The following is a 57,671-nucleotide window of genomic DNA, read 5'->3' as shown; positions in this document are numbered from 1 at the left end:
GCCATCCGGGTTCATAATGTGCGGACCCGTCACCAGCAGTGTGAGAGATGCAGCCAGCCCGCATACCATGCCGATAATTGCCCCTGCCTCGTTAAAACGTTTCCAGTAAATGGTGAACAAAAGTACCGGTAAATTGCTTGATGCGGCAACAATGAACGTTAGTGAAACAAGAAAAGTAACATTAATATGCTGCAGTCCGAGCGCAAATAAGGTAGAGACGAGCCCAACAACAAATGCGGTGCCCTGTGCAGCACGCAATTGTTTTCTTTCAGTGGTCTGCCCCTTTTTGACAATATGGTAGTAAACATCATGGGAAAAAGCAGTGGTTGCTGAGATAACCAGCCCAGCTACCACGGCAACAATCGTTGTAAACGCAATTGCCGCAATGAACGCCATCAAAAAGTCACCACCCAATTCGCCTGCCAAGAGCGGGGCGGCCAAGTTTCCGGTCGGGTCTATAAGAATGAGTTCGTGGTAACCGACAAGGGCCACTGCACCAAGACCAAGTACAAGTGCAATAATGTAAAACACACCAATAATCCAGCTGGCAGTTAACAGCGACCGCCGTACCTCCCGAGCATTCCGGACGGTAAACAGCCGAATCAGAATATGCGGCAGCCCTGCTGTTCCCAGGATTAACGCGAGATGTAAGGATAGACTTTCCAGTGGGTGATCATATAAATTACCTGGCTGAAAAAATTGCTCCCCAAGCGGTGTCCCCGGTTTGACGTTGGAAATTAACTCTTGGATGCTCCAGCCGAAACGCGAAAACACAATGAGCGCCAGCAGGAATGTGCCGGACATAAGCACAACCGTTTTTACAATCTGCACCCACGACGTTGCAAACATACCACCAAACACAACATATACCGTCATCAAACTTCCGATAACCAGAACAGAGGTTGTATAATTTATATCGAGCAATAGCCGAATCAGAAGTCCCGCTGCAACCAGCTGCGGAATCATATAGAGAATGGAAATAAGCAGTGCACTAATCGCCATCATCCAGCGCATGCGAACACTCGGGAAGCGCGAACAGACGACATCCCCAAGCGAATAATTGCCCAGATGATGTACAGGCTCCGCGATGAAAAATAAGACGATTAAATAGGAAACAAGAAATCCAATCGCATATAAAAATCCATCAAACCCACTGATCGCAATCGTGCCGATAATCCCTAAAAAAGATGCCGCACTGATGTAATCTCCGGCAATCGCCATCCCGTTCTGAATACCGGTCAGGCTTCCGGCCGCAACATAAAACTGGTTCGTGGTTTTGCTCTGTTTCGCCGCCCAATACGTAATAATCAGCGTACAGACAATAATGCACAAGAAAAACAGGAAATAAGTAAGGTTCAAACTGTCACCTTCCTTGTGGAGCATTTAGATATTGGATTGTGTGTTGGGCCGGTTGGAATCGAACGAGCAGAAGGGTGAATCGAGCGAGAACACCCCCAAATCGAGCGAGAGCCGCCTCAAATCGAGCGAGAGCCGTCTCAACTCGAGCGAGAACAGCCGCAACTCGAGCGAGAACAGCCGCAACTCGAGCGAGAGCCGTCTCAACTCGAGCGAGAACAGCCGCAACTCGAGCGAGAACAGCCGCAACTCGAGCGAGAGCAGCCGCAACTCGAGCGAGAACAGCCGCAACTCGAGCGAGAACAGCCGCAACTCGAGCGAGAACAGCCGCAACTCGAGCGAGAACAGCCGCAACTCGAGCGAGAGCAGCCGCAACTCGAGCGAGAACAGCCACAACTCGAGCGAGAACAGCCGCAACTCGAGCGAGAGCAGCCGCAACTCGAGCGAGAACAGCCGCAACTCGAGCGAGAGCAGCCGTAACTCGAGCGAGAACAGCCGCAACTCGAGCGAGAGCAGCCGCAACTCGAGCGAGAGCAGCCGCAACTCGAGCGAGAACCGCCTCAAATCGAGCGAGAGCCGTCTCAAATCGAGCGAGAGCCGTTTCAAATCGAGCGGCCCGGGCCAAAAGTCGCGCGAAAACCGGGAAAGTCGCGCGCTCCCACAAAAGACCTGCACGAACTCCTTGCATAAAATATTTAAAAAATTATAAATTGTCTTGTTATAAATCCTACCTTAATTACTGTGGTCCGTAAAGATTTCTACTCGAAATTCAATTTGCTAGTTTTTCGGATTACGATATAGGTAATAGAATAGTTGTCTCCGATCATTCCGAAGCAGTGGGGAGGTGGTTCTTTCATGGAAGAATCAATGGTTGTTGGGCTGATTCCAGCTCCCGAATTACCGGCAGATATGGCTGAACGATTGGCGGATGAGCTGCCGCAAGCATTTTCGGATAATATTAACCGTGCGATTGAGTGGAAGATTCGGCTGTATTATGACCCGCTCACGGGAGCAGCCGAGAATATCGATAAAAATATGCAACGGGCTGCAGCCATTAAACAGAAGGAAAACTGGGATTATACGGTTTGTCTGACCGACTTGCCAATGTTTTCCCAAAAAGATATTGTGCTGGGTGACGTGAATGAGGACACCGGGGTTGCACAAGTATCCATACCGGCATTTGGATTCTTTCCGCTTTATAAACGTGTGAAAAAGGCAATTATCCAAATGGTAAGTGAACTGTATTATAAAGTGAACGGCTATCCGGAGAGCACGAACGAAGGGACTGCAGCTTCGAATGAAGGCCATCTGCTGAAGCGGCGGTTTTATTTTTCTCCGATTCGCAAAGCATCCCACCCAAACGACAAGGTGAAGGCGGATGTTCTGTTTGTGCTCAGGCCCCGGATATATGGGCGGACAAGACTCCTATTGGGAATGGCGTATGCTAACAAACCCTTGTCGATCATTCCTGCGTTTAAAAATGTTGTTGCCGTTGCGTTTGCGACCGGGGCATACGGTTTGATTTTCCCAACCCTGTGGAAGCTGAGTGTGGCATATGGATCAATACGGTTTGTCGTGCTGATGCTGGCTGCTATCTTCGGCATGATTATCTGGGTGATTGTTGCCCATAATCTATGGGAAAAACCGAGTTACAAAAGTGAACGGAAGTTGCGTATGCTGTATAATGCCGCGACTGTTATGACGCTAGGGGTGTCGGTTGCCGTCTATTACTGTATGCTCTATATTCTTTTCTTTGCGGCAGTTGCCTTTTTTGTACCGCCGGATTTATATGCCTCTGTTACCGGGCTGGAAGAACAAGTGAGTTTCCGGCACTATTTGCAGCTGGCCTGGCTGGTCACCTCCGTGGCAACAGTGGCAGGCGCTATCGGCTCTGGTCTGGAGAATGACTCAATGGTTCGGAACATCACGTATGGCTACCGGCAGCAACAGCGGTACGAGCAAATGGAGTATTATGGCGACGATGTAGAAGACTAAGTGCCCCTTTGAAAATAAACATGAAGAAGCGGTCGGGCGCGGCGAACCAATGCCATCCCCGGCCGTTTTTTTATGTATAAGTCTTCCACTCATGCCCGCCCAGCTAGCAGGTGTGACAAAATTAGGCATTGCGGCATAGGCTACCACGGAGTGTTTGATTATATGAAGGAGGTTCATGTTCGATATGCCAGAATCACAGAAAATCAATTGGCTGCAGCAGCTGAATGACTGGGCGGAGCGGTGTGAGGAATCGATTATTTCATTTAAACAGAATGAGGGTTTTACATCAGATGTAAAGGCGGACATAGATGGCTGGTTGGGCGAATTCAGCCAGCTGCGGGAACGGGCGAATAGTTATCGATCCCAGCTTGACCGGGATGAAACGCAAGATGATGAGATGGAAGATGTTGATTCGCTGCAGGCGGAAGCTGAATCGTTAAGGGAGCAATTCACTGAATTTACCCGCGGGATTCAGACTGTCGGAAACGCAATAGAGGAAGCGGCAGACGGCAATGTGGAAATCGAACGAGACTCATCAGATACCGATGTGGAGGCGGAATACGACGAATGGGAAGCAGGCGAGGAAGAGGAGCTGGACGATGACGACCGGAAAGCATCCCAGACCGTGCCAATCGGCCAGCATAAACTCCCGCCGCTGCCATATGATTACAATGCACTTGAGCCGCACATTAGTGAAGAAATTATGAGGCTGCACCATGATAAACATCATAAAGGCTATGTGGAAGGCCTTAACAAAGCCGAAAAAGAAATGGAAAAAGCCAGAAAGCGTGGTGACTTCTCCCTAATCAGGCACTGGGAAAACGAAGCGGCCTTTAATGGTGCCGGACACTATCTTCACACCATTTTCTGGCATAATATGTGCCCGAATGGCGGGGGAAAACCAGATGGCACCATTGCCAAAGAAATCAAACGCACATTCGGAAGCTTTGACAAGTTTAAAGAGCACTTCTCCCATGCTGCTGAAAAAGTTCAGTCGGTTGGCTGGGCCATGCTTGTCTGGTCACCTCGATCACACCGGACAGAAATACTGCAGGCCGAAAAACATCAAAATCTGTCTCAGCAGGATATCATTCCATTATTAGTGCTGGATGTGTGGGAGCATGCCTATTATTTGCAATATCAGACGAACCGCAAAGACTATATTGACGCGTGGTGGAACGTCGTGAATTGGGATGACGTCAATCAGCGGTTCCAGCAGGCACAGTATGTTCAGTGGACGCCGTATTAATACATGCTGATAGGTTGATCGGTGCCAAAGGAGAGGGTATCCTCTCCTTTTTATTATGCACAGGAGTGGGTTAAAAATTTCCCATGTGTCAAAAATACTTATATATACAGTAATACAACCTGCCATGGCTAAGGAGGATATAGCTTGTGATCATTGCAATCATTATATTATTAGTTGCATCGCTATTCTTTTCAGGAAGCGAAACGGCACTGACAGCCACCAATAAACTGAAACTGCAAACGAAGGCAAAACATAATGATAAAAAGGCGGAAAAACTGCTGGATTTAGTTTCAAAGCCAAGCGAATTTATCACAACGATTTTAATTGGAAATAACATAGCCAACATTCTGCTCCCCACGCTTGTGACAACACTGGCGATTCAATACGACTTTAATGTGGGGATCGCTTCGGCTTTTTTGACCGTGACGATCCTTGTTTTCTCTGAGGTTATTCCTAAATCAGTGGCAGCGGCATTTCCCGATCGTATCTCACCCATTATCTATCCTGTTATTCGATTCTTCATCATTGTATTCAAGCCGATAACCATCGTACTTAATTGGCTGACAGGGTTTATTACAAGAGCACTGGCGAAAGGTGAATTAGATGATGAATCGATATCGAAAGAAGACCTGCGTGCGATGGTCGATATTGCCGATTCGGAAGGGACATTCAACCAGGCCGAGTCCCACCGTATTAAAGGGGTGCTCGATTTTTACAACTTAAAAGTAAGAGACGTCATAAAAACACCGCGGGTCGACATAACCGCACTTCCCATTACAGCTTCATTTGAGGAAGTACGGGACGTTGTGATCCAGAACCCGTATACACGTTATCCCGTTTATAATGAGGATATAGACGATATTGTAGCTATCTTTCATTCCAAATATTTGCTGTCATGGTCAGAAGAGCGGGATAAATCATTGGAAGCCTTCAGTTATATGGATCCCATGATTGTGTACGAATTTCACCCGATTGAGTGGGTCTTCCGCAAAATGACAAAAGAGAAAAAACATATGACTATTGTATTGGACGAGTATGGCGGAACAGAAGGCATCCTGACACATGAAGATGTCATTGAAGCCATGATCGGCCTGGAAATTGAAGATGAAATGGACTCTGAGAACGAGGCAATCATTGAAAAGATGACGGAAACCGAAATGATCTGTGATGGCAAAATACCACTAAGGCGGCTGAATTCCGTATTCCGTACAGACATTCCAGAAGAAGAGGATGTCCTTGCCGGATACCTATTAAAAGAATTTATTGATTTTCCCAAAGAGGGCGAGGTACTGGAGCGCAACAACCTGACGTTTAAAGTGCTTAAAATAGAAGGACGCATGATTAGGAAGGTGCATATTGTGAAATGACGGTGACTGCTCTGACTATGAAAATTTACGTAACATCAGCAGATTAAAAAAAGAGCGCCCGGACGGGAAGCAATCCGGAGCACTCGTGATGACTCATTTAACCGTCTATATAAGATTTTGGAACCACATGCCAAGACCGGTTCCGATATAGTTGCCAATAATATAGCCGAGTGTGCCAACCAGAAGAATGGGCACGATAAGTTTGTTCCAGCCTTTGGCAATTGCCATCGCCGCAGCAGTCGTCGGGCCGCCAAGGTTTGCGTTACTTGCAAGCACCACTTCTTCGAGGTTGAATTTAAACAGTTTCCCAAGCACAAGGGAGAAAAGTAAATTCATCAGCACAATGATCAGTACAAAGACGAGCAAAAGTGGTGCTGTTGTAACAACTAATGATAGCGATGCTGGAACACCAATAACAACGAAAAACAAGTAAATTAAGAACGTCCCAATCTCTTGCGTTCCCTGGATATTCTCGAAATAGTTCGGGAATAAAAGCACCACTATGACGGTAAGCGTCGTCAGCATGAGGTACTGATCACCGATAATACCACCCAGTACCTGATAAAAAATATTTACATCCTCACCACTCGGGATAATTCCTGCAAAAAAATCAGCCAGGTGGAAGGACACTGCAACAAGAATAAAGGCAGTGGCAACACTTGTAGCAATATCTTTTAATGAAATTTCCTTGCGTTTCCAGAATGAAGCTGCCTGTGTTTCGTCTTCATCACCGGAGACGCCCGCTTCCACTTCTTCCATGTGCGGCGTTTTAAATTTGGACCGGAAGAAGGAAATAGCCGGAATTGCCATAAGGACAAAGAAAAATAGTGCCATCATAGCGTTGTCTGCAACAACTGTCGCTGAAACGAGTTCACCTGGTGCTTCGAACTTGGCCGACATAGCGGCAAAATTCACTCCGCCTCCAGTATAGGAACCGGCCATCATAGCACCAATTTTGTCCAAGTGTGGAATGACATCTTTCAGCAGCATAAATGAAATAATTGTTCCGGCCACGGTGCCAATTGCACTTAATAGAAAAATAGTCAGCATTCGCCCGCTTTCCTGCCAAATCTTTTTAATGTTGGCCTGGAATAACAGAAGTGGAATCGCCAGTGGCACGACATAATTCCAGACGGCGTCATAAACACTGGATTCAACCGGGATAATGTTCAAGTTTGCCAGTGCCATGGCCCCGATTAAAGCGATGATGGCCCCGGAGATTTTCGATGCCCATGCGTACCTCTGCTCCAAATAAATGCTGATAGCTGCCCAGCCTGTCAGAAAAGCCCAAAGCGCCCACGTATTATCTGGTGCTATCAATGATGTTTCCAATTTGATCACCCCATTGTTTTGTCATTGGTTCAAAATGACGTCTTTATAAACGCCGATTTATGCGAGGTAAGAGAATGCTTAAAAAGCCGTTGGTGTCCTTGCCCATACAGAAATGGACGTTTTATCGTGAAATTGACATAACGGTGCGGAATCAGGCTGTTGAAGGATATGCTGTCCCCTTTCTCCAAATGAATCTCCTCGTTATCCAGTACGACGGTGAGCATACCCTGGAGAACATAGCCGCACTCCTTCCCATACTGCTATTAAACATCACTGCTTCCTCTCCAATACATTCGTATCAATCAAGCGTTTTTTGTTATACGTGCAACCGATTTTGCAAAAATTGCAAGCAGGGCACCTGAACCTATGGGATGTTTCATGTTTATGTGAGAGCGAAAAATACTAATCCTATACTTAATCAACGTTTGTCTCCTCGAATAAATTGCTCAACATAATTTCAAGAATTTCATTTCCGTATGGTACAAGAACACCTGAAAAATACAATTTTACTTCTTCTGCAGCTTTCAAGAGATTCTCCTCGCTCGCTTCAATTCCTAGTTTTTCAAAGGTACTTTTGATGTCTTCTATGTACCATCGAGTAATCAGGATAGGCTCTTCATTATTTAACATTTTACTTTTAGATTCCATTGCCAGTAACCCCCTCTAGGTTTCAAAAATCTAAAACAACTCAAAGTAATTATTGTGTTCAAACTATTTTAACATTTCCTAATACCATTTGCCCTTTAAATCACTCAGGTAAAAAAGGCAAGATTCTTTTCCCATACAGAATTAAAAACGTTATGGTCGAAATCTACTAGAAAAGTCATTATTATAAGAGGTAGTAAACTTTATAGGAGGATCCAATGAAGAAAAATATACATGTTGTTGGAGCAGTCATTACGGATAACAATAAAATTTTATGTGCTCAGAGGGGACCATCCAAGTCATTACCATATAAATGGGAGTTTCCTGGTGGGAAGATCGAACAGGGTGAAACACCTGGGGATGCATTGCAACGTGAGATAGAAGAGGAGATGCATTGTCAAATAGAGGTTGGTGAACAGGTTGAGCATACCGTTTACGAATACGACTTTGGCATTGTGCATCTTTCAACTTATTTTTGTCATCTGCTTGACGGCATACCGGTTAGAACCGAACACAATAAGCTAAAATGGATAGTGCCAAACGATTTGCAAACATTGGACTGGGCACCAGCGGATCTACCAGCGATAGAAAAGATTAGGAAGATTATCTCCCCCACTTAAAATTACCCTATGACAATGAGTATTAAAGGAAGTGATCGCTTGTTTCAAGAAGGTATATATGAAGAAGTGATAACGAAGGAACTAAAACAGGAATTAGAAAAATTGGAAGCTGATCATTATGAAATTGGCAAGGAATCGCTTGATGTGGAAGAAGCAAGTAAGAAACTGGCTTTTTATATCTCCGAGGTGACCCGAAAAGCTTTATTTTACATACGAGATAAACATGATAAAAAAGATGATCAAGGGGCGCTGTTAAAGCAAATCCAGGCGAGTAATGCCCTCATTCATAAACTTAGTGAGTTACTGCCTGAAGATGATTTCAAACGTTTGGAATTGGATCAAGAAGGTGAAATTCTAACATCGATTTATTCCAAACTAAATCATGTTCGCAGTGTTAAAGATGAAAACCCTGTCCGCCCAGTAACACCTATTTCTGAAAGTTCCTTGTTTACTGGCTCGAAAGCAGAACCTAATATGATGAACGAGCTTAGAAATGAGATTTTATCCTCCGATCAAATTGACATGCTTGTGTCATTTATTAAATGGAGCGGTATCCGTGGTATCATGTCAGAATTAAGAGAGTTTACTGAGAAAAAAGGTGGCAGGCTTCGCATCATTACGACTTCTTATATGCAAGCGACCGATTACAAGGCCATTATGGAATTAAGCCAATTACCGAACACAGAGATTAAGATCTCGTATGATGTGGATCGAACGAGACTTCATGCTAAAGCCTATACGTTTAAACGCGATACGAATTTCAGCACGGCTTATATTGGATCCTCAAATTTATCCAATCCAGCGTTGACATCGGGTTTGGAATGGAATATTAAGATTACGGAAAAAGATTCATTTGATGTAATGCAAAAAGTTGATCACACCTTTGAAACGTATTGGAATAACGATGAATTTGAAGCCTTTCATTGTGACAAAGTAGCAGACCACGAGCATTTAAAAACCAGTTTAAATAAAAAAGAACGAGATAAGCAGCCACTTCATTTTTCATTTGAGATAAAGCCATATTATTTTCAAAAAGAGATTCTTGAGAACCTGGATGTTGAACGGAAAGTCCACGGTAAATATAACAATTTGCTAGTTGCCGCGACAGGGGTTGGCAAAACGGTTATATCAGCATTTGATTACAAGCGTTTTGTACAAGAAAAAGGAAAACCACAAAGACTCCTGTTTGTTGCCCATCGCGAAGAAATTTTGAAGCAGAGCCTTGATACGTTTCGGGCAATTATGCAGGATTTGAATTTTGGTGATTTATTGGTCGGTACACTTCAACCAGATAGTATTGAGCATTTATTTATCAGTATTCAAAGCTTTAATAGCCGTAAGTTGTATGAAAATACATCGCCTGATTACTATGACTTTATTATTGTGGATGAGTTTCATCATGCTGCAGCTAATTCCTATCAAAAATTGCTTCAATACTATCACCCAAAAGTATTGCTTGGTTTAACAGCGACACCAGAACGAATGGACGGGAAAAGCGTTCTACCGTACTTTGATGATCGAATTGCTGCCGAAATGCGCTTGACGGAAGCGGTTGATCAGAAGTTATTAAGTCCGTTTCAATATTTTTGTGTAACGGATAGTGTTGATCTATCACAAGTAACATGGCGGAATCGTGGCTATGATGTACGAGAATTGGAAAATGTATACACAGGCGATACGATGCGTGCAAAGCAAATTTTAAAAAGCGTTAAAGCATATGTCGCAGATTTAGATGATGTAAAGGGTCTAGGCTTTTGCGTCGGCGTTAAACACGCCCAGTTTATGGAAGAATTTTTCAATCAACAAGGTGTCCCATCCATAGCCTTGCATGGCGATTCAGATAAGGAAACGAGAGAAACGGCCCAGAAAGAATTAGAATCAGGCGCTATTAAATTTATTTTTGTCGCTGATTTATATAATGAAGGTGTCGATATACCAGCTGTCAATACGACGTTGTTTTTGCGTCCAACGGAAAGTTTAACGGTATTTTTACAACAACTCGGACGTGGATTGCGGTTACATGAAGGGAAGGAGTGTTTAACGGTACTTGACTTTATTGGACAGGCACATAAAAATTACAATTTTGAAGAAAAATTCCGTGCACTTGTTGGTAAAACAAAACATTCGATCAAGCATTATGTGGAGAACGGCTTTAGTTCATTGCCCCGAGGCTCTTTTATTGTGATGGAAAAACAGGCAAAAGACTATGTTTTGCGGAATGTGAAACAATTGAACAACCGTCGCAGTCATATAATTCAAAAGTTAAAGGATTTTCATTTTAATTCTGATCAGCCGTTATCCTTGAATAACTTTTTAACGTACTACCAATTGTCTATTTATGACTTTTATGGCAGGAGTGGTAATCGTTCATTCAGTCGAATGCTAGTAGAGGCTGGCATTAAAGAAGACTTTTACTTTCAGGATGAAAAAATGGTCACAAAACGGTTGTCTAACTTCTTTTACTTAAATTCAAAGACGTTGCTTGATTTTTATTTACGCTATTTGACTGATTTTGTAGTGCGTAGTGAAGAGGAAAGCCTAATGGCCAATATGTTTTACTACTCATTCTATCAGAAAGCACCACATGAAGAGGGATTTGATTCCATTGAAGCAGGGATTAACTATGTTGTAAGTGTGCCCGAAATAAAGGAAGAAATACTGCAAATCCTGGATTATAACCGGCAACATTTAACGGCAATGGAGTTTATGCATGATTTGGACTATCCATCCCCATTACGTGTTCATGCGAGTTATAATATTAACCAGATAATGGCGGCGATGGATCACTATAATAAGGATAAAGCCCCGAATTTCCAAGAGGGCGTTAAACATTTCAAGGAAAAAAGTACAGATGCGTTTTTCATAACGTTAAATAAATCGGAAAAGGATTTTTCACCATCAACATTGTATAAAGATTATGCGATGAATGAACAATTATTCCACTGGCAAACTCAGAGCACCGTGACGCCAACGAGCAAAACAGCTAAGCGCTATATTCATCATCGAGTAAATAACCACCAAATTATGCTATTTGTCCGGGAATATAAGAAAGAAAACGGGTATACGTCACCTTATATGTTTCTTGGGACTGCTGATTATGTGCAACATTCGGGAAGTAAACCAATGAATTTTGTTTGGCGTTTACGTCGCGAGATGCCGCCGATGTTTGTATCGAAAGCGAATAAGAATGTATTGTAGTGTGAAAATAAAAAGCTTCGTTAATTAACGGAGCTTTTTATTATAATTTTTTAATGACGCAAAATGACGGCCTATATTGCCTGCAAATCGGAAGTGGAAGCGGCGGGCTCGACTTACATTGGGGGACCCCTCCACACCGATGGCAATCTGGTATCCGGACACGCTTGGCCAGATTTGCCGGGAGTGATGAAGGAGTTTGTCAGACAGGTAAATGCGTTGTATTGTTCTTCAAGGGGACAGCCTAAACTAGGGCCATCTTTTTTAAAGTTTACGATAACAGTTTTTACGCAACATTGGCGAGCATGCTTCTTCAGCACCTAATCCTTCACTTTACAACCATTGGTCCTATTAACATTTCCGGTTCTTCTCCTAAAGCCAACTTACAGATGCGATCATAGCTTACATCCTTATAGTTTGCCAACAGCTTTTGTACCGCGTCCATACGTTGATGTTCTTTTAACTTTTTTATTTCGCTTTTGTATATGGACAGCACGTAACCGTTTTGTACATGTTGCTCAAACTCGCTTGGGTCGTCATCCATAACTAAACAGCCTAAATATTGAAAGCTGTATTGCAACTGACGTGTAAGGCTAATGATATTTTTAAATTGCTGATATTGTACAGGTTCATTTTCTTTCAGGTTTTCGATGGCATGCCTGACATTTTGCAGCTCATGAATGGTTGCTGAAATAAGCATACTACCTCTCCTTAATCCCATGGTTTTTCGATTGATAATGAAGAAATCAAGTCTTTATTTTGCTGTCTTTTTAACTCTTTTATTTCTACGCGTTCACTGCTGGTTTCATAAAGATATATTTCTTCATCCGTTTCTGGTATCACCTTTGGTACCTGGGCTGGTTTTTTGTCAGGTCCGATTGCAACAAACGTTAAAAATGCTGTTGCGGCAATTCGTCTTTCACCTGTTTCAAGTTCTTCGGCAATGACTTTACAGAAAATCTCCATTGAACTTTTTCCGGTATAGGTGACGAATGCTTCAATACATACTGAATCTGACTGACGAATTGGCGTTATAAAGTGAACGGAGTCCGTTGATGCTGTCACACATTCTTTGATACGTGAATGCCTTCTGGCTGCCAATGTTGCACATGCATCCATTTTCTTCATTAAGACTCCGCCAAACAGGGAGTGATAATTATTTAGGTCATTTATTAATACTTGGTCGGTTTGTACTACCCGTGTATCTTTCATTAATTTAGATTCCATTTCGTTTCACCTCGAACGTTTCTCTATCAACAGCACATACAAAATTATAATCCCGACTAATGGGTAAAGTACAATTCCGATTCAGTATGGTTAGGATAAGGCTAATGCATGAAAACGAGTACAGACCTAATCTTGAGCCTTCCAGAATTAGGTCTGTTTGTGTTGTATTAATTTATTTTTGGTAAATGAAATAAATTGTTGCTTGCTGATTAATGACAAGTTGGCATCTTTTTTCCATATAAAGGCTAAATTCCAGTCAAGACGTGGGTGTGTTACAGGAATCACGCTTATATCCTTCGTGAAGTTTCGGCTTGTCGTTTCGGGTAAGAGTGTTATTCCCAAATTGGTTGCGACCATTTCCTCCAAAAAATCAATTTGCGACGTTTCAGAAACAATTTTAGGTTCGAACCCTTGCCTTTTACACGCTTGAATAATAATGTTTCTTGACTCGAAGTCCTGATTAAACATGATAAACGACTCTTCTTTTACGTCTTTTAATTGTACTTGTGATTTTAACGACAGGGGGTGCTCACTTGAAACAACAAGGTGTAATTGGTCCTCAATAAAAGTGTAGTAATCCACGGTTGGATGATCATTCAAAACAACAACACCACAGTCCAGCATCCCGTTCCAAACTTTTTCCTCAATAACTTTTGATCCATTTTCTTCTAAATTAAACGTAACTCCCGGGTAGTCCTGATGAAAGTCGGCAATTAATTGTGAAAAGAAAAAGGAGTTGACAACCGTCGGCAAACCAATCCGAATATGCCCCGTTTTTAATGTGCGTAGTTGATCCATTTCCTTTTCCAGTTCTGTCATTTGCTGTTTAATCGTTAATGCGTGTTTCTGCAGTACTGTCCCAGCTTCCGTCAGTGTTACTTTCCTTTTTGACCGGTGAAACAGCGGAACCCCCAAGTCATCTTCTAATGTCTTGATAACACGGCTGAGTGCCGACTGTGTAATATAAAGGTTCTCAGCTGCTTGTGTGAAACTTTCGGTATGGCTTACTTCTAAAAAATAATGCAAATGTTTAATATCCAAGCAGGTCACCCACTTTAATGATTTACCTTAGTATCATAACATGCTGACAAAAAAATACATTTACCGCCGGTTCTGGGCTGCGTTTCGAGATATGCGGTTTTTTCCTCATAACGGTTATAGTATTTGGGATATCAGCCAAAATAAAAATAAATGTGGAAGGAGTGATACTCATGGGTGAACAATCACGATTTATTTCCGGTGACAAGGCGCCAAACAGTGGCGTTTATATTGAAGTAGGGGAAACAGGCAGTAATGTAGAGGAACCACAGCAAATTGAGATGGAAGCCGGAGAAAAATTCCCAAAACCTGAAAACCAGGATCGTGTTTGGGTGAATAAACGGGATTTGTCGAAGCCAGGCGTGCAGGGACGCCAACAATAACAGAATAGTGCAGTATTTTTAAGCGAACAGGCTGCTGGATAAAACGCCAGCACAAGCCGCGATAATACAAAAAAGTCTAAAGACAGCCGTCCAAACTTAGGAAGGACAGCTGTCTTTTTGTTTCAACGTCAGAAAGTATGAGTTTTTTGTAAGGGTCGCAATTTTTGTTATCAACCACGAAAAACGGTAAAATAAAGAGAGAATAATCTTGAAAGGATTTGCTACATGAGTACTGACGTTACTTCATTTGTACTATTATTTGCATTGATGCTTCTTGTTGGCGTGCTTACGACGAAATTCTCAGCTCGTTTAGGGTTGCCTTCGCTTGTTTTATTCCTGTTTGTCGGAATGCTGCTCAATGAAATTATTTACTTTGAGAATGTGGAGCTTACCCAGTTTATTGGTATATTGGCGCTTATTATCATTCTATTTGAGGGTGGTACACAGACTAAGTGGAATAAAATGCGTCCGGTACTTGCTCCAGCGGGTATATTAGCGACTGTCGGGGTATTAATAACCTCTGTAATTACCGGATTTGCGGCTATTTATATCCTTAACCTGAGTATGCTGGAAGGGATGTTGTTTGGGGCGATTGTTGGATCAACGGACGCTGCAGCGGTTTTCTCTGTTTTAGGGAATAAAAATATTAATAAAAGGCTGACGGCTACATTGGAGGCTGAATCCGGGACGAACGATCCGATGGCGGTCTTTTTAACGGTGGCATTCATTGAAATGATTCAAGTTCCGGACAGCACCATTTGGATGGCTGTTGGCGGCTTTTTTGTTCAAATGGGATTCGGTCTAGTCTTTGGGCTGGTGTTTGGCAGATTAAGTGTGCTGTTAATTAATAAAATCCAGCTGGACGTATCCGGTATGTATCCGCTTTTGGCGTTGGGAAGCGCTATTTTAACATATGGTGTGACCGACTATTTAGGCGGAAGTGGATTTTTGGCTGTTTATGTGATGGCGATTCTAATTGGAAATAGTGATTTAATGCATAAATTCTCGATTGTCCGTTTTAATGAAGGGTTTGCGTGGATGATGCAGATCATCATGTTCATCTTCCTTGGTCTGCTCGTCTTCCCAAGTGATTTAATAGAAGTTGGCTGGCAAGGGATTCTTCTATCCATCATTCTTATGTTCATTGCCAGACCTATCGCAACTGTTTTATGTATGGTTTTTTTCAAACACAATGTAAAAGAACAGATCTTTCTATCCTGGACAGGGCTGAAAGGTGCGGTTCCAATTGTTTTGGCTACTTATCCAATTATAGCGGATGTCGAACATGCTTATGTGATCTTTAACGCGGTCTTTTTCGTGGTGCTTATTTCTGCGCTTGTCCAAGGCAGTACGTTGTCTCCGCTGGCATCGAAGTTAGGCTTGACAGAAGAAGGCGATGATTTTGACCCAAGCGGTTTCGAAATGATTAACCTGGGCAATACGAATTCTGAGATTATTAAACTGCCAATTGGTAAAGCGGCACCGGCCGTTCATTCAACGCTGACGGACATTACTCTGCCAAGTGATACATTGGTTATTGGCATTGTCAGGGACGAAGATTTAATCACCCCGAGCGGGGATACCTCGATTGAAGCCGGTGATACGTTATTTGTGCTTAGTGAGAAAGAAAAACGGCATAAAGTCAGAGAGGTCTTTTTAGGGAAGAAAAAAAAGAAGGAAAAGCCAAAGAAGAAAGGATTATTTGGCAGGATGAGAATGTGACTTATGGATATCCTCAAGTATGATGGTTTAGCAAACAAAAAATTACGGCTCCCAAGATAATGGGGACTGTTTCGTAAAATAAGGAGGGTAAGCAGGTTCAATAAACCTGTCCCTCCTTTTTCTGATTCTACATGGTATCGCAATTGAATAAGGGTAGTATAGTGGGGTTCAAATTCACCTGAACGAAAGATTTGCCACCCAAATATAATAGTTATTTTAAGATGAATTAAACAAATATTGAAACTTTACGGGGGAGTAATCGTATAGTACGATAGAACCATTCTACATAGGTGCGGTGCTTTTGGCCGATGGGTGGATTCACAAATTTTATGAGGGAGTGGGTTTTTAATATGTTTCAAGACGCACTAATTTTAATGATATTGGCAATCATTGGTGTTGTAGCGCTAGTTGTCGGGATAATCGCATTTATTATCTTCAGACTTCGCTATAAAACTGCTAGCTCGAATGAAGCGCTCATTGTCACTGGACCGAAGCTTGGTGATCCGGAGCAAGAACGGAATGTATTCCAGGATGAGAATGGGCGCTCGGTTAAGATCATTCGCGGCGGTGGGTATCGTCTGCGCATGTTTCAGACGGCGACACCGATTGATCTGACATCCTTCCAGTTGCAGGTCGATTCAGAAAAAGCGTACACCAAGGAAGGGATTCCGGTACGAGTGGTCAGTACGGCCGTCATCAGTATTGGCAGCGAACTGGAAATTATGGCCAACTTTGCTGAGAAATTTCTCGGGAAAAAGCAAAACGAACGTGAATCCGAATTAAGGGATGTCTTAAACGGACATTTGCGTGCGATTATTGCCTCACTTTCGATTGAAAAAATCTATAACGATTTTAAGGAAGTCAATACGCAGGTGAAGAAGATTGCTGAGGCAGACCTTAAAGGCATGGGCTTTGAAATCACATCGTTTGCGCTGAATGATGTAGAAGACGTCGACACCGAAAATGGCTATATTGATGCACTGGGTCGTCCGCACATTGCGGAAGTGCAGAAGGTAGCTAATCAGGCTGAATCTGATGCGGAAAAGGAAACACGCATTTATCAGGCGCAAAATGATCAGGAAGCACAGGATGAAGAGAATCGGCGCCTGACTGCGGTCGCCCAGTCCAAGAAGGAAAAAGACATCAAGGAAGCTGAATTCCAGAAAGAAACGAACCGGGCCAAAGCGAATGCGGAACAAGCGGGTGAACTCGAACGGCAAAAACTAGCCCAGCAGGTAAAAGATGAGGAATTGAAAGTGCAATACATCGAGAAGCAGCGCGCGGTTGAACTGGAGGAAGAAGAAAACAAACGCCGCCGCTCGATTGCTGATGCGGAAGCCTATAAAACGACGAAAGCGGCTGAAGCAGATGCAGAAAAAGAACGCATCAAAGGTGAGTCCGAAGCAGAGGTTATCCGTCAGCGGGGTATTGCCGAAGCCGAATCCAAAGAACGCATGGCCGAGGCGATGGAGAAATACGGCGAGGCCGCTATTGTCGAAATGCTCATCAACGTCTTGCCGGAGTATGCTGAAAAAGTGGCTGCCCCAATTTCTCAAATTCAAGATTTGAAAGTGATTGACATGGGTGGCAGTGACTCACAGGGTGGCTCATCAAAAGTGGCCAACAACGTAACGTCAACGATGCTCGGCATTCAGGAATCTCTGAAAGAAACGACTGGCATGGACCTGAAGGCAATGCTGGAAAGCTATGTATCCCGGGGTAACGCTGATCACTTCGGTTCTCAAAAGCAAAAGTATTATCAAGAGGCCTCAGCAGCCCAAGGCCCAAGCGAGGCGGCATCATCAACAGACGAGGGTGTTTCCGGAAAGGAAGCGAACACCGATCGTGACAACACATGAACGGATTTCCGGGGTTAGCTAGTGGTGAGCCCGATGTCCGTGTGAGTCGATCAGACAGCAAGCAGGCGCTATTTCCCGGGAAATGGCGCCTGCTTTTTTCAAAGTTCGTTGTGTTGCCATGTTGAAGGTGTTGCCTTGGGGGGGATGACAGAGCACACGGAAATATCAACCGGTTTAAAAGGATATTAACTGGTTAGCGGTGGATATCAACCGGTCGCGGCGGGATATCAACCGCCTTACATGGAAAATCAACCGGTTTACAGAAAATATCAACCCGTCGCCAAATATTAACATTCTGAATGCACAAATATCTATAGGGTCAACAAGAGGGGAAGGGGGGATTTGGTGATACCAACGTTTATGCTTTTGACTATTTGTCTTGCTATATTGAATTTTTCATTAAGTAGATGGCTGTTTGGTGAGAGAAGAAAAAAGATTTCTGAAACAGATGGGGAGAAACATCACCGTTGGATCATTTTTTTATGTGTTTTCATCAGTCTTGCCATTATGGGAACGGTAATCGGTTTAGACAATCATTTTGCGGTCATGTGGCTTTTAGTGTGCACACTGATTGTGATTTACGGCATTCAGTCATTCATGGAGTGGAAGTATTTAAAAGGGTCAAAACAATTTTTAATTCCACTTATGTTAATGGCCATGAGTGTTATTGGCGTTCTGGCAATCTTTTTCATCAGTGACTTGATGAAGTATACGACGTTTCAGGAAGTCGTTTCGGATCAGCTCCATGAAGAAACGGAAATCAGACGCATTTCGATTCGAGTTAATGAGTTGAACAACGCCGGAATGGCGGAGACGATAAAGAAGCGTGCGACTATCAACGATGATGAAACGATTGATCGTATCTTACAGGATTTTTCGGAAATGGAACTAAAGAAAGATGACGGTTTCTTAGAGGAAAGAAAATACTATATAAGCATTGTTACGAAGAACAAGAAGGCGGAAGATTATTATAAGACCGAGGACCTTGTTGTTTATGTCGGTAACCATTACATAAGTATTTCAGAAGGCCGCGCCAGCCGATACAGAATTGTCAGTGAGACCGATCATTTACAAACCATCGAGTCACTGGTGAAAAGTGATAAGATAGATTGGAGCACGCCGGGGACAGATTAACGAGAAGGTGGATGTGTTGATGTTTGACCATCATCCGTTGATATCCCGGAACGATGTGTTGATCTTAAAGGGGTGAATTCCTTGAAACTATACAGTGTAATATCTATGGTCATTTTGCTGCTTCTAGGTGCCGGGTGTACGAACGCAAATAATCAGGTTGCGACAATCACGGCAAATCCGAATTCAACTTATGAAACAACGTTTAAAGACTTAGGTATTGGAGTATTGTATGATTTCAATTTTTACCTGCCTGATGCGGATAAAAGATGGGTCCGCATGTGGGTGGAAAGATACCGTGACGGACAAAAGGATCCTCAGCCTTTGACTCAAATTTCCTATGGGTTGAGTCCTAAAAAGGTTAAAGAAGGGCATCTTGGGTTTGGCATCATTAATCCCGACAACGAACATTCATCCATTTTTCTGTATGCACCTGGAGTATCCCAAAAACCTAAGAAAATAAAGCAAAGTATTAATACGAATTTGCCCAGATCAGGAGGATATGCCATAGGTGATGGAAAAGTAGAATTGGAACTGGGAAAAACCAATATATTGGCCGTATATCGGCGGGCATCAGAAAAAGGTTCCATCAAGCTTTATGATTTTCAGAAGGAAAACGAACTGGAACAGATGATAAAAAATGACAAAACAGTACTGCTGCTGAAATTGAAAACAGAAAAGAGAGAAGAAGTCTCTGGCTAAATAACAATAGGTATGCGGCATCACGCCAGGTAAGGAGTGAAAAAGCAATGAAGCGTAAACCCGCACGTTTCGGTGTCAGATTAATGGCAGACTTATTTGATTTTTTGATTTTAACTGTGCCTGCCACGCTGGTAATCTTCTGGGTAATGGGCGATGATATATCATTTGACTGGACCAGAAGCTGGGGTTGGCACGTCAGTTACACGTTGTATTTAACATTGGTGCCCCTGTTATGGAGTGGTTACATAATTGGCAAACGTCTTTTTAAAATTAATGTCAACCGTATGGATGGTGGCGAATTAACGTTGAAGAATATGGTTTTAAGAGAAGTTTTGGGGAAGTTTCTTTTAGCGTATGTAACAATAGGGATATCGAATGTCGTAAGTGTTTTCATGATAATCTTCAGAAGCGATAACAGAGCAATTCACGACTTCATCGGCGGCACGTATGTCAGGCAGAACAACTAGGGAGGTGTTTTATTCAACGAGCTGATACTAACAAATCATTTTTGCCAATAGCTTAATAATCAGAGGGAAACTTTCGTCACTGTTTTATCTTAGGGTGATTTCATGGATATCGGAAATCTTTTAAAAAGAAAAATAACCGCAACGTTTATTGTAACAATTGTTACTTCAATAATTCTTGCTTTCCTGACGGTAAATACCACAAAGCAGGAACCAGCTTATGAATTGGGAGCCAATTTCTTAGGCTGGCTATCAGTATACGGTGTTTACGCAGGTGCCATTATCTTGATTTATGGGAATTTTGTTTCTGCTGGAATTGAATTTTTGCAGCAAAAAGGGTTTATCAGGAGGGCCTGGATTTATATTTTATTGCACGGCATCTTTGGCTCAGCAAATGGTTTGTTATTTCAGGATCCGCGGCTGGCACTGTATGGCATGGCGGCTGCTGTTTTCTATGCGTTCATTGATAAATGGCTGTACAGAAGAATGAAGAAACGAGAAAGGTTGTGGCCCTTTTATCTGGTTCCAATCCTCGTTTGCGGCTTGTTCTGGGGTTATTTCCAATGGATATCGGAACCTTTGCCGCCGTTTACAGCACAGGATGCTGTCGAGCGCGTAACGGAAAGTAATGGGACCGCTGCTGATTTATTCTCTGAAGAAATTGGCAAAAGGGAAGAGACCATTGATGGTTATCATGTTGTGCGGGAAACTTCTGCAGAGGAAATCGGGAGTGAAACATATTTGGTGACCTTAACGGAAACATGGCAGAAAGGTAAGGAAAGAGGCTCGTATGAAATCACATATGAGGTTGACCGGCATTCTTTAACTGCCCGTGATTTGAAATGGGATGAAACGCCTCCGTACTATGATAGTTAGGCACGTTTCTGACGGGTGCGAGCAAATTATAGGGATATCGATAATGCTGGTAACATTTCAACGAATGGGTTGCCGGCACTGTTGAAATAACAGTAGGGGGTAAGCAGGTGACAAGAAACAAAAAGAAAAGGAAATGGGATTGGCTGCTTGAAGTGCTTTCCTACGTTCCTGAACTTTTGATTGAATCTATTAAATTGGTGGCAAGAGGAATAGTCAGCATCTTCAAGCATTGGAGCTAATGGTTTGCTTGGTATCGGTAGTAGTATAGTTCTCATTTTCCTAGCAAGCCATTTTCGCGAATGTCTTCTTGGACTAATGAACTAATGGCGTGATTCACCCTCGTAGCAATCACGCCAATCCAGTTCTTAAGCAAGCACCTGGCCGCCATTCACATGCAGCACCTGCCCGGTGACAAAGCGTGAATCATCAGAGGCCAGGTAGACAAACGTTGGGGCCACTTCAAATGGCTGTCCCTGACGATCCATCGGGTTGGGAGCCAGTGGTATTTGGTCAGCAGAAAAGCTTGCCGGAATGAGGGGTGTCCAAATGCGGCCGGGGGCGATGGCATTAACGCGGATTCCTTTTTCCACAAGACTGTTGGCGAGGGCACGGGTGAAGCCAACGTTGGCCCCTTTTGTCGCGGTGTAATCAATTAACTGGTCATTTCCCTCAAATGCAACGACAGAGGTGGTGTTGATGATGGAACTGCCTGCTTCCAAATAGGCGAGAGCTGCACGGGTTGTGTAGAAGTGCGAGTAGATATTCACTTTAAACGTATCATCGAATTGCTCGTCAGTAATATCTTCAAGACTTAACTGCTGGAATTGAATGCCGACATGGTTACACAGGATATGCAGCTCGCCAAATGTTTCCACGGTCTTTTCGACGATGGCAATGCACTGCTGTTTTTCACGGAGATCACCCGGTAGCAGCAGACAGCGCTTGCCCAGTTCTTCTACACGCTGCTTTGTCCGGTTGGCATCTTCATGCTCATCCAGGTAGGCAATTGCAACGTCTGCTCCTTCTTTGGCAAATGCAATCGCAGCTGCGGCCCCCATTCCGCTGTCACCACCTGTGATGAGGGCAACTTTTCCCTGTAATTTTCCGCTTCCATTTTCATTGGGGTTTTCCACAATCGGTTGTGGCACCATGAGCCGTTCTATTCCAGGCTGCCGGTACTGGCGTTGCTCGGGAACCGTGAGGGCAATATCTTCATAGCGTGTGATTTTTCCGTAATTGGGATATAACGGATACGGTTGCTTGTTTGGGTTATTGTTTTCAGACATAAACTGATTTGGCCTCCTGTCAAAGTATTATGTGCAGGATTACGTTATGCCAAATAGGCGGCTGTTGTGCCTGGTGATACAGGCTCGTGATGCACAAAAATGAATAGACTGGGAAGTACCAAGTCAAATAAGGAAAGGAAAATAGTGTTATGTTTGCTTACTACTACAATCCCGAAGTGAACTATTTACTGATTGACCGTGCGGAAGGGAAAACAGAGATGCTGTATGATGAGAACCCTTCTACATGGTCTGTTCCGATAATTGGACCGAGGCCGCCGTACTATACTCATCCACGATATGAACCGTACTATCCGGTTATTTGATAATTCTTGTAACGTCAAAATTTATGGATGACCATGTAAGAAACGCTTCAGCATTTGCTATAAGAGGAGGCGGCCGCCGAGTTTTACAAACGGTTTTAGTGTTAGGGAAGAGGAATAACGAATCACCCTCTATTAATCTTTGACATTTATTCCAAATAACCCAATAAAACCGGCTGCCTGCTCTGGTGCGATGACGGAACCACGCAAGTCTGCTTCATTAAGGTGGATTTGCGTGAACGTACAGCGGCTCAAATCCACATTGGCTAATGAAGTGCCGGAAAACTGGACATCGTCAATATCTGATGTGCCCAGCTGCAAATGGTCAGCGGACGCATGTATGAAGTTGGCGCCTTTTATTAAACAGTGGTCAAAATAGACATCCCGGAGCTCACTCTCATTGCACAAGAGATACGGGGCCTCGCAGCCTGTCCATGTGACATCCTGCATGATGGCCCGGTCCAGGTCAGCTCCAGCCAGTTTACAATTTCTGAACTCGACACGATTAAACCGTGCACCCTGCAGTCTAGCGCCGGAAAGGTCGCAGTTTTCGAACAGGACATCAAGCCAGTGGGAAAAAGGCAGTGCAGCATCGTTCAAACGCACATTCTGAAAATGCATCTGATCGAATCGAACGCGTTCGGCCTGTACAGGACTACTGGCTGTTTCTTGAATGGATCCCATTTCACAAAAGTCCTCATCGGTAAGTTCGTTTAAGGTCATCTTTTCCAGCTGTTCCGGCAAATCCGGCTTTTGGATGTGTCGTTGTTTCTTAGCCATGGTGTTTCCCCCTTTTGTCCAAATTATAGGCGATACTGGGGCTGTCGTACAGCAGTTTGTTATGATTGCCGGGATTGCAGTGGCAGATTTTGTGAATTAGAAACTTTTGCCGTTGCTGGGTTATCGTGTTTTGTGGCAAGAATCAACCGGATGCCGGGGGAAATCAACCGGTTTGGGCGAGAATCAACTGGACGTCGGGGGAAATCAACCGTTTTGGGCGAGAATCGACTGAATGCCAGGGAGAATCAACCGGTTTGTGGCAAGAATCAACCGGATGCCAGGGAGAATCAACCGGTTTGCGCCGAGAATCAACCGGACGTCGGGGAAAATCAACCGGTTTGCGGCAAGAATCAACCGGATGCCAGAGAAAATCAACCGGTCTGGGCAAGAATCAACCGAATGGCAGAGAAAATCAACCGGTTTGTGGCGAGAATCAACCGAATGGCAGGGAAAATCACCCGGTTTGTGGCGAGAATCAACCGAATGCCAAAGAAAATCACCCCGTGCCCACCCACCAGACATCCACCCCGTCGCCATAACCATAGGGCAAGAAAAAAAGATAACCACTGCATTTACTTGGTTTTTGCTCGAAAATGGGTGAGCAGCCGCTCGGTTTCTGCTGTTTCTTCTGGTGTAGGCACTTGTGTCTTTTGCTTTGACGGATTCTTTTTCCGCTTCTTGAACCAGTCAGGAATTACTTCTTCGGGTGCTGCATTTTTGCGGAAGGATGTCTGCTTGTGGTGAAACACCATTTCCTCAGCCTGGGCTGCCTCTACGGTCTGAATGCCGGCATTTACCCATGCTTGCAAAATACCCCGGATATATTTCCAGCTTGGTTTGTTGCGCTTCCATGCCCGTTTCATCGCTTCTAGGACGAGCAGGTCGCCAACATCGTCAATCCAATTCATGATGGAATTTCTGATTAATGGTGGCACGGCCCCAATCTGTTTCTCGTAAAAAATAATAGCTTCTGCAGTTGTTTCATTTGGTTTTTGTTTATGTTTCTTTTTATGTTTCTGTTTAACTAATGGGGCCGCGGCAAGGTCCGCCGTGTAGTCCGTGCCATGGTCCGTAAAGTGGTCCGAAGTGTGGGCCATCATCTGGTCCGTTGCGTGGTCCGCATTGTGGTCCGTCGTGTGGTTCATAACGTGGTCACTTCTTCCGTCCGCAAACCCGTTTGCACTGTGGTCCATTGTGGAGCAAAGGCAGGTGAGCTGATAGCTTGGAGCTTGGTTTCCCCGGCCTGGTATGTATGTAATGCAGCCATTTTTCTTTAGTTCACTTCGGGCACGTTTAAAGGAGCTTTCGTTCAGACCGGATTTTAGGCGCAGAACCATTCCCGCAACGGTAAACGTTTCTTTCCAGCCTGCTTTGTTGTTGATGTGCATGAGTGCGTGCCAGAGGGAAATGGCAGATGGCGACAGCGGGCGAATCTCAAGCTGACTGTAAAACACGTTAATCTGTTTAATATAGTTCATATGTATGTTCCTCCTTCAATATAGTGGTTCATAGCTATAATCGTTTGCGGAGAGCGAAAAGTGTCATCAAAAGAAAAAGTTTTCTAATGTTTTTTGTTGCTGAGCCGTCATGATTGAATATCATTTCAGGAAACTTTAAAGTGAACAATAGGAATATTTTGATAAGGAGTGGTTTGGAATGGGACAGGATATACAAGGAAAAGTAGCGTACATAACTGGCGCCGGGAGTGGGATTGGAAGAGCGACGGCACTTGAATTGGCGCGTGAAGGTGTCCATGTTGGGTTGATTGCCCGGACGGAGAGCAAACTGCAGACTGTAGCGGAGGAAGTTGAAGCACAGGGTGTGCAAGCAAGTTATGCCGTCTGTGATATTGCCGATATGGATAAAGTGGAGCAGGCCGTTTCCGAACTCCGACAAAACGTTGGCCCCGCTGATATTCTTATCAACAATGCTGGAATCGGTTTGAAAGGAAGTTTTCTGGACCTTGATCCGAAAGACTGGAAGCACACACTCGAAGTGAATGTTTTTGGCACATACCATGTCACTCGGGCTGTTCTACCGCAGATGATTGAAAAAGATCAAGGGGATATCATCACTATTTCGTCCAGTAACGGGCTGAAAGGAACAGCCGGATCGACATCGTACAGTGCGTCCAAATTCGCTGTTCAAGGAATGTCTGAGGCACTTATGCAGGAAGTTCGGCCGCATAATATCCGTGTGTTCACATTGAATCCGAGCATGGTAGCAACGGAAATGATGTATGGCGATGACCCCGAAAAGAATGATAAAGAGAAATATATGCAGCCGGAGGATATGGCCGAATACATGGTGTCCCAGCTGAAATTGCATCCGCGCATTTTTATCAAACAATCACTGCAGTGGGCGACGAATCCGTTTTAAATGAACAATATAAGCAGCAAACAAAAACGCTCAGATATATTCTGAGCGTTTTTAAAGTGTTTTCTTTCCCCATTTCAAACAATTGTCTTATCAAGTTTTGATAAGCCAATTCCTTACATATTATGCTATTTTGATAATGCGATTTTTATATGGGCTAAGTGATGCTCTTCATGCCAAGCTAATTTTGCAATCTTTGTTGCAACTGTTATGTTACCAGTTATCTGATGAACAAAAGTTCGATCCAATTGCTCTTCATTTAAACGCTGACCTAAAGACACGATGCGTTCATTTATACCTTCCAACATTTTTATAGAACAATCTACGGGAAGCTCTGTATCCGGTTGAATAGCCCACTTTTCTTCGTCAAAAGGTGGTACTGTTGGTCTCTCGTCTGTTAAAGCCAGCTTCAAACGTTGATACATATTCAACTGAGAGTCAGCAATATGATGAACAAGCCCGCGAACTGTCCAGCTACCATCACGGTAAGTTTTGCTTAATTCCTCATCACTTAATGAGTCAACCGTTTCTCTTAATCGAATCGTGTACGTTTCGATTTGCCTTAACCATTCTTGAATAGTATCAAATGTTACCTTTTCGGGAACTTGTAATTTACCAATTGGGTATCTTACATCCATTTTCAATCGCCTCTTCCTGTTCTTTATTTCATTATATTTCCGTATTAGCGTTTAATATAGCTAATCGGCTTCGTTATAACAAGCCAATTATTTTTATCTCCAATTTCTCTTGTTAAATCATGAACCTTATGAAGAGTTACTAATAAATTCTTTTATTACAACTGAAAAGCGTCAAAAAGATAATAACAGGAAACAGGCAGGACATTGCCTGTTTGTAGCTAAAATAATTTTTGCTTCATAATAACACTCTATCCGTTCCTGGTCCCTATTTTTAGGACAAAAGTCAATCTGCCCGGAAAGACGCTTTCACCAACTCCATAAATCGCTCCACAATCGGCGGCAGATAGCGGTTTTTGTCATACGCAAGATAAACAGTGCGTGAAATGCCTGCCCCTTCAATTGCTTTGCTGGTGCAGCGGGCGTTGTTGGCATAACGAATATAGTTTTCCGGCACAACGGTAATGCCGAGACCGTCTTCGACAAGGCTTGAGCCTGTTTCGAAACGCTCAATTTCAAACTGGATGTTAGGCTTGATGCCCGATTTGCTGAAAGCATTCAGGATATCCCGCCGTGTCTGAAACCCTTCCTTGCAGACAATAAAATTTTCCCCGTCCAAATCACAGATAGCCAGTGTCTTCTGTTCGTTAAGCCTATGGCCCGGCGGAAGCAGCGCAACTAGACGTTCTTCATAAATGGGAATGGTTTCGATATCGTCTTTGTGTATGTACTGATTGGTGATAGCTAGATGGATATCGAAATTGTTCAGCGCCTGCTCGACATCGGAAAGGCTCAGCGTTTCCAGCAGGCGAATGCGCACATCGTTGTACTCCTGCTTGAATTGGGTGAGAATGCCCGAGACGAAAAACATCGATGACTCAATCAGGCCGATGGACAGTTCGAGCGGTCCCTGCTGCTTGAGCCGGTCCATTTCAAATGAGACATGCTCATAGTGATGGATCAGTTTTTTTGCTTCCTGATAAAGAATTTCTCCTTCACTGGTCAGGCGGAACCCGCGGGAAGATCGGTCCATTAGGGACAATTCCAATTCCTGTTCAAGCTTCTTGATAGCAGCACTTAGAGAAGGCTGTGCGATATGCAGAGTGCTGGCGGCGCGGGTGTAATTTTTCTCATCGGCAAGCGTGATGAAGTAGAGCAGCTGGCGGAATTCCAATCCAGGTCCCCCCCATAGATAAAATCTATCGAAACATAAGTAATAAGTATTGGTCATTATACCATAGTTAAATTATAATATTAACCAAAGTTATTATTTTCAGAAATATAAAGGCATATCAATTGAGGTGTTTGTTATGTTTGAGACGACAGATCAACAGCTTTGGACTGGCAGAGTTGATGATGCCTCCGATCCGGCTGGTTTTCGTTTTCATCAGGTCGTTTCGGTGAAGAATTTGGATGAACTGGAGGCAAATAAACATGCGTTTGGCATTGTTGGATTCGCCAGTGATGAAGGTGTCAGAAGGAATAAAGGCCGACGAGGTGCAGCACGGGGGCCTGATGCAATTCGGCAACAATTAGCAAAACTGCCGTATAACCTGGATAAGGGTATCGTGCCAGTTGACACCGGTAATGTATGCTGCGAGGGGCATGCACTTGAGGAAGCACAGGCGGAACTGGGCCGGCATGTATCAAAAATGTTGAGCAAAAGGACAACGCCAATCATCCTCGGTGGCGGACATGAAACATTGTACGGCCATTATCTTGGTGCAAGGGAATATATCGGTCCTGACAAAACGATAGGAATCATCAACATTGATGCGCATTTTGATATGCGGCATGATCCGGAGCCATCGTCCGGCACGATGTTCAGGCAGATTTTGGAGAAGGATGATAAAGCCGGCTATTTGTGCCTTGGTATTCAGGAGTTCGGCAATACACAGGCATTGTTTGCGATCGCCCGGAAATTAGGTTGTGAGTATATTTTGGAAAAAGATATCGCATCGAATGAATTCCAAGATACGTTTGCGGTGATTGATGACTTTTCGAAACGGCATGATGCAGTAATCATGACACTTTGCACCGACTCGATTACAGCATCTGCAGCACCGGGCGTGAGTGCACCGTCACCATTGGGGTTGGACCCGAAAACAGTGAAAAGACTATTAACCTATGTGGCGGGAAAAAGCAATGTAATCAGTTTTGATATTTCGGAAGTGAACCCGCTTGTGGATGAAAGCGACAAAACAGTCAGACTCGCTGCCAATCTGGTTGCCGAAACAATGCGGGCGTTTCGTAAATAAATTTGAAAGCGTTTTATATATGAAAGGGGGAGATGATGACATGGCGGAAAAAACAAAAGGACCGGTCGAGCAATACCACGGAACAGAATTAAATACGAAAGGGTGGCTGCAGGAAGCGGCACTTCGAATGCTGCACAATAACCTGAATCCGGACGTAGCGGAAAACCCGGATGAGCTGGTTGTGTATGGTGGCATTGGAAAAGCAGCTCGGAACTGGGAAAGCTTTGGGGTAATTGTTCGGGAACTGAAGCGGCTCGAAAATGACGAGACACTCCTCGTGCAGTCCGGTAAACCGGTCGCGGTATTCCGGACGCACAAGGATGCGCCGAAAGTGTTAATTGCCAATTCCAACCTGGTTCCGGCATGGGCAAATTGGGATCAATTCAATGAGCTTGATCAGAAAGGACTGATGATGTACGGCCAGATGACAGCGGGCAGCTGGATTTACATTGGCAGCCAGGGCATCGTCCAGGGAACGTATGAAACATTCGCGGAGTGTGCGCGACAGCATTTTGGCGGCAGTTTGAAAGGCACCATTACACTGACAGCTGGGCTTGGCGGCATGGGCGGTGCACAGCCGCTCGCAGTCACGCTGAATGACGGTGTCTGCATTGCCGTGGAAGTTGATCAGCACCGGATTGACCGACGTCTGGAGACCAAGTATCTCGACACACAGGCAGATGATTTGGACCACGCGCTGCGACTGGCACGGGAAGCACGTAACGCGGGCAAGGCACTCTCGATCGGGCTGCTCGGCAATGCAGCAGAACTGCTGCCGGGCATGATTGAAAAAGGGTTTATCCCTGATGTGCTTACCGATCAGACATCAGCTCATGACCCGAAAAATGGCTATGTTCCGGCTGAAATGACATTGGAGGCGGGCGCGGAATTACGGAAGAAGAATCCAGCAAATTATACAACACTGTCACGCAAGAGCATTGCCCGGCACGTGGAGGCGATGCTAACGATGCAGCAAAAAGGCGCCATTACGTTTGATTATGGTAACAACATTCGCCAGGTTGCCAAAGATGAAGGCGTCAATAACGCGTTTGATTTTCCTGGCTTTGTGCCGGCATATATCCGGCCACAATTTTGCGAAGGCAAAGGACCGTTCCGCTGGGTGGCGCTGTCTGGTGATCCAGAAGATATTTATAAGACCGATGAAGTAATTTTGCGGGAGTTCAGCTATAATGAATCCCTTTGCAACTGGATCCGTATGGCCCGGGAAAAAATCAGCTTTCAAGGGCTGCCGTCACGAATCTGCTGGCTCGGCTACGGGGAGCGCGCCCGGTTCGGCAAAATCATCAATGACATGGTTGCAAGTGGTGAATTGAAAGCACCAATTGTAATCGGCCGTGACCATCTAGATTCCGGGTCGGTCGCATCACCAAATCGTGAAACAGAAGGCATGAAAGACGGCAGTGATGCGGTAGCCGACTGGCCGATTTTGAACGCCCTAATTAACAGTGTCGGCGGAGCCAGCTGGGTGAGTGTCCACCATGGCGGCGGTGTCGGCATGGGTTACTCGCTGCACGCTGGAATGGTCATTGTTGCAGACGGCTCAAAAGACGCAGAAGCGCGGCTGGAGCGGGTGCTGACGACTGACCCAGGCATGGGAGTCGCACGGCATGTGGATGCAGGTTATGAACTGGCAGAGGAGACCGCACGCGATAAAGGCGTCCAAATTCCAATGCTGAACAACAAAGGAGAGGCTTAACATGGGAAAAACACTTCATATAAAAAATGCTGCACAGGTAGTGACGATGGCCGGCCATACAGAGAAGCCGGCCAGACAGAAAGCCATGCAGGAATTGAACATCATTGAACATGGCAGTGTGCTTATTCAGGATGGAAGAATTTTGGCAGTGGGCACACTGGAAGAGCTTACACAAGAATATGGAAACGTGCTAGCCGAAGCTGAGGTGCTGGATGCCACAGGGAAAACCGTTACACCTGGCCTGATTGATCCGCACACCCATCTTGTTCATGCCGGGACCAGGGAAAATGAGTATGCGATGCGGCTGAAAGGTAAGTCATATATGGAGATTATGAATGCCGGGGGCGGCATCCATGCGACAACTCGCGCGACACGGGAGGCCGATTTTGACCAGCTGTATGAGGAGTCAAAGCAGCGTCTCGATACCTTTTTTCAGTACGGAGTAACAACGGTGGAGGCCAAAAGCGGTTATGGCCTGTCCCTTGAGCATGAATTGAAGCAATTGGAAGTCGCCGCTAAGCTGAACAAGGATCATGCCATGGATATCGTCTCCACGTTTATGGGTGCGCATGCTGTTCCTGTTGATGAGCGGGATAACCCGGAACCATTTGTCAGCCGGGTGATTGAAGAGATGATTCCGGAAGTGGCCCGGCGAAAGCTTGCCGACTTTAACGATGTATTCTGCGAGCGTGGCGTTTTCACACCGGACCAGTCAAGACGGATATTGGAAGCCGGTAAGGAATACGGGCTTACTCCAAAAATCCATGCTGATGAAATTGAACCATATGGCGGTGCTGAGCTGGCTGCAGAAGTCGGTGCCATTTCAGCCGATCATCTTTTGAAGGCGTCTGACGAAGGCATTCGCAAAATGGCTGCTAACGATGTGATGGGTGTTCTGCTTCCGGGAACGGCGTTTTTCCTGATGGCGGAATATGCCAATGCACGGAAAATGATCGACGGCGGTGTGCCTGTCGCACTGTCCACCGACGCCAATCCAGGCTCATCGCCGACACTGTCCCTGCAGTTCATCATGAATCTGGGCTGCCTGAAGATGGGCATGACACCGGAAGAAGTATTGACCGCAACAACGATTAATGCAGCCCATGCCATCGGCCGCGCTGACACAATCGGCAGCCTGGAGGTAGGAAAACAGGCTGACATAGCTATATTTGATGTGCCGAACTATCTGATGCTGTCGTACAACTATGGGATGAATCATGTTGATGGCGTAGTTAAGGGAGGGGAGCTAGTAGTTGGACTTCACCGTGGGAGGAATAGTAAATGATTGAATTAATGGGTCATTCACTAACGATAGATCAATTAAAAAGAATCTGTATTGACATGGAAGAAGTTATAATTTCGGAAAAGAGTATGCATGATGTTCAAAATAGCCGGCTGGCTGTTGAAGCAATTGTATCCAATAAAAAAACAGTGTATGGGATTAACACTGGCTTCGGCAAATTCAGTGACGTCATTATCAATGAAGAAGACGTGGAGGATTTGCAGCTTAACTTAATACGCTCGCATGCATGTGGTGTTGGTGACTTTTTTCCGGAAGTAGTTTCAAGAGCAATGATGGTACTTCGGCTTAATGCTCTTTTAAAAGGATATTCAGGAGTTCGCTCAGACGTGGTTGAACTGTTGAAAGAACTGATCAACAGACAGGTTCATCCGGTTATTCCGCAGCAAGGATCATTGGGGGCGTCAGGAGACTTAGCCCCCCTGGCACACTTGGCACTTGTATTAATTGGAGAAGGAAGCGTTTTTGATGATGGTCAACCGGTCGATGCCAAACAAGTGTTAGATGCGAAAGCCGTTGAACCAATAACATTAAAGGCGAAGGAAGGCTTGGCACTGATTAATGGTACGCAAGCTATGACTGCAATGGGTGTTATTAACTATATAGAAGCCGAGCAACTTGCATATGACAGTGAGTGGATTGCAGCACTAACCACGGAGGGACTGGAAGGTATCATTGATGCATTTCATCCGGTTGTTCATCAAGCAAGAGGATTTAAGCAACAGGAACAAGTGGCAGAAAGAATGAACGATTGGCTGGAAGGCAGCCAATTAATTACACGACAAGGCGAAAAACGTGTTCAGGATGCCTATTCGATTCGTTGTATTCCACAAGTTCATGGTGCAACATGGCAAACGCTTGATTATGTAAAAGAGAAACTGGAAATTGAAGCGAATGCCGCTACGGATAACCCGCTTATTTTTGATGACGGTAACTTGGTTATATCTGGAGGTAATTTTCACGGTCAGCCAATAGCTTTTGCAATGGACTTCTTAAAAATTGCTATAGCAGAACTGGCAAATATATCTGAGCGCCGTGTTGAACGGTTAGTTAACCCGCAGCTTAATGATCTGCCTCCGTTCTTAAGTCCCAAACCCGGTTTGCAATCAGGCGCAATGATCATGCAATATACCGCAGCATCTTTGGTTTCGGAAAATAAAACATTAGCACACCCTGCAAGCGTCGATTCCATTCCTTCATCAGCAAACCAAGAGGACCATGTAAGTATGGGTACGACTGCCGCTAGACACGCGGGATCAATTGTACAAAATTCCCGCAAAGTCCTTTCGATTGAATGTATTTGTGCGTTACAGGCGGTTGGATACAAAGGATCTGAAAAATCAGCTCCTAAATTACAAGAGTTATGGGAAAAACTTCGGGATGTTGTTCCGAGTATAACAAATGACCGTGTTTTTTCTAAAGATATAAAAGCAGTTGAAGAAGTTTTAACCCCGTTTAGCAAGCATGCATGACGAAAAATGGTATGTTCGTTAACTTGTTTCAGTGAATCATGTTTTTCTATATATAATCTTATTTACCGATGGAGCAATTTTAACAAATCCTATCTTTTCCTCTATAATATGGCAAAGAACCATCACCATGATGGTTCTTTGTTATTCAGCAGGGTACATTCACAGAGGAGATGAACAAGGTGTTTAAGTGGCGTGCGTTTTTGGAGACACTACTGGTAGCGCTGGTAGGCGTTGCGATTTTTTCTCTAATACATATTCCGCTCCCATGGCTTATCGGTTCACTCGTAACCGTGGCGGTGTGGAGCGTCAGTACACAGCGGGAGTTGCACTGGCCGTTTTTGTTCCGGAAAATTGCCATGGTGCTGCTCGGTTATTTGATTGGTACATCGTTTACAAAAGAAACACTGGTGGAGATGGGGGACCATGTTCCGTCGATGATAGCGGTAACGGTACTGACCATCATGTTCAGTTTATTGATGGGAGCCGTCTTTTCCAAATTGACGGGACTTGATTTGCCGAGCTGTATGATTGGGAGTGTGCCTGGGGGGCTGTCCCAAATTATGGCGCTGCTTGATGAAATAAAAGGGCTGAACCCGACCATTATCACGTTTCTGCAGACGATGCGTGTGATGGTGATTGTTATTGCGGTGCCGATTGTAACGGTCTATCTGGTTGGTGGCGACCCCGGTGCTATGGCTTCAGCTGCGGGTGATAGTGGCTCAGGTGCGGGCTGGCTAAGACTTCCGGTATACACCTATGTGCTATACCCGCTGCTTATGGTCGCTGGTGCTTGGTTATTTGGTCGGCTGCGGGTACCGGCTGCATTATTGCTCGGCCCGATGGTGCTGACGATTGTGCTGAATGTCACAGGGCTCCCTGCCCCGGCACTGCCTGTCAGTTTCATTGACCTTGCCCAGCTGTTTATTGGCGTGCATATCGGCCTGCAAATGAAACCACGGGAACTGCCAAACTGGAAAAAAATAATGGTGTATACATTTGTGACAATTGTTGTTCTAGTCCTATTCGGATTCGGGCTTGGCTATGGCCTGGCTGCTTTGTATAAACTGACCTACAGTACGGCCTTTCTCAGCACCGCACCAGGCGGCATGGTGGAAATGGGGCTGACAGCTGCGGCCGTTGGTGGGAATGTTTCCGTCGTGACTAGTTATCAGCTTTTCCGGCTGCTCGTCATTATGTTGTTTGTCCCGTTTTTCTTCAAATGGCTGGCAGGCAGGTACAACGGCAAGCGGTAACTGATGTTGCCAGTCCGTGTATACAGTTATTCATTATTCGGCATTTAACCATTGAATATTTTAGTGTTAAAATAAATATAGAATCTAATCAAGGAGTGAGTTATATGGGCAGATTGCAGGATAAAACAGCGATTATTACTGGTGGCGCAGGAGGCATCGGCAAAGGCATGGCGATGGCTTTTGTCAAAGAAGGCGCCAACGTGGTCATTGTGGACTTGAATGAAGAAGCTGGTCAGGAAGTTGTCAAGGAACTGCAGCAATATCAGCCGGAGTCGTCCTTCATTCAGGCCAATTTGGCTGAACACGACAAATTAAAAGGGATCGTTGGCGACGTTGTAAGTCAGTACGGAAAGCTTGATATTCTCGTCAATAACGCCCACGCATCGAAAAACAAGCCATTCTTGGAGACAACGCAGGAAGACATGGATTTGTCATTTAATACCGGCTTTTATCCGACGTTTTATCTGATGCAGGCAGCGGTTCCTCATTTGCGGGAAACGAAAGGCAAAATCATTAATTTTGCATCAGGCGCAGGGATTCAGGGGCATGCAAGCCAGGCTGCCTATGCTGCGGCAAAAGAAGCAATCCGTGCCATTACCAGGGTTGCTGCCAATGAATTTGGCAAGGACGGCATCAATGTCAATCTGATTGCACCGATTGCCAACTCACCAGGCGTGCAGCAGTGGGCGAAAGAAGAGCCCGAGTATTACCAGGAAGTCGTAAACAAAATCCCTATGCAGCGCTTTGGTGAACTGGAAGAAGATATTGGCCGTGCCGCTTTGTTCCTTGCAAGTGACGACTCTAACTATATTACCGGGCAGACGCTGAATGTGGACGGCGGCACTGTGAAGTTTTGAGGTGATTGGATGGACGATTCTATCTTTTATCTCATCCGATCGGTCGAGCGATTTACCAATGAATCCATCATCCGTTTCCATGAAGCCTATAACCATAACATTGGCATTTCTTCTATCCTTGTCTTATCTCAGCTGCACCAGAAAGGTTCCTGTAAGCCATCTGCAGTTGCCAGGGAACTTGGCTACACACCGGGTGCGATGACCAATGTTGCGAATAAGCTGATTGATGAGGGATATGCCGTCCGAACATATGATGAACAGGATCGGCGAAAGGTGCTTCTAGCTATTAACGAAGCGGGGCAGCAAGCACTTGCGGACGCCCAGCAAACAGGACAAGCATTGCGTCAGGATCTATTTGAAACGTTGACGGAAGACGAAATTAAGCAATTCCGGACCATTTATGAAAAATTACTGAACCAGCTTGAGAAATGAAGGGAGATCTGAATGATGGGACGAGTAAATGATAAAGTTGCACTGATAACTGGTGGTGCTTCGGGAATTGGCCTCTCAGCAGCAACATTGCTGGCAAAAGAGGGAGCAAAAGTAGTCATTGGAGATTTTAATGAGGAAGGTGCAAAAGAGGCTGCTGCCAGCATCAAGAGGGATGGCGGAGAAGCAAGTGGTCTGTTTTTAGATGCCGCAAAGGAAGAGTCAATTAAAGAGGCGGTCGACTTCACCGTTCAGCAGTATGGGACCCTTAATGTACTCTATAATAATGTTGGACTGACGAATTTGCAAAAAGATCTCGATGTCGTCAATATGGACTTGGAAGAATGGGACCGTTTGATGAATGTTAATTTAAAAAGTGTGCTGCTCGGAAGCCGGTATGCCATTCCGTATATGAAAAAAGATGGTGGCGGATCCATCATAAACACTGCTTCCATGGCTGGATTTGCTGGTGATTCCATTCGCTCGGCATATGGTGCTTCTAAAGCCGGAGTTGTCAATTTGACCCGCTATATCGCTGTACAATATGGCAAAGACCATATTCGCTGTAATGCGGTTGCACCAGGGCTTATCTTGACACCAGCGGCCAAAAATAATATGCCGGAAGAAGTGTTGGGCATTTTTGAAAAGTTCAATGCCCTTCCTTATCACGGGGAACCAGAGGACATTGGTAATGCTGTGCTATTTCTTGCCTCAGATGAGTCGAAGTTTATGACCGGACAGACACTGCAGATTGAAGGCGGGCACTATATTGGGAATCCAACCATGTCCGACTTTAATGCGTTTATGCAACAACAGCAATAATAGCCTGAGCAAAGCCCGGAGACTGGTGATTCCGGGCTCTTTTTACATTCTATTCGGAGAGCGCCGGCATTGGTAAATTGGCAGATAAGCGTGTGTAACTCGTGCCGATAAAAAACAATCTGCCTGCTGACACCACCGTTGTAATCGCTATCATGGTATACTGTGTTTACAAGGGAGGGAGATACAATGACGAATCAAATCGAACTTGCTATCCAGGATGATTACCCGGATGATTTTGCCCATTGCTATGGGTGCGGACGTCTTAATCAGGATGGTTATCAGTTTCGTACCGGCTGGGATGGGGGAAAGACGCTGACCATGTATACGCCGAAACCGGAGCATACGGCGATACCCGGTTTTGTGTACGGGGGCTTGATTGCCTCGTTGATTGACTGCCATGGAACCGGCTCAGCGTCGTTGGCCCTGCACCGGAAGAACGGGCATGAACCCGGGGATGGAGCGGAGCCACCTAGATTTGTGACGGCATCATTGCAAGTGGATTTCATGAAGCCGACACCACAGGACGTGACACTTCGGGCAGTCGGTGTACCGGAGGAAATTCATCCGAAAAAGTTTCAAGTTCATACAGAAGTGTATGCAGGGGACACCGTCTGTGCCAAGGCTGTGGTAACTGCAGCTGTAATGCCAGCCTCATTTACTTCGAAAAAGTAGCGAGGGCGCTGGCGAGTCCGGATTCTAGAACCACTTCACACAAAAAAGAAGGAAGAGCCCCCATCACTCTTCCTTCTTCTCTTTCTTTTTCTTCTTTTGCTTCTTATATTCTTCACGCACTTTTTCATTCATTTCATGGCTGATTCCGACGGTGCTATCCACTTCCAGAACGAAGGCGATTCCCTTGCCCGGCTTTTTCAGCTCTGCATCTTCGTTAATTGTTTGCAGCACTTGTTTCGTTTTGTCCTTTTCAATCAGGGTCAGCACCATTTCCTTTTCCGGTTCGATCATAATATTGAACAGCTTAGCTTTTTCATGGACACCAGTTCCCCGCCCGTGCAGGATTGTTCCGCCTTCAGCGCCACCCTTTCTGGTTGCATCGATTACTTTTTCTGAATCGCCTCTGTTGACGATCGTAATGATTAAATCGTATAACTCTTTTTGCTCATTCATTGTGACAGCTGCCCCCTCTTTGGCCGTTTCGGCACTTTCTCCATTCCATCCGAGCAAGTGGTGAATGCCAGAAATGTGCTTTGTGTCGATCACAAAGCCAATGCCCTGTCTTGGTTTATCCAAATGGACGGAAGCAATGATGGCCTCCTTCACATCCTCAAAAATCTCGTCAGATACAAGTGTCAGTATGACGGCTCTTTCGCGTTCAACCGGTATACCCAGAATACGCTTTTTTTCATTAAGCCGGAATCCGTCCCCAAAAAGGGTGGTTCCACCCTGAGCACCGGCGTTTCGGGAAGCCTGAACCACCTTTTTAGCCTTATCTTTTTTAACGATCGTGATGATGAGCTTTTGCCCTTGAATCGTCACTGGCATACTGACCTTTCTCCTTTCTGCTGAACAATATTCCGAGCGTTAGTACTGATAATATAGGGGCCAGCGCAACCATTGCAACCATTCCAAACCCGTCCAGGAGCGGATCACGGCCTTCAATTTGGCTGGCGATGCCGGTGAACATAGCCAGGACAAACGTTGCGGTCATTGGTCCGGTTGACACGCCACCAGAATCAAAGGCGATGGAGGTAAATGTCTTTGGTGCATAGCGTATCATAACAAATGCTATTATATAACCCGGAATGATAAAATACCATAGGGAAAAGCCATAAATTAAACGAACCATGGAAAGTGCTACCGATATGCCGACACCGATTGACAGTGTGTACAGCAGGAGTTTTTCCGGTATATAACCGCCGGAAACTTTCTCGGCCTGCTCGACCATGACAGCGACGGCGGGTTCAGCATAAATGGCAAAAAAACCAATTACAAAGCCAATCGGAATTAAAACCCAACGGTAGGACAGACCGCCTAAAACGCCACCCATTTTTTCTCCAAATGGCATGAAGCCAATGTGAACACCTTGCAGGAACAAGGACAGACCGGCGAATGTCAGGACAAAGCCAATGCCAATATCCAATAATTTCCGAAGTGGCAGTTTTAAAAAGACAAAATGAAAAATCGCAAACAGGATGGCCAGGGGCAGTAAAGCAATGGCCACCTCCTGCATCGTCTGGCCAAAGCCCTCAAATATTTGCAGGTTCATCCGTATATCACTCCCAGAATCAGCACGGACAAAATCGGGCCAATGGAGGCAAGTCCGACAAGGCCGAACCCGTCACTTGACGCTGATTTACCCCTGATCACCGTGGCAACACCGACCCCCAGTGCCAGCACAAATGGGACTGTCAGCGGGCCGGTTGTCACACCGCCCGCATCAAAGGAAATGGGCACAAATTGCGACGGGGTGAACGCTGCAATCAAAAAGATTAGCCCATACCCGCCAGCCAGCAGATAGACAATGCTGATGTTGAAGATGATCCGCAGCATGGCTAGTCCGACGAAAATTCCGACCCCAAGCGCAACAGCGAGAATAAGGGTACTCTGTGGAATCGCACCACCTGAGACTTCATCAATTTGCGAGGAAAGCACCCGGACATCCGGTTCTGCGATTGTCACAACCGCCCCCAGCAAAAACCCGAACAATACGATAACCCACAGCATTTTCGTTTTCGTCAGAGCGGAACCGATCATTTCCCCAACCGGTAGCAGTCCGACATTGACGCCGAGTAAAAAAAGGATGAGTCCGATTCCGACAAATACAACGCCAATCAAAAACTGCACAAATGCCTCCATTGGCAGCCAGATGATCGTAAATTGCAGCACCGTTATGACAACGGCAATCGGTAAAATAGAATAAATGACTTCCAATACTGTTTCATTAATGTTGTCCATGAAAAACCCCCAGAAGCAGTTGGTGACTCGAACAGGAAGAAATTATCTTGCAAGAGAAAGGCAAAATGAGAAGATAAGCACTTATAAGCACTTATAGATTTTGCATTAATTATATCATTATGTGAACAGAACTAGAAATAAAAGGCATCCCTAAATTTGACAGCAGTGATGAGTTAACGTAGAATGAATGAGAGTCAGTCATGATATTGGAGAGACTTTTAAATGGACAATAAAAAAGAAAAAATTATTCAATCCGCCATTAACGTTTTTCGTGAGAAAGGTATGGAAAAGGCCAAGGTTTCGGACATTGTCAAAGGAGCAGGCATTGCGCAGGGTACCTTTTATTTATATTTTTCCTCCAAACTTGCGGTCATGCTTTCCATCGCAGAAGTTATGACGGAAAAGATACTGCAGGAGATTCAGAAACATGTGCATGAGGGATTACCATTTTCCCAGAAGCTGGAGGTGGTTGTCGATATTGTGTTTGACATGACGAAAGAGTACCGGGATGTGTTCGCGCTAATTTATGCGGGACTCGCATCAGCCGAGTATATGCAAGAGTGGGAGACGATTTATGAATCTTATTATGCATGGCTCGGCAATCAGCTTGAAAAGGCGAAAGCGGATGGAGTTATCCGGGACTCCCTGCACCCGCAGCGTACAGCAGAGATTTTGATTGGACTAATTGAAGAAGCAGCAGAACAAACGTATATGTACAGTCATCAGGATGAAAAGACTGCTGAATTAAAGAAAAAAGAAGTGTTGAAATTTGCTGGGCATGCGCTGGGACTTTAATGGTGTGATGTCCCTTGCTCATTTACGCAAAAATGACTGAATGTCAGTCACGGAAAGAGGTGCTGTTAGCAATGAATAAATCATGGATCTACCTTATACTCGTCTGCCTGCTGGAGCTGTGCTGGGTGCTCGGTTTTAATATTGCTTCCAATTGGTGGCACTGGATTCTAATTGTGCTTGTGATGTTACTGGACCTGGAATGTCTCCGGAAGGCTTGTGAAGTATTGCCTACCGGAACTGTTTACGCCATTTTTGCGGCAGCAGGCACAGTGGGAACGGCATTGATGGATGTCTTTTTATTTAATGGCAGTCTGAATGTGATTAAAATGTTTTTCATCATGCTTCTGATGGCCGGAGTAATCGGGCTGAAAATTGCCGATCGTGCGGGCGAGAAACGTGCGGAAGGAGGTTCTTATTGATGGGGTGGATTTTTATATTACTGGCATCGATGTTCGAAATAAGTGGCGTTATTGGTCTGAAATTATTGAGTCAAAACAAGTCATTCAAAAATGGCGTTCTTTACGTAGGCGGGTTATGCACCTCCGTAGCAATGCTTTATCAGGCTTTTGCATACTTGCCGGTAAGTGTTGCCTATGCAGTATGGGTTGGCATTGGTACGGCTGGTGCGGTATTGGTGAATATGCTTTTTTTCGGGGAATCGAGAAGCCTGTCCCGAATTGTAAGTCTTGCTGCGATTATTGTTGGGGTGGTTGGGCTGAAGGCAGTTTCGTAAAGCAAAAATCGGGCGGTCTTTTAGCGACTGCCCGAAATGAATTGCTTTTGATTTTACGATTGTATGCTAGCGGTTCGTTCTTAGTGCCGTTTGTTCAGCCACAGTACCCCGGATTTGGCCAGCCGCGGAATATAGCCGACGACCGACTGGGACATCATCTCGCCGAATCCTTCTGAACTGCCAAGCGATCCGAGTGTTCCTTTTAGTTTGAGCTTGCCAGGCTCTTTCGGTTCTTCTCCTTTTAGGACTGCATAAAGGACATCCGCGATTTGCTCTCCCTGCTGCCGGGCGAGCTGGGCACTCGGGGAATGCTCCGAAGAAGCGCAGTCACCGACGACATACACTTGCGGATCCTTGGGCACCTGGTAAAAGTTATTGACAACTATTTTGTCCTGCTCATCTTTTTTATACGGCAACTCGCGCACCAGTTTGTTCGGGCGTACACCAGCCGTCCAGATAGTGACATCGTTCACATAGCAAACACCATTGTTGCAAACGCCGTCTTTTTCAACATATTCGACGTTTGCCTCGTGCAGCACTTCTACATCATTTTTCATGAACCAGTCTTCCACATAGTTTTGAATCTTGCGGTCAAATGCCTTTAGAACCGATGTACCCCGGTCCAGAAGGCGGATATTCAGATCTGGCCTGCTTTCGTGAATTTCCGCTGCAACTTCAATGCCGCTGAGGCCCGCACCGACAATAGTGGCTTTCCCGTACGCCTTCAGATTGCCGACCGCCATTCCCGCGTGACGCGCACCATGAAATGTCTGAATGCTTTCGGTGTACTCCGCAGCCCCTTCCACACCATGGTAATTATCCTCACAACCCAAGCCAATGATTAAATAATCGTATGCAGCAGGCTCACTGCGATCTTGGAAAAGAATTTGCCTGTTTTCAGCATCAATGTGTTTGACTTCTGCAAAAATGTAACTGATTTTATCATGTTCCGGGAAATCCATGCGCACATTTGTATCAGCGGATGTGCCCGCCGCAATCGTGTAAAATTCTGTTTTAATGGAGTGGTATGGATTGCGGTCAATCACCGTAAAATGCACATCTTCCGGCAGGTCCTGCTCAATCAGGTTTTGGATGATATTGACGCCGCCATAGCCACCGCCAAGGACAACGATATTCTTCATGACGAAAACTCCTTATGTATGATTGCTCTTACTGTTAAGATTACCAAAACTGCCGATGGAAAACTAGGGAAACATAGGAATTGTTGTTTTATTTCCGGCAATGATACAGTAGCATTAGAACATTGCAGGAAAGGTGTCTTGTCACATGGATCGTTTAACGTTCGGTTCCCTATTTGATGTCGTCGGGGAACTTTTTTCAGATGAAATATCCATCGCTGTTTCCGATACAGCGGAATATATCTATTACCGGCCGAGCAAACGAATTGATTTAAAAATAGCGCCGGGGGACCCGGTTATTGAAGGAACGATTGCACATAAAGCATTACATTCAGGGCAAAAAGTGTCCGAATTCATTGATCGCAGTGTGTTCGGCGTACCGTATCACGGAATGGCTGTCCCGTTTCACCAAGACGGAATATTGCAAGGGTGCGTTACCGCGATTTACCCGGTAATGACAGAAGGCAAATCCGTGGTCACGGTCAAAACGGCAGACGGGTGGAAACCAATCCCATTTCATGATGTAGTCTATCTGGAAGCAAAAGACCGGAAAACTTACGTGTTCGCAAAGGAATTTGCCGGCACAACAAAACGCGCGCTGCAGGACTATGAATACTCACTGCCACGGGAGACATTTATCCGCTGTCATCGGTCGTTTATTGTTAATGTGCACCATATTACAGATATTTACCCGGACACCCACTCGACATTTCTGCTGGCAATGGATAATGGCGGCCAAGTCCCGGTCAGCCAGTCGTATTCGAGCTACTTTCGGAAGCTGCTCGGGTTTTAGCGGGCTGGGCGGCTGTTGTGAGCTGCTGCCGGCTGGTATGTGCGGTCGGCGTGGATGGTGGGAGTGGCAGCCTGAGCATTCTGGATATCAATCGCTCGGGAGTGTATATCAACCGAAGGCGCCCGATATCGACCGGAGAAGCAGAAGAATCGACCGGAGCCCCCGAATATCGACCGGAGAAGCAGAAGAATCGACCGGAACCACCCGAATATCAACCGGAGAAACAGAAGAATCGACCGGAACCACCCGAATATCAACCGGAAAACAGAAGAATCGACCGGAACCACTCGAATATCAACCGGAGAAGCAGAGGAATCGACCGGAGCCCCCGAATATCAACCGGAGAAACAGAAGAATCGACCGGAGCCCCCGAATATCAACCGGAGGAGCAGAAGAATCAACCGGAGGCGCCCGATATCGACCGGAAAAACAGAAGAATCGACCGGAGAAACAAAGGAATCGACCGGAGCCACCGAATATCAACCGGAGAAGCAGAAGAATCGACCGTAGTAGCCCCCGAATATCAACCCGTGCGGCCAAAACCATACAAATTCACATTCAGTCACAAAATATCTGCCTTTTGCATTTTTCTTCTGTTTCACCCATCAAATGCCCTCTCCCAGCGTGAAAATTGCTATTCCCTTCATAAAATGCCAATAACCCCTGGCTGTTACGGTAGAATAGTTTTAAAACATGTAAGAAAGGGGTTTCAACATGACAGCTCATGTGGATCGTATTCATGACGAACGCCTCCATGACCGTGTTGTTTCAGCAGAAGATGCTGCCTCATGGATCAAGGATGGCATGACATTGGGAATGAGCGGTTTTACACGTGCCGGTGACGTGAAGGCGGTGCCAACTGCACTTGTAAATAGATCTGAAAACGAAGCATTTAAAGTAAACGTATTCACAGGGGCATCACTTGGCTCCGATATCGATAAAATGTTTGCCGAGGCCGGGATTATCAATAAACGTCTTCCATTCCAGGCGGATCCCGTCATGCGCAAAAAAATCAATCAGGGTGAACACTTATTTGTCGATCATCATTTATCACATACGTCAGAGTGGATTCGGCACAATGTGATTGAGACAATTGATTACGCTATTTTGGAAGCGATTTCGATAAAGGAGGACGGCACCATTATTCCGTCAACCTCCATTGGCAATTCACTCGTTTTTGCTGAGAATGCAGAAAATATTATCGTTGAAATTAACACCGCCCAGCCAGAACTTTTGGAAGGGGTGCACGATTTGTATAGCCCTGCAAAACAGGGCGAGCGCCAGCCAATCCCTTTGACTAAGCCGGAAGACCGGATTGGCGAGTCAGGCATTAAAGTCGACCCAGCGAAAATTAAGGGGATTGTATTCACCGAGCAAAAAGATTCGCCATCAACGATTACCCAGCCTGATGAAGAAACAAAAATGATGGCTGATCACTTGCTTGAATTTCTGAGGGACGAAGTGAAGTCCGGCCGGCTGACCGAACAGCTTGCACCGATTCAATCTGGTATCGGTTCCGTTGCGAACGCAGTACTGCACGGCATGGTTGATTCGGAGTTTGAGCATCTCCAGGTTTATTCAGAAGTACTGCAGGATGCTGTTTTTGACCTGATTGACGCCGGCAAAGTTGACTTTGCTTCCTGCTGCTCGATCACCCTGTCCGAAGACAAGATGGAAAAAGTCTTTTCGCAGTTTGAAAACTACCGCGATAAACTGGTAATGCGTCCGCAGGAAATTTCCAACCATCCGGAGATCATCCGACGGCTCGGACTGATTTCTATTAACACAGCGCTGGAGTTTGACATTTATGGAAACATCAATTCCACGCATGTGTCCGGTACGAAGATGATGAATGGCATTGGTGGCTCTGGTGACTTTGCCCGTAACGCCAAGCTGGCCATCTTTGTTACGAAATCGATTGCCAAAGGTGGAGACATTTCCAGCATCGTTCCGTACGCCTCCCATATCGATCACACGGAACATGATGTGGATGTCGTTGTCACGGAGCAGGGTTATGCTGACCTGCGCGGGCTGGCGCCAAGAGAGCGTGTACCGCAAATTATTGAAAACTGCGCCCACCCGATGTACCGGGAGCAGTTGTGGAATTATTATCGGGAAGCAATTGAACGCGGCGGCCAGACACCGCATGTCCTGGAAAAAGCGTTTTCCTGGCACACAAACTTTGCCGAACACGGCACCATGCGCGAGCGCGTTCTGGAAACGGTTTAAAGAGATTCGGGGATTTGCACTGCTTGTGAATGTTCATAGAATAGGAAAAACCACGCTGGGGATGCGTGGTTTTTTCGACTATAAGTGAATTGATGAGACTTTATTTATTGACGGCTTTTTTCATGGAATTGATCCGGCCGGCATGGTTTGTTTCATGAATCACGGCCACCGCCGCCAGCTCACCGAATGTTTCTGCGCCAAGAAACGGCTGAGCCAGTTTTTCATCAAATTTTTCCCTTGGTATTTGCTTCATGCGTTCCAGCTGCTGTTGAAGCTGTTCGGTCAGTTCCTGGACGCTTGGCACATTAGCAGGCCAGTTGGCAGGGGATGACCCATTTCCAAACAATTCTTTATAGTCTTGCGGAAGATGGCTGGAATTATCCGGGAACCCGAACAAAAATTGCTCGGCAACGGTCAGCACGTGTCCGGCATGCCAGTGGATGTTGTTGTTGAATCCTTCCGGCTGTACATCAACTTCCCCCTCATCTGCATTATTTAATTCCCGCAAAAGTCCATTGCGCGCAATTTCAAACTGCTTGTACAAAATATCCATACAGAATCTCTCCCCTCATTTGTGTGCTATATCCACTATATCAATTTATATTGTTTGGCAAAATGAAAACGCACCTTGGAAGGGGGGCAATGGCAGAATGACTGATGAAAATGTGGAAATCGCCGATTAAATGGGGAACCAGTCCTCACTTAATCCATTCATCCCGTAAATTAAACAGTAGAAATTGGGAATGCTATAAGACGATAATAGGGTTTTTCGATAACATTCATAAAAGGAGTCCGAGAACATGGCAAACGTAAATGCTGCAATTGTTTATTACAGTTCAACAGGAACAAACTACCAAATGGCACAATGGGCGGAACAAGCCGCTAAAGAAGCTGGGGCAGAGACGAAACTGGTGAAGGTGCCGGAACTTGCACCAGAAGAGGCGATGGAATCCAATCCGGCATGGAAAGCCCATTATGAAGCGACAAAAGACGTACCTGAAGCTTCATCTGATGACCTTGAATGGGCCGATGCGATTATTTTCAGCGCCCCGACCCGATTTGGCAACCTGCCTGCTCAAATGAAGCAATTCCTTGATATGCAAGGTGGGCTTTGGGGATCCGGCAAAACGGTTAATAAAGTTGTCAGCGGCATGACCTCGGCGCAAAATCCGCATGGTGGTCAGGAGGCGACATTGCTTGCGTTATATACTTCCATGATGCATTGGGGTGCCATCATTGCGACACCCGGCTATTCCGATCAGTCCGTTTTTGGGGCTGGCGGCAATCCGTACGGCACTAGCGTTTCCGTCGATCAGGACGGCAACATGGTGGAGGATGTGGAAGGCGCTGTTAAACATCAGGCAAAACGCACCGTTGATATCGCATCTCGTGTTACAGCAGGCAGCTAATGGGTAAGGGATAGAGCCACAATCCGAATGGGTTGTGGCTTTTGTATGATTTTAGGTGAAATGCTAAAGTTCACAAGGAAAATGCTAAAGTTCACATTGACTTTGCCTAAAGTTCACAATTATAATGCTAAAGTTCACAAATTTAAGCATAAAAAACAGCCACTGCGCGCACTCTGGCGGCAAGCAGCTGTTTTATGGAATAAAAGCACCGTCCTAGTCCATTATTTCTCCGACAATCTCATAGGAGCGGATGCGAGCCTTTAGATCATAAATTTGTGAGTTGATGATCATTTCGTCGGCTTCGGTTTCCTCAATCAGCTGCTCCAGGCCTTCTTTAATTGTTTCTTTGCTGCCGATCAGCGTATACGGAGAGTTTGCCGACTGTTCAACAACTGCTTTTTCCATTTCGGTCCAAACCTCATCGGTATTTTCGATTGGCGGCTGCAGCTTCATCGGCTGTCCGCGCCGGATGCTTAGGAGTTGCTGCTGCTGGGTTGTTGCCAGGTGTCTGGCTTCTTCATCCGTGTCCGCAGCAATGATGTTGACCCCAATCATCGCGTATGGTTCATTCATGACATCGGACGGCTGGAAATTGTCGCGGTACAGATTCAGCGCGGCAACCGTGTTGTCTGGGGCAAAGTGGCTTGCAAATGAAAATGGCAATCCCTTTTGTGCGGAAAGCTGGGCACTGAAACCGCTTGATCCAAGCAGCCAGATTGGAATGTTCAGCCCCTCACCAGGAACGGCATGCACGCCTGCAGTGCCGGCAAAGTAATCTTCGAGTTCCTCTACCTGGTTAGGAAAGTCCTCGACACGCTGGTTCAATGTGCGCCGCAATGCATAGGCGGTTGCTTGATCGGTACCAGGGGCGCGCCCAAGCCCGAGATCAATTCGTTCTGGGTATAGTGTCGCAAGCGTTCCGAATTGTTCTGCGATAACGAGTGCTGCGTGGTTCGGCAGCATCACGCCACCTGAGCCAACCCGCATTGTGCTGGTTGCCCCGGCAATGTGGCCGATCAGCACCGACGTTGCCGAACTGGCAATTCCCGGCATGTTATGATGCTCAGCCAGCCAATAGCGGTTGAACCCGAATTGTTCCACGTTTTTCGCTAACTCCACACTATTTTTGAACGACTGTTCCGGTGTGCTGCCCTCAAGGACAGGTGCAAGATCCAGAACGGATAATGGAATATCGTTAAAAGTTTTCGCTGTCATGTTTTTATTCACTCCTTATCGGAAATAATACGACCAGATGCTGTCTTAATGCCAATATTTTGCTTGCTGTCTGGGGGAGGGGCATTGCAGCAGCCTGTAACGGGCTTTTTCTTTGCCACATTGCCACGCATGCCGTATTATAGTACAATAGGTGATTGGAACGTTTGGAAATGAGGGATACACATGAGCAAAAAATCCATTTACGGCTTAACATATGAACAATTGCAAGACTGGCTCACAAACCATGGCCAGCGCCGTTTCCGTGTTGATCAGGTGTGGAACTGGCTATACAAAAAGCGCATCAATCAATTTTCTGATATGAAAAATGTCAACAAGGAAACCATTGCCCTGCTTGAAGAAAATTTCGCCCTGCATACAATGAAGGTAGAAGTAAAGCAGGAATCAGAGGATGGCACGATTAAGTATCTGTTCCGGATGTCGGACGGGAACTTAATTGAGACAGTGCTGATGCGATTTAACTATGGTCTTTCCGTCTGCGTGACGACCCAGGTCGGCTGTAATATCGGCTGTTCGTTCTGTGCTAGCGGGCTGCTCCGGAAAAATCGTGACCTGGACAGCAGTGAAATTGTTGAGCAAATCATGAACGTGCAAAAAGATATGGACATCAAAGGAAACGACGAGCGCGTCAGCCACATCGTCGTTATGGGAATCGGCGAGCCATTTGATAACTTTAACAATTTGATGGACTTTATCCATGTTGTAAACGATGATGCGGGACTTAATATCGGTGCCCGCCATATTACCGTATCCACGAGTGGACTTGCGCATAAAATCTACGAATGGGCGGATACCGGTACACAGGTGAATTTGGCGATTTCTTTGCATGCACCGAATAACGAGTTGCGGACGTCGATTATGAAGATAAACCGGGCCTTTCCGATTGAAAAGCTGATGAAGGCTGTTGACTATTACTTGGAAAATGTCAATCGTCGTATTACGTATGAGTACATCATGTTGAAGGATGTCAATGATCATAAGGAAGACGCGGAAGAGCTTGTTGAATTGCTGGCGGACAAAAAACATCTATCCTATGTGAATTTGATTCCATACAACACCGTCAGCGAGCATGACCAGTATCAGCGCAGTGACTCATCAACGATTCAGGCATTTTATGAGGCACTGCGTGAAAATGGCATTCAGTGCGGTGTGCGTTGGGAAAACGGTGCAGACATCGACGCTGCATGTGGCCAGCTCCGGAGTAAACAAGTTAAAAAAGAGAATGCAGTATAAGATTAAAGGGTCAAAATCGAATAGGTTAAATTTTATCAACCATACACATGAGATCTTACTTGATTTCTCATGTGTTTTTTTATGCTTTCAGCGATAGGGGGAAGTCCTATAAATTTGTTTCTTTAGTAGAAAACGTCCTATTTATCTACCAAATTATACCTATACACAATTCTGTACACATATACACAATTTGTACACACAGGGAAAACAAATCCGTTTTCTTGTACACAAACAAGTATACATATTGATACAAAGGCGTTTGCGTATTTGTATACAAGTATACAAAAAAGAATGCATACAAAGTTTGATTGCACATATTGCTGAAATCTATTAATCTTGATATAAGGACGTTGTAAAATTATCTTTCTGATCTATTTGAACAACAGATTGTAAGTCATTTTCATGAGAGGAGAATTAGACATATGACACAAGGAAGAGTCGCCGCTGTTGATGTTGGAAATGATGCCGTGAAAGCAAACTTTGGGAAAATGGAACAATCTTATTACATACCAAATGTAATTGCGCGTGATATGGAGGATCGGCCGGTAATTGGCATAGAAGATCTGGATGAAAAGGATCCAGTTGATAATCTGCACATTCGGATCCACTCCCCTGCCCTGGAGGAGAACAATGCGGTTTATCGTGTCGGTAATCTGGCAACGAAGGCGAATAACTCCACGGAGCTTGATCCTGGCAGCAGTAAATCGGAGGAAGACCAGACATTGGTGATGCTGTTTACTTCCATAGCTTTGGATGCAGTCAGCAGCAATTCATTCGGTAAAGGTAAAAATGATGTCATCGATGCAAACTATACATTAGGAACAGGCCTGCCGCTCCGTGAAGTGAAGGAAGGCAAGGATGTCGGTTACCGGTCTCAGCTGCTCGGGTCGGTGCACCAGGTTGAATTTCTAGTGACACCACAATACCAGGGCAAAAAGGTGAATATTAAATTTGATGAAGTAAAGGTATATCCGGAAGGGTTTGCTGCCTATGTTAATTTAATTATGGACAACGATCTCAATGTGATTAACAAAGAGTTGATTGACCAGCAAATTTTGATTCAGGATATCGGTGGCCTGTCAACCGATATTGCGGTTATAAAGAATCGGAATGTGGATGATGACAAGGCACAGGGCTTCCCGCTTGGTGTTGCAGAATCGCTTGAGGAAATCCGTGATGAAATTCGGACCAAACACGGGGTTGAACTGGACAGCCGCCGTGATGTTGTGGATATTATTACAAGGAAAAACGACCGGCATCATATTATGGTGAAAGGCAGCCGGACCAACGTCCACGACATTACCGATCGGATTTTGCTGGAGCTTGCTAAAAAAGAATACCGGCACTTGCGCAATGTATGGCAAAAGAATTCACAGTCGGAAATCTGCTATTTTGTCGGCGGCGGTTCGGCGGTGCTGAAGGATTATCTGAAAGCACTCAACAATAAACTGGATGGCTTTAATATCGACTTTTTTGAAGATGAACACGAAAGTATCTGGATGATGGCCAACGCCTATTATAAGCTGATTATGGATGTTGTGAACAAAAGCGCCCCGGCGGAAGTAAAGGAACAAGCCGCAGCGGACGAAGCGTAAGGTGATTGTATGCAACAGTCGAAAAAGAATATTGAACGGGGGCAATCAATCACATTTCGGATTCCGTCCGATACACCCGATTACCTTTTAAAGCAGCTGCAAAAGCTGAAAGAAACCGAGCGCCGTAATTTTTCCAGCCAAATTGCCCAATATGTGCTGAAGGGTGTTCATGAAACGTTCACACGGGAGCGCGAATCGGTAACGGTCCCGCTTCCCCGTCAGCTTACCAAAGAGCAGAAAAATTGGTTGAAGCATGAACATTCTGAAGCGCTGATTGGTAATATTGTGTATCAGCTCATGCAGGATCCAGTCCGGGCAACGTCGATATTGGCCACGCTGAACAGCAACCAGCCAAATACTCAAGTGGAACCAGAGTTGGAACTCGAGCAGATGATGCCGCCAGACCCGCCTTCCGAGGACAAGCCGGATTTGGATGGTGTTGATATGAATCAGCTTGAGGACATGCATGAGCCGGATACAGAAGAACCACAAGAAGAAGAGTCCCCGCTCGCCGACTTTTTCTCCAAAATGAATAAGTGAATGAGGCTGAACAAAGCTGCCCTGTCATATGCGTCAGGGCAGTTTTTTTAACATTGGAAGGTGTTGATTATGGACGACCTTAGAAGTGGGCAGGGCTGAGTTTTCATGTATAAGCCGCTCGATTCCAATCAAACTAACTATAGAAAGGAGTTTGATGAAGTGGAACTGGATTGGATATGGAAATCAATTATTATTGTGGTTGGCGGGACACTTTTGCTCAGGCTTGCCGGCAGAAAATCGATTTCGCAAATGACCCTCCCGCAAACAGTTATTATGATTGGAATCGGTTCATTGCTGATCCAGCCGGTATCCGGAAAAAACATCTGGGTGACGCTCGCAGTGGGGACCCTTTTGATTGCTACCCTATTCATAATGGAATATGCTCAAGTAAAAGGGAACATTTTTGAAAAAATCATTACTGGCAAATCCAAAGTATTAGTCGAAAATGGCACCGTAAAGGAACAAAATCTGAAAAAATTACGCATGACAGTGGACCAGCTGGAAATGAATTTACGGATGAATAATGTTAAAAGTATAGACGACGTGGAGTGGGCGACACTGGAGCCAAACGGACAGGTTGGATATACATTAAAACAGGAGTTGCAACCTGTAACTAAGAAAGAATTTCAGCAGTTGTCGCAATCCGTTGAGGAAATGTTGAGTCAGTTGTCCACCAATCAGCAAATCAATCGGCTGCAGAATCAGTTGAACGAATTGAATCAGCAACTGGAAGAAATGAAACAGAAGCGAGACATATTTAAAGAAATTGACGATGATGAAAAAGAACAGGAAACACAAAATCCCTCGCCAAGACATTTACAGTAATGGCGGGGGTTTTTATGACGCATGAACGGCTGTAATCCCCCCACCTTTAAACGTAGGTAAACCTGAAACGTGAAGGTGGGGGATAAACAATTTTTCGTGGGAAGCCGTCCAAAGAGTCACGGGCAATCCAAGACAGCCCCAAAATTAAGCCAGGAAGTATCCAGCGGCAAGATAGGCTGCCACAGCGATTGCTGCACCGACTGAACAAATTTTCAGCTTGTAGCGGGCATAGTCCACGAGCGGCATCTCCAGAATCGAGGCAGTCGTGATGGTGGTATCCCCGAGTGGTGATGTCATCGCTCCGAACGAACCACTGGCAAACACCGCACCGACCGTCAGTGGAATGGAAGCGTCCGTTGATACAGCCAGCGCAATCCCGAGCGGCATGAACAATCCCCATGTACCCCAGGATGAGCCGATGAAGTAACTGACGATTGACCCAAGCACAAAAATAATGGCCGGTATCGTGAAGCTCGGCAGGAATGAACCGAGCGTGGCGTTAATGAACTTGGAAAAACCAAGATCCTCCGCAACCAATGACAGCGACCATACCAGAATAAGAAGAATAATCGCCTGCATGAGCTGGTTCCCGCCATCATAAAAGTGAAAAATCGTTTCCTCCAAGGACTGCTTGCGGATCATGTAAAATACAAACGTCACAATTAGCGTAATGAATACCGCCAACAGCATGACAAATGTTGCGTCCGCTTGGGAAAAAGCCTGGAAAACGGTATCAGCTCCTTTTGCAACGCCATCCTGCCATAAAAGGAACAAAGACAGTCCCAGCAAAAGGAAGAGCGGAACAATCAAGTTCCACGGCTGGGCTTTAACCATGGATAATTCTTTTTCAATCCCGGCACGGTGATAGTTCTCGTCATCTTCCTTTTTCTTTTTGGTACCTTGTTTTTCCGACGAGGACCAGAACGTTCGAATAAGCCCAATGACGAGCATGATAATGGCATAGAAATTAAATAGGATGCTCAGCAAAAATATTTGATATGGATCCATCGCGAGATTGTGCTTTTGGATGCCGCTTTCCACCAGTGAAATCATAAAGCCGACGAAGGCCGTAGCCACCGGTATGAGTACGATGACCGAGCTTGTGGAGACATCCATGGTAAAGCCAACTTTGCGCTTTGACATGTTCAGGTCCTTCATGAGTGATTTGACGACCGGGCCAATCATCATAATCCGAAACATCGGCATCATGAACGTGAATGGCAATGTTGCCCAGATTAACCCGAGCAGACCGCGCTGGGTGTCAATTTTAGCCCCGATCCACTCTGAGAACCCTTTAATGCCACCAGAGATGTTCATCATACCGACAAGCCCGCCGAACAAGTAAAGAAAGGCAATGATTTTAATATTATTTTCATCGGACAACGTTGTGACAATGTAGGAAATAGTCTCTTGGGAGCCGCCGAGCACACTGAATTCAACGAGCAATGCCCCCGCAAGCAGCCCGAGTACAAGTCCAGGCAGAATTTTTTTCAACCACATTGAAAACCCAATAACAATCGCGAATGGGACGAGTGAAAGCCATTCCATGATGAAACCTCCTTTCATATTCATTCGCTATCGTTTCATACGCAGGTAACTTAGGCGGCTACCAAGGAGAGCACCGCCGTACCCTGTGTCATTATTTTTCTGGATCTTTGTCCTCCAAAGCTTCCAGGGCTGAACGTTTCTTTTGCCGCTGGCGCATCCGCTGCACAATTTCCCGGCGATTAATGTAGATGGTTGGCGGTTCATAGTCCTTAGAGGCGCGTATGTCCTCGTTGGATGCTTTCATGAATGACCAGGCCAGGAGCGCCATGATGAACAGAACGGGAAAGCCCGCGACAATACTTGCGGTTTGAAGCGTCTGCAGGTCCCCTACATACATGAGAACGAGCGGCATCAGGCATAGCGTGAACGCCCAGAACAGCCGATTCCAGCGCAGAGGCTCTTTTTGCACTTCCTGCTGAACAACCGCTGATAGGATATACGACGATGAATCGAAAGTGGTTGCCAGAAAGATGATCGCCAGTATAGTGAAGACGGACACCATAAAGTCGGCCATTGGCAACTGATTTAGGATAGCGATGATGGCAGCCGGTGCGCCATTTTCATTCATAAACCCAACCACATCGAAACTGCCCGTCAGCTGCAAATGCAGTCCGAAGTTCCCCATGATGCCGAAAAACAGCACACAGCCAAGCGTGCCATACAGCATCGCGCCGAAAATCATCTCCTGAATAGTACGGCCGCGGGAAATACGCGCGACGAACAGTCCAACAAATGGCGCGTACACAAGCCACCATGCCCAATAGAAAACAGTCCAGGCTTCAGGGAAACCAGTTTCGGTAAAGCCGCCCACGTTAGCAAAAGGCTCCAGCCACGTCGCCATTTTGAAAAACTCATCAATAATCAGGCCAAGACTGGTAAAAGTCGTTTCGCTAATGAACAGGGTTGGACCAAAGATGAAAATGAAGGAAAGAACAAAAATGGCCAGCCATAAGTTGATATCACTCAGAACTTTAATACCACGGCGCAGTCCGGAATACGCACTGACGGCAAAAATAGCTGTACACAGCAGCATGATGACTGTTTTCGTTGCCAGATTAGGCGGCAGCCCAGTAATGTCATGGACACCCTGAGCAATCATCGGTGTCCCGAGTGCAAGTGTGGTACCAGCACCACCCATGAGACCAAACATGAACAGAACATCAATGACAATTCCCAGCGGCGTATCAACCAGCTTTCCGAGAACCGGTCTTACCGCCTCACTTATTTTCAAAACCGGTTTTTTCCGCACGTAGTAAAAATAAGCAATTGGCAGGGCTGGCAATGTATAAATGGCCCACGCAATCGGCCCCCAGTGGAAAATGCCATACGCCGGAGCATAGCTGATCGCTTCCGTTGACTCCGGTTCAATGCCGAACGGTGGCCCCTGATAATAGTACGCCCACTCAATCATTCCCCAGTAAAGAATACTGGAGCCGATACCAGCCGCAAACAGCATCGCCGCCCAGGAAATCGTGCCGAATTCTTTTTCAGCATCTTTATCCCCAAGCTTGATGTGTCCATTTTTACTGAACGCAACATATACTAAGAAAGCAAATGCCGCAAGACCAAATATGAGGTATAATACACCAAAATTACCCGTCATAAAGTCATTTGCTAAATTAACAACTTCTTTACCTATATCCGGAAATACTGCTAATGGTATGGAAACAGCTAGGAGAAGGAAGAGAGCCCCGAAAAATGTAGGCCAATCGATTAAATCTTTGTTCATAACGCTCATCCTTTCTACCGATAGCTTTTCAATATGTTGGCAGGATATGCATGAAGCTTTTCTATAAAGGGGGAGGATGGAATCGCTGATAAACTGGAAAAAACCACTGATAAAAGGGCGAGGTGCCGTAAAATAAACTCGCTAAAGTTGTCACTATTTAGACCTAACATTAATCCGGTTGATTCAGGTCCCAAACCGGTTGATTCTTCCCGTCTTTCGGTTGATTCAAGCTCAAACCGGTTGATTCTCCCTGTCTTTCGGTTGATTCAGGCTCAAACCGGTTGATTCTTCCCGTCTTTCGGTTGATTCAGGCCCCAAATCGGTTGATTCTTCCTGTCTTTCGGTTGATTCAGGCCCCAAATCGGTTGATTCTTCCTGTCTTTCGGTTGATTCAGGCCCCAAATCGGTTGATTCTTCCTGTCTTTCGGTTGATTCAGGCCCAAACCGGTTGGCTTCCCGTCTTTCGGTTGATTCAAGCTCAAACCGGTTGATTCTCCCTGTCTTTCGGTTGATTCAAGCTCAAACCGGTTGATTCTCCCTGTCTTTCGGTTGATTCAAGCTCAAACCGGTTGATTCTCCCTGTCTTTCGGTTGATTCAGGCCCCAAATCGGTTGATTCTTCCCATCCTCCGGTTGATTCTAACCCCCGACGGCCTGATCCTCCTGGCGTCCGGCAAAGTCACGATTATGTGGCGGTCGGTTCATCAGCTTCTGAAAGCCATTAAAAAACCCGCTGCACGAACGCAATAAAGTGTTCGTAACAGCGGGTAATGGGCTTTAGCCTGCTTCTGTCATGTTATGCGGTGGCAATAGTTTCTTCAGCTGCAGTTTTTCGTCGCTGGTTAGCGGTACCATCGGCAGGCGGACGTCGCCAACGGGAATGCCCATCATGTGGAGGGCTGCTTTTGCCGGGGATGGGCTTGGCTGTGCGAACATCGCTTTCATTGTCGGAAGCACTTCTTGGTGAATGTTTGCTGCGCGCCTTACATCGCCGTTTTGATAGCTTTGCACCATTTCCTGTATGTCATTTCCGATTATATGTGCGGAGACCGATATAACGCCTTGTCCGCCAATCGCCAGGACAGGAAGGGTCAAATCATCATCACCGCTGTAGAGCGTGAAGTCTTCAGGTGTTTTATTGATGATGGTTGTCATTGCTGCAAGGTTACCGCTTGCTTCTTTGACAGCTGTGATGTTGTCGATTTCCGACAGCCGGATAATCGTTTCCGGTGCAATCCCCACTGCGCTGCGGCCCGGGATATTGTACAGCATCACCGGGAGAGATGTTGCTTGTGCTGCAGCCTGATAGTGCTGGTACAGTCCTTCCTGGGAAGGCTTATTGTAATAAGGTGTCGTGAGCATGATGGCATCTACGCCAGTCTGCTCCGCTTGTGTTGTTAATTCGATGGTTGCTCGAGTATTGTTTGATCCGGTCCCTGCGATAACGGGAACGCGTCCATCCACAACGTTTGTGACGAAGCGGAATAAGTCCAGTTTTTCAGTATCTGTTAGCGTTGGAGATTCCCCTGTTGTCCCTGCGACCACTAATCCATCTGAACCATTTACGATTAAATAATTCACCAATGTACGTGTTGCGTCGAAATCGATATCGCCATTTTGATCAAATGGGGTCACCATGGCGGTTAATACATGACCGAAATTCATCGCTTTTCACACCCTTTTCTATAGTTTTACTTCGGACGTTATAAAAAAGGGCTATCACTATTTTGCCATAAAAAAACAACAACGAGGGTTCGCTGTTGCTGCAGAAACGTCACTTAACCGTCCCTTAGCGCAAGATAGCCCTCCATATAGTTTCCTATATGACAGTCCTGTATTTATTCAATAGCAGAACCAACGGCGAGAACATGAGTTTCTCTCCGTTTCGGCGAATTCCCCTTTCCACATCATCACCGGATCTCATTTTCCTCCGATTGTGTACTGATGGTCTTCGCATCCTCTATCTCACTTCAATGGAATGAAGTAAGAAAGTATACAATTTTATTAACCATAGCATACAAGTGGTTGGATTTCAAGGGATGATGAAAAAAAAGTGAGTCAAGTTTGTATCCGGACCGCTTAGCGTATAAAACACGTTGTTTGCCTCTAATACGTCATTCCCAACAGCCTTTTAGACTAATACAACTCCTTGTTTTACTTCGTCCTTATAGCACTGATGATCCCGACCTTAGAAATTTTTCCGATGCTTGATGAATCTGTTTATTAGGTTCATTGTAAAATGAAATGCAACAGCTAAATAAATAGAAAGCCATCGTGAAACCACGTATAATT

58 protein-coding genes, 2 pseudogenes and 1 riboswitch (1 of these 61 running past the window's edge) are annotated in these 57,671 nt (G+C 45.4%); of the genes and pseudogenes, 37 read left to right on the top strand and 23 right to left on the bottom strand.

Annotation, left to right across the window (positions count from 1 at the left end; all coding sequences use genetic code 11):
- Nucleotides 1-1,359, bottom strand: partial view of a solute symporter family protein gene (locus ACFSUO_RS15765; protein ID WP_382395842.1) — the 5' portion only. 183 nt of this gene lie to the left of the window's left edge; 1,359 of the gene's 1,542 nt are visible here — the first part of the coding sequence; it begins with the start codon at nt 1,357-1,359; its stop codon lies off the left edge, out of view.
- 24 nt (nt 1,360-1,383) lie between these two features.
- On the bottom strand, nt 1,384-1,962 hold the full coding sequence (locus ACFSUO_RS15760; RefSeq protein ID WP_382395840.1) for a hypothetical protein: 579 nt from the start codon (nt 1,960-1,962) through the stop codon (nt 1,384-1,386).
- A gap of 249 nt (nt 1,963-2,211) precedes the next feature.
- On the opposite strand from ACFSUO_RS15760, the gene ACFSUO_RS15755 reads away from it, so the two are divergent.
- The 3 genes from ACFSUO_RS15755 (at nt 2,212) to ACFSUO_RS15745 (ending at nt 5,967) form a co-directional block, all read left to right on the top strand.
- Nucleotides 2,212-3,351, top strand: a complete 1,140-nt coding sequence (locus ACFSUO_RS15755; protein ID WP_382395838.1) for a hypothetical protein — start codon at nt 2,212-2,214, stop codon at nt 3,349-3,351.
- 184 nt (nt 3,352-3,535) lie between these two features.
- Nucleotides 3,536-4,600 (top strand): superoxide dismutase, encoded by a 1,065-nt coding sequence (locus tag ACFSUO_RS15750; RefSeq protein ID WP_382395836.1) that lies wholly within the window; start codon nt 3,536-3,538, stop codon nt 4,598-4,600.
- Nucleotides 4,601-4,746: 146 nt separating this feature from the next.
- Nucleotides 4,747-5,967, top strand: coding sequence for a hemolysin family protein (locus ACFSUO_RS15745; protein ID WP_382395834.1), 1,221 nt, complete (start codon nt 4,747-4,749; stop codon nt 5,965-5,967).
- Nucleotides 5,968-6,072: 105 nt separating this feature from the next.
- On the opposite strand, the gene ACFSUO_RS15740 is transcribed toward ACFSUO_RS15745, so the two are convergent.
- The 3 genes and pseudogenes from ACFSUO_RS15740 to ACFSUO_RS15730 all read right to left on the bottom strand — a co-directional run bounded on the left by ACFSUO_RS15740 (nt 6,073) and on the right by ACFSUO_RS15730 (nt 7,947).
- On the bottom strand, nt 6,073-7,299 hold the full coding sequence (locus ACFSUO_RS15740) for a DUF819 family protein (protein WP_382395832.1): 1,227 nt from the start codon (nt 7,297-7,299) through the stop codon (nt 6,073-6,075).
- A gap of 29 nt (nt 7,300-7,328) precedes the next feature.
- Nucleotides 7,329-7,538, bottom strand: a pseudogene (locus ACFSUO_RS15735) (cupin domain-containing protein); the annotation flags it as partial.
- 175 nt (nt 7,539-7,713) lie between these two features.
- Nucleotides 7,714-7,947, bottom strand: coding sequence for a hypothetical protein (locus ACFSUO_RS15730; protein WP_382395830.1), 234 nt, complete (start codon nt 7,945-7,947; stop codon nt 7,714-7,716).
- A gap of 215 nt (nt 7,948-8,162) precedes the next feature.
- Between ACFSUO_RS15730 and ACFSUO_RS15725 the strand changes: the two genes are divergently transcribed.
- The 3 genes and pseudogenes from ACFSUO_RS15725 to ACFSUO_RS15715 form a co-directional block, all read left to right on the top strand.
- Nucleotides 8,163-8,564, top strand: a complete 402-nt coding sequence (locus tag ACFSUO_RS15725) for a (deoxy)nucleoside triphosphate pyrophosphohydrolase (RefSeq protein ID WP_382395828.1) — start codon at nt 8,163-8,165, stop codon at nt 8,562-8,564.
- 39 nt (nt 8,565-8,603) lie between these two features.
- Nucleotides 8,604-11,762: a DEAD/DEAH box helicase gene (locus ACFSUO_RS15720; protein WP_382395914.1), complete on the top strand. Its 3,159-nt coding sequence runs from the start codon at nt 8,604-8,606 to the stop codon at nt 11,760-11,762.
- Between the two features lie 57 nt (nt 11,763-11,819).
- Nucleotides 11,820-11,972, top strand: a pseudogene (locus ACFSUO_RS15715) (DJ-1/PfpI family protein); the annotation flags it as partial.
- A gap of 115 nt (nt 11,973-12,087) precedes the next feature.
- Here ACFSUO_RS15715 and ACFSUO_RS15710 read toward each other — a convergent pair.
- The 3 genes from ACFSUO_RS15710 to ACFSUO_RS15700 form a co-directional block, all read right to left on the bottom strand.
- Nucleotides 12,088-12,459, bottom strand: coding sequence for a hypothetical protein (locus ACFSUO_RS15710; RefSeq protein WP_382395826.1), 372 nt, complete (start codon nt 12,457-12,459; stop codon nt 12,088-12,090).
- Between the two features lie 11 nt (nt 12,460-12,470).
- Nucleotides 12,471-12,986: an acyl-CoA thioesterase gene (locus ACFSUO_RS15705; RefSeq protein WP_382395824.1), complete on the bottom strand. Its 516-nt coding sequence runs from the start codon at nt 12,984-12,986 to the stop codon at nt 12,471-12,473.
- Between the two features lie 147 nt (nt 12,987-13,133).
- On the bottom strand, nt 13,134-14,027 hold the full coding sequence (locus tag ACFSUO_RS15700; RefSeq protein WP_382395822.1) for a LysR family transcriptional regulator: 894 nt from the start codon (nt 14,025-14,027) through the stop codon (nt 13,134-13,136).
- Nucleotides 14,028-14,197: 170 nt separating this feature from the next.
- On the opposite strand from ACFSUO_RS15700, the gene ACFSUO_RS15695 reads away from it, so the two are divergent.
- From ACFSUO_RS15695 to ACFSUO_RS15660, 8 genes are all read left to right on the top strand, one after another.
- Nucleotides 14,198-14,407 carry a YjzC family protein gene (locus tag ACFSUO_RS15695; protein WP_382395820.1) on the top strand — a complete coding sequence of 70 codons (210 nt, stop codon included), beginning with the start codon at nt 14,198-14,200 and terminating at the stop codon, nt 14,405-14,407.
- Between the two features lie 225 nt (nt 14,408-14,632).
- Nucleotides 14,633-16,129 (top strand): potassium/proton antiporter, encoded by a 1,497-nt coding sequence (locus tag ACFSUO_RS15690; RefSeq protein WP_382395818.1) that lies wholly within the window; start codon nt 14,633-14,635, stop codon nt 16,127-16,129.
- 350 nt (nt 16,130-16,479) lie between these two features.
- A complete protein-coding gene (locus ACFSUO_RS15685) occupies nt 16,480-17,988 on the top strand; it encodes a flotillin family protein (RefSeq protein WP_382395816.1) in 1,509 nt (502 codons plus the stop codon).
- Nucleotides 17,989-18,333: 345 nt separating this feature from the next.
- Entirely contained in the window at nt 18,334-19,122 is a 789-nt protein-coding gene (locus ACFSUO_RS15680) for a DUF4181 domain-containing protein (RefSeq protein ID WP_382395814.1), read from the top strand.
- 81 nt (nt 19,123-19,203) lie between these two features.
- Nucleotides 19,204-19,821, top strand: coding sequence for a hypothetical protein (locus tag ACFSUO_RS15675; protein ID WP_382395812.1), 618 nt, complete (start codon nt 19,204-19,206; stop codon nt 19,819-19,821).
- Between the two features lie 47 nt (nt 19,822-19,868).
- Complete coding sequence (locus tag ACFSUO_RS15670) at nt 19,869-20,288, top strand: RDD family protein (protein WP_382395810.1); 420 nt, start codon at nt 19,869-19,871, stop codon at nt 20,286-20,288.
- A 102-nt stretch (nt 20,289-20,390) separates the two neighbouring features.
- Complete coding sequence (locus ACFSUO_RS15665; RefSeq protein WP_382395808.1) at nt 20,391-21,161, top strand: hypothetical protein; 771 nt, start codon at nt 20,391-20,393, stop codon at nt 21,159-21,161.
- A gap of 107 nt (nt 21,162-21,268) precedes the next feature.
- Nucleotides 21,269-21,400, top strand: a complete 132-nt coding sequence (locus ACFSUO_RS15660; RefSeq protein WP_382395806.1) for a hypothetical protein — start codon at nt 21,269-21,271, stop codon at nt 21,398-21,400.
- Nucleotides 21,401-21,526: 126 nt separating this feature from the next.
- Here ACFSUO_RS15660 and ACFSUO_RS15655 read toward each other — a convergent pair whose 3' ends face one another.
- A complete protein-coding gene (locus ACFSUO_RS15655; protein ID WP_382395804.1) occupies nt 21,527-22,447 on the bottom strand; it encodes an SDR family oxidoreductase in 921 nt (306 codons plus the stop codon).
- Nucleotides 22,448-22,596: 149 nt separating this feature from the next.
- Between ACFSUO_RS15655 and ACFSUO_RS15650 the strand changes: the two genes are divergently transcribed.
- Nucleotides 22,597-22,770 carry a hypothetical protein gene (locus tag ACFSUO_RS15650; protein ID WP_382395802.1) on the top strand — a complete coding sequence of 58 codons (174 nt, stop codon included), beginning with the start codon at nt 22,597-22,599 and terminating at the stop codon, nt 22,768-22,770.
- A 132-nt stretch (nt 22,771-22,902) separates the two neighbouring features.
- Here ACFSUO_RS15650 and ACFSUO_RS15645 read toward each other — a convergent pair whose 3' ends face one another.
- Complete coding sequence (locus ACFSUO_RS15645) at nt 22,903-23,547, bottom strand: pentapeptide repeat-containing protein (protein WP_382395800.1); 645 nt, start codon at nt 23,545-23,547, stop codon at nt 22,903-22,905.
- Between the two features lie 125 nt (nt 23,548-23,672).
- Here ACFSUO_RS15645 and ACFSUO_RS15640 point away from each other — a divergent pair, with 125 nt between their 5' ends.
- A complete protein-coding gene (locus ACFSUO_RS15640; protein WP_382395798.1) occupies nt 23,673-24,086 on the top strand; it encodes a hypothetical protein in 414 nt (137 codons plus the stop codon).
- Nucleotides 24,087-24,119: 33 nt separating this feature from the next.
- Here ACFSUO_RS15640 and ACFSUO_RS15635 read toward each other — a convergent pair whose 3' ends face one another.
- Nucleotides 24,120-25,025, bottom strand: coding sequence for a DnaD domain-containing protein (locus tag ACFSUO_RS15635; RefSeq protein WP_382395796.1), 906 nt, complete (start codon nt 25,023-25,025; stop codon nt 24,120-24,122).
- 178 nt (nt 25,026-25,203) lie between these two features.
- On the opposite strand from ACFSUO_RS15635, the gene ACFSUO_RS15630 reads away from it, so the two are divergent.
- Entirely contained in the window at nt 25,204-25,926 is a 723-nt protein-coding gene (locus tag ACFSUO_RS15630) for a 3-ketoacyl-ACP reductase (protein WP_382395794.1), read from the top strand.
- Between the two features lie 125 nt (nt 25,927-26,051).
- Here the strand turns inward: ACFSUO_RS15630 and ACFSUO_RS15625 are convergent, their stop codons facing one another.
- Together ACFSUO_RS15625 and ACFSUO_RS15620 are read right to left on the bottom strand one after the other, a co-directional pair.
- Entirely contained in the window at nt 26,052-26,561 is a 510-nt protein-coding gene (locus ACFSUO_RS15625; RefSeq protein ID WP_382395912.1) for a YfiT family bacillithiol transferase, read from the bottom strand.
- Nucleotides 26,562-26,844: 283 nt separating this feature from the next.
- Nucleotides 26,845-27,732, bottom strand: coding sequence for a LysR family transcriptional regulator (locus tag ACFSUO_RS15620; RefSeq protein WP_382395792.1), 888 nt, complete (start codon nt 27,730-27,732; stop codon nt 26,845-26,847).
- A gap of 136 nt (nt 27,733-27,868) precedes the next feature.
- Between ACFSUO_RS15620 and hutG the strand changes: the two genes are divergently transcribed.
- The 9 genes from hutG to ACFSUO_RS15575 all read left to right on the top strand — a co-directional run bounded on the left by hutG (nt 27,869) and on the right by ACFSUO_RS15575 (nt 37,338).
- A complete protein-coding gene (hutG, locus tag ACFSUO_RS15615) occupies nt 27,869-28,816 on the top strand; it encodes a formimidoylglutamase (RefSeq protein WP_382395790.1) in 948 nt (315 codons plus the stop codon).
- 40 nt (nt 28,817-28,856) lie between these two features.
- A complete protein-coding gene (gene hutU, locus ACFSUO_RS15610) occupies nt 28,857-30,533 on the top strand; it encodes a urocanate hydratase (protein WP_382395788.1) in 1,677 nt (558 codons plus the stop codon).
- A gap of 1 nt (nt 30,534) precedes the next feature.
- Nucleotides 30,535-31,818, top strand: a complete 1,284-nt coding sequence (gene hutI, locus ACFSUO_RS15605) for an imidazolonepropionase (RefSeq protein WP_382395786.1) — start codon at nt 30,535-30,537, stop codon at nt 31,816-31,818.
- Nucleotides 31,815-33,305: a histidine ammonia-lyase gene (gene hutH, locus ACFSUO_RS15600; protein ID WP_382395784.1), complete on the top strand. Its 1,491-nt coding sequence runs from the start codon at nt 31,815-31,817 to the stop codon at nt 33,303-33,305. Before hutI ends, hutH begins: the two co-directional genes overlap by 4 nt.
- Before the next feature lie 179 nt (nt 33,306-33,484).
- A complete protein-coding gene (locus ACFSUO_RS15595; protein WP_382395782.1) occupies nt 33,485-34,558 on the top strand; it encodes an AbrB family transcriptional regulator in 1,074 nt (357 codons plus the stop codon).
- A gap of 104 nt (nt 34,559-34,662) precedes the next feature.
- The gene (locus tag ACFSUO_RS15590) at nt 34,663-35,415 is read left to right on the top strand and encodes an SDR family NAD(P)-dependent oxidoreductase (RefSeq protein ID WP_382395780.1); all 753 of its coding nucleotides are present in this window, start codon (nt 34,663-34,665) and stop codon (nt 35,413-35,415) included.
- Between the two features lie 9 nt (nt 35,416-35,424).
- Nucleotides 35,425-35,847: a MarR family winged helix-turn-helix transcriptional regulator gene (locus tag ACFSUO_RS15585; protein WP_382395778.1), complete on the top strand. Its 423-nt coding sequence runs from the start codon at nt 35,425-35,427 to the stop codon at nt 35,845-35,847.
- 15 nt (nt 35,848-35,862) lie between these two features.
- Entirely contained in the window at nt 35,863-36,666 is an 804-nt protein-coding gene (locus ACFSUO_RS15580; protein WP_382395776.1) for an SDR family NAD(P)-dependent oxidoreductase, read from the top strand.
- A gap of 186 nt (nt 36,667-36,852) precedes the next feature.
- Nucleotides 36,853-37,338 carry a PaaI family thioesterase gene (locus tag ACFSUO_RS15575; protein WP_382395774.1) on the top strand — a complete coding sequence of 162 codons (486 nt, stop codon included), beginning with the start codon at nt 36,853-36,855 and terminating at the stop codon, nt 37,336-37,338.
- 63 nt (nt 37,339-37,401) lie between these two features.
- Here ACFSUO_RS15575 and ACFSUO_RS15570 read toward each other — a convergent pair whose 3' ends face one another.
- The 3 genes from ACFSUO_RS15570 to ACFSUO_RS15560 are packed head-to-tail and all read right to left on the bottom strand — an operon-like array spanning nt 37,402 to nt 39,579.
- Nucleotides 37,402-38,166: a P-II family nitrogen regulator gene (locus ACFSUO_RS15570; protein WP_382395772.1), complete on the bottom strand. Its 765-nt coding sequence runs from the start codon at nt 38,164-38,166 to the stop codon at nt 37,402-37,404.
- Entirely contained in the window at nt 38,120-38,890 is a 771-nt protein-coding gene (locus ACFSUO_RS15565) for a DUF1538 domain-containing protein (protein WP_382395770.1), read from the bottom strand. Before ACFSUO_RS15565 ends, ACFSUO_RS15570 begins: the two co-directional genes overlap by 47 nt.
- Nucleotides 38,887-39,579: a DUF1538 domain-containing protein gene (locus ACFSUO_RS15560; RefSeq protein ID WP_382395768.1), complete on the bottom strand. Its 693-nt coding sequence runs from the start codon at nt 39,577-39,579 to the stop codon at nt 38,887-38,889. Before ACFSUO_RS15560 ends, ACFSUO_RS15565 begins: the two co-directional genes overlap by 4 nt.
- Nucleotides 39,580-39,801: 222 nt before the next feature.
- Here ACFSUO_RS15560 and ACFSUO_RS15555 point away from each other — a divergent pair, with 222 nt between their 5' ends.
- From ACFSUO_RS15555 to ACFSUO_RS15545, 3 genes are all read left to right on the top strand, one after another.
- Entirely contained in the window at nt 39,802-40,374 is a 573-nt protein-coding gene (locus ACFSUO_RS15555; protein WP_382395766.1) for a TetR family transcriptional regulator, read from the top strand.
- Nucleotides 40,375-40,445: 71 nt separating this feature from the next.
- A complete protein-coding gene (locus ACFSUO_RS15550; protein WP_382395910.1) occupies nt 40,446-40,793 on the top strand; it encodes a DMT family transporter in 348 nt (115 codons plus the stop codon).
- Nucleotides 40,793-41,107, top strand: coding sequence for a DMT family transporter (locus ACFSUO_RS15545; protein ID WP_382395764.1), 315 nt, complete (start codon nt 40,793-40,795; stop codon nt 41,105-41,107). The genes ACFSUO_RS15550 and ACFSUO_RS15545 overlap by 1 nt, the downstream gene beginning before the upstream one ends.
- Before the next feature lie 80 nt (nt 41,108-41,187).
- Here ACFSUO_RS15545 and ACFSUO_RS15540 read toward each other — a convergent pair whose 3' ends face one another.
- Nucleotides 41,188-42,249 (bottom strand): NAD(P)/FAD-dependent oxidoreductase, encoded by a 1,062-nt coding sequence (locus tag ACFSUO_RS15540; protein WP_382395762.1) that lies wholly within the window; start codon nt 42,247-42,249, stop codon nt 41,188-41,190.
- 145 nt (nt 42,250-42,394) lie between these two features.
- On the opposite strand from ACFSUO_RS15540, the gene ACFSUO_RS15535 reads away from it, so the two are divergent.
- The 3 genes from ACFSUO_RS15535 to ACFSUO_RS15525 are packed head-to-tail and all read left to right on the top strand — an operon-like array spanning nt 42,395 to nt 45,268.
- Entirely contained in the window at nt 42,395-43,039 is a 645-nt protein-coding gene (locus ACFSUO_RS15535; RefSeq protein ID WP_382395760.1) for a LytTR family DNA-binding domain-containing protein, read from the top strand.
- A 50-nt stretch (nt 43,040-43,089) separates the two neighbouring features.
- On the top strand, nt 43,090-43,782 hold the full coding sequence (locus ACFSUO_RS15530) for a hypothetical protein (protein ID WP_382395758.1): 693 nt from the start codon (nt 43,090-43,092) through the stop codon (nt 43,780-43,782).
- Complete coding sequence (locus ACFSUO_RS15525; protein WP_382395756.1) at nt 43,754-45,268, top strand: acetyl-CoA hydrolase/transferase family protein; 1,515 nt, start codon at nt 43,754-43,756, stop codon at nt 45,266-45,268. The genes ACFSUO_RS15530 and ACFSUO_RS15525 overlap by 29 nt, the downstream gene beginning before the upstream one ends.
- A 100-nt stretch (nt 45,269-45,368) precedes the next feature.
- Here ACFSUO_RS15525 and ACFSUO_RS15520 read toward each other — a convergent pair whose 3' ends face one another.
- Complete coding sequence (locus ACFSUO_RS15520) at nt 45,369-45,821, bottom strand: DinB family protein (protein WP_382395754.1); 453 nt, start codon at nt 45,819-45,821, stop codon at nt 45,369-45,371.
- A gap of 247 nt (nt 45,822-46,068) precedes the next feature.
- Here ACFSUO_RS15520 and wrbA point away from each other — a divergent pair, with 247 nt between their 5' ends.
- The gene (gene wrbA, locus ACFSUO_RS15515; RefSeq protein WP_382395752.1) at nt 46,069-46,677 is read left to right on the top strand and encodes an NAD(P)H:quinone oxidoreductase; all 609 of its coding nucleotides are present in this window, start codon (nt 46,069-46,071) and stop codon (nt 46,675-46,677) included.
- Nucleotides 46,678-46,890: 213 nt separating this feature from the next.
- On the opposite strand, the gene ACFSUO_RS15510 is transcribed toward wrbA, so the two are convergent.
- The gene (locus ACFSUO_RS15510; RefSeq protein ID WP_382395750.1) at nt 46,891-47,892 is read right to left on the bottom strand and encodes an LLM class flavin-dependent oxidoreductase; all 1,002 of its coding nucleotides are present in this window, start codon (nt 47,890-47,892) and stop codon (nt 46,891-46,893) included.
- Between the two features lie 183 nt (nt 47,893-48,075).
- Here ACFSUO_RS15510 and rlmN point away from each other — a divergent pair, with 183 nt between their 5' ends.
- From rlmN to ACFSUO_RS15490, 4 genes are all read left to right on the top strand, one after another.
- The gene (rlmN, locus tag ACFSUO_RS15505) at nt 48,076-49,143 is read left to right on the top strand and encodes a 23S rRNA (adenine(2503)-C(2))-methyltransferase RlmN (protein ID WP_382395748.1); all 1,068 of its coding nucleotides are present in this window, start codon (nt 48,076-48,078) and stop codon (nt 49,141-49,143) included.
- Nucleotides 49,144-49,565: 422 nt separating this feature from the next.
- Nucleotides 49,566-50,738, top strand: coding sequence for an Alp7A family actin-like protein (locus ACFSUO_RS15500; RefSeq protein WP_382395746.1), 1,173 nt, complete (start codon nt 49,566-49,568; stop codon nt 50,736-50,738).
- A gap of 9 nt (nt 50,739-50,747) precedes the next feature.
- Entirely contained in the window at nt 50,748-51,278 is a 531-nt protein-coding gene (locus ACFSUO_RS15495; protein ID WP_382395744.1) for a hypothetical protein, read from the top strand.
- A 159-nt stretch (nt 51,279-51,437) separates the two neighbouring features.
- Nucleotides 51,438-52,103, top strand: a complete 666-nt coding sequence (locus tag ACFSUO_RS15490; protein WP_382395742.1) for a YetF domain-containing protein — start codon at nt 51,438-51,440, stop codon at nt 52,101-52,103.
- A 144-nt stretch (nt 52,104-52,247) separates the two neighbouring features.
- Here the strand turns inward: ACFSUO_RS15490 and ACFSUO_RS15485 are convergent, their stop codons facing one another.
- The 4 genes from ACFSUO_RS15485 to dapA form a co-directional block, all read right to left on the bottom strand.
- A complete protein-coding gene (locus ACFSUO_RS15485; protein WP_382395740.1) occupies nt 52,248-53,651 on the bottom strand; it encodes a Na+/H+ antiporter NhaC family protein in 1,404 nt (467 codons plus the stop codon).
- Between the two features lie 91 nt (nt 53,652-53,742).
- Nucleotides 53,743-55,380, bottom strand: coding sequence for a BCCT family transporter (locus ACFSUO_RS15480; RefSeq protein WP_382395738.1), 1,638 nt, complete (start codon nt 55,378-55,380; stop codon nt 53,743-53,745).
- Nucleotides 55,381-55,652: 272 nt separating this feature from the next.
- Nucleotides 55,653-55,862 (bottom strand): hypothetical protein, encoded by a 210-nt coding sequence (locus ACFSUO_RS15475; RefSeq protein ID WP_382395736.1) that lies wholly within the window; start codon nt 55,860-55,862, stop codon nt 55,653-55,655.
- A gap of 294 nt (nt 55,863-56,156) precedes the next feature.
- On the bottom strand, nt 56,157-57,044 hold the full coding sequence (dapA, locus tag ACFSUO_RS15470) for a 4-hydroxy-tetrahydrodipicolinate synthase (protein WP_382395734.1): 888 nt from the start codon (nt 57,042-57,044) through the stop codon (nt 56,157-56,159).
- A gap of 127 nt (nt 57,045-57,171) precedes the next feature.
- Nucleotides 57,172-57,350, bottom strand: a riboswitch (Lysine riboswitch).
- Nucleotides 57,351-57,671: the final 321 nt, after the last annotated feature.

It is taken from the genome of Lentibacillus juripiscarius (assembly GCF_042685205.1).
Classification (GTDB): domain Bacteria; phylum Bacillota; class Bacilli; order Bacillales; family Amphibacillaceae; genus Lentibacillus; species Lentibacillus juripiscarius.
Note: the sequence above shows the minus strand (reverse complement) of the source record. Positions and strands in the feature narration are given on the sequence as shown.

Bases quoted from the DNA above. Each gene is read 5' to 3' on its own strand.
- ACFSUO_RS15755 (WP_382395838.1), top strand. From the start codon at position 2,212: ATGGAAGAATCAATGGTTGTTGGGCTGATTCCAGCTCCCGAATTACCG.
- ACFSUO_RS15750 (WP_382395836.1), top strand. From the start codon at position 3,536: ATGCCAGAATCACAGAAAATCAATTGGCTGCAGCAGCTGAATGACTGG.
- ACFSUO_RS15730 (WP_382395830.1), bottom strand. From the start codon at position 7,947: ATGGAATCTAAAAGTAAAATGTTAAATAATGAAGAGCCTATCCTGATT.
- ACFSUO_RS15725 (WP_382395828.1), top strand. From the start codon at position 8,163: ATGAAGAAAAATATACATGTTGTTGGAGCAGTCATTACGGATAACAAT.
- ACFSUO_RS15710 (WP_382395826.1), bottom strand. From the start codon at position 12,459: ATGCTTATTTCAGCAACCATTCATGAGCTGCAAAATGTCAGGCATGCC.
- ACFSUO_RS15705 (WP_382395824.1), bottom strand. From the start codon at position 12,986: ATGGAATCTAAATTAATGAAAGATACACGGGTAGTACAAACCGACCAA.
- ACFSUO_RS15695 (WP_382395820.1), top strand. From the start codon at position 14,198: ATGGGTGAACAATCACGATTTATTTCCGGTGACAAGGCGCCAAACAGT.
- ACFSUO_RS15690 (WP_382395818.1), top strand. From the start codon at position 14,633: ATGAGTACTGACGTTACTTCATTTGTACTATTATTTGCATTGATGCTT.
- ACFSUO_RS15685 (WP_382395816.1), top strand. From the start codon at position 16,480: ATGTTTCAAGACGCACTAATTTTAATGATATTGGCAATCATTGGTGTT.
- ACFSUO_RS15670 (WP_382395810.1), top strand. From the start codon at position 19,869: ATGAAGCGTAAACCCGCACGTTTCGGTGTCAGATTAATGGCAGACTTA.
- ACFSUO_RS15665 (WP_382395808.1), top strand. From the start codon at position 20,391: ATGGATATCGGAAATCTTTTAAAAAGAAAAATAACCGCAACGTTTATT.
- ACFSUO_RS15655 (WP_382395804.1), bottom strand. From the start codon at position 22,447: ATGTCTGAAAACAATAACCCAAACAAGCAACCGTATCCGTTATATCCC.
- ACFSUO_RS15650 (WP_382395802.1), top strand. From the start codon at position 22,597: ATGTTTGCTTACTACTACAATCCCGAAGTGAACTATTTACTGATTGAC.
- ACFSUO_RS15645 (WP_382395800.1), bottom strand. From the start codon at position 23,547: ATGGCTAAGAAACAACGACACATCCAAAAGCCGGATTTGCCGGAACAG.
- ACFSUO_RS15635 (WP_382395796.1), bottom strand. From the start codon at position 25,025: ATGAACTATATTAAACAGATTAACGTGTTTTACAGTCAGCTTGAGATT.
- ACFSUO_RS15630 (WP_382395794.1), top strand. From the start codon at position 25,204: ATGGGACAGGATATACAAGGAAAAGTAGCGTACATAACTGGCGCCGGG.
- ACFSUO_RS15625 (WP_382395912.1), bottom strand. From the start codon at position 26,561: ATGGATGTAAGATACCCAATTGGTAAATTACAAGTTCCCGAAAAGGTA.
- hutG (WP_382395790.1), top strand. From the start codon at position 27,869: ATGTTTGAGACGACAGATCAACAGCTTTGGACTGGCAGAGTTGATGAT.
- hutU (WP_382395788.1), top strand. From the start codon at position 28,857: ATGGCGGAAAAAACAAAAGGACCGGTCGAGCAATACCACGGAACAGAA.
- hutI (WP_382395786.1), top strand. From the start codon at position 30,535: ATGGGAAAAACACTTCATATAAAAAATGCTGCACAGGTAGTGACGATG.
- hutH (WP_382395784.1), top strand. From the start codon at position 31,815: ATGATTGAATTAATGGGTCATTCACTAACGATAGATCAATTAAAAAGA.
- ACFSUO_RS15590 (WP_382395780.1), top strand. From the start codon at position 34,663: ATGGGCAGATTGCAGGATAAAACAGCGATTATTACTGGTGGCGCAGGA.
- ACFSUO_RS15585 (WP_382395778.1), top strand. From the start codon at position 35,425: ATGGACGATTCTATCTTTTATCTCATCCGATCGGTCGAGCGATTTACC.
- ACFSUO_RS15580 (WP_382395776.1), top strand. From the start codon at position 35,863: ATGGGACGAGTAAATGATAAAGTTGCACTGATAACTGGTGGTGCTTCG.
- ACFSUO_RS15575 (WP_382395774.1), top strand. From the start codon at position 36,853: ATGACGAATCAAATCGAACTTGCTATCCAGGATGATTACCCGGATGAT.
- ACFSUO_RS15570 (WP_382395772.1), bottom strand. From the start codon at position 38,166: ATGCCAGTGACGATTCAAGGGCAAAAGCTCATCATCACGATCGTTAAA.
- ACFSUO_RS15565 (WP_382395770.1), bottom strand. From the start codon at position 38,890: ATGAACCTGCAAATATTTGAGGGCTTTGGCCAGACGATGCAGGAGGTG.
- ACFSUO_RS15560 (WP_382395768.1), bottom strand. From the start codon at position 39,579: ATGGACAACATTAATGAAACAGTATTGGAAGTCATTTATTCTATTTTA.
- ACFSUO_RS15555 (WP_382395766.1), top strand. From the start codon at position 39,802: ATGGACAATAAAAAAGAAAAAATTATTCAATCCGCCATTAACGTTTTT.
- ACFSUO_RS15550 (WP_382395910.1), top strand. From the start codon at position 40,446: ATGAATAAATCATGGATCTACCTTATACTCGTCTGCCTGCTGGAGCTG.
- ACFSUO_RS15545 (WP_382395764.1), top strand. From the start codon at position 40,793: ATGGGGTGGATTTTTATATTACTGGCATCGATGTTCGAAATAAGTGGC.
- ACFSUO_RS15540 (WP_382395762.1), bottom strand. From the start codon at position 42,249: ATGAAGAATATCGTTGTCCTTGGCGGTGGCTATGGCGGCGTCAATATC.
- ACFSUO_RS15535 (WP_382395760.1), top strand. From the start codon at position 42,395: ATGGATCGTTTAACGTTCGGTTCCCTATTTGATGTCGTCGGGGAACTT.
- ACFSUO_RS15525 (WP_382395756.1), top strand. From the start codon at position 43,754: ATGACAGCTCATGTGGATCGTATTCATGACGAACGCCTCCATGACCGT.
- ACFSUO_RS15520 (WP_382395754.1), bottom strand. From the start codon at position 45,821: ATGGATATTTTGTACAAGCAGTTTGAAATTGCGCGCAATGGACTTTTG.
- wrbA (WP_382395752.1), top strand. From the start codon at position 46,069: ATGGCAAACGTAAATGCTGCAATTGTTTATTACAGTTCAACAGGAACA.
- ACFSUO_RS15510 (WP_382395750.1), bottom strand. From the start codon at position 47,892: ATGACAGCGAAAACTTTTAACGATATTCCATTATCCGTTCTGGATCTT.
- rlmN (WP_382395748.1), top strand. From the start codon at position 48,076: ATGAGCAAAAAATCCATTTACGGCTTAACATATGAACAATTGCAAGAC.
- ACFSUO_RS15500 (WP_382395746.1), top strand. From the start codon at position 49,566: ATGACACAAGGAAGAGTCGCCGCTGTTGATGTTGGAAATGATGCCGTG.
- ACFSUO_RS15495 (WP_382395744.1), top strand. From the start codon at position 50,748: ATGCAACAGTCGAAAAAGAATATTGAACGGGGGCAATCAATCACATTT.
- ACFSUO_RS15485 (WP_382395740.1), bottom strand. From the start codon at position 53,651: ATGGAATGGCTTTCACTCGTCCCATTCGCGATTGTTATTGGGTTTTCA.
- ACFSUO_RS15480 (WP_382395738.1), bottom strand. From the start codon at position 55,380: ATGAACAAAGATTTAATCGATTGGCCTACATTTTTCGGGGCTCTCTTC.
- dapA (WP_382395734.1), bottom strand. From the start codon at position 57,044: ATGAATTTCGGTCATGTATTAACCGCCATGGTGACCCCATTTGATCAA.